The 57,671-nt window shown below is 51.7% G+C and carries 52 protein-coding genes and 2 pseudogenes (1 of these 54 running past the window's edge); 11 read left to right on the forward strand and 43 right to left on the reverse strand.

Annotated elements, in window-relative coordinates:
• From Pmgp_RS19530 to Pmgp_RS20740, 3 genes and pseudogenes are all read left to right on the forward strand, one after another.
• Nucleotides 1–200: hypothetical protein (locus tag Pmgp_RS19530; protein WP_192902693.1), on the forward strand; the 200-nt coding region annotated here is incomplete at its 5' end.
• Between the two features lie 185 nt (nt 201–385).
• Nucleotides 386–565 carry a hypothetical protein gene (locus tag Pmgp_RS00010; RefSeq protein ID WP_134211920.1) on the forward strand — a complete coding sequence of 60 codons (180 nt, stop codon included), beginning with the start codon at nt 386–388 and terminating at the stop codon, nt 563–565.
• 76 nt (nt 566–641) lie between these two features.
• Nucleotides 642–875: pseudogene (locus Pmgp_RS20740) on the forward strand (type II toxin-antitoxin system RelE/ParE family toxin); the annotation flags it as partial.
• Nucleotides 876–1,833: 958 nt separating this feature from the next.
• Here Pmgp_RS20740 and istA read toward each other — a convergent pair.
• Nucleotides 1,834–3,345: an IS21 family transposase gene (gene istA, locus Pmgp_RS00020; RefSeq protein ID WP_205077891.1), complete on the reverse strand. Its 1,512-nt coding sequence runs from the start codon at nt 3,343–3,345 to the stop codon at nt 1,834–1,836.
• A gap of 46 nt (nt 3,346–3,391) precedes the next feature.
• On the opposite strand from istA, the gene Pmgp_RS00025 reads away from it, so the two are divergent.
• Complete coding sequence (locus tag Pmgp_RS00025; protein WP_134211921.1) at nt 3,392–3,592, forward strand: hypothetical protein; 201 nt, start codon at nt 3,392–3,394, stop codon at nt 3,590–3,592.
• Between the two features lie 304 nt (nt 3,593–3,896).
• Here the strand turns inward: Pmgp_RS00025 and Pmgp_RS00030 are convergent, their stop codons facing one another.
• The 10 genes from Pmgp_RS00030 to Pmgp_RS00075 all read right to left on the reverse strand — a co-directional run bounded on the left by Pmgp_RS00030 (nt 3,897) and on the right by Pmgp_RS00075 (nt 19,242).
• Nucleotides 3,897–8,030 (reverse strand): Ig-like domain-containing protein, encoded by a 4,134-nt coding sequence (locus Pmgp_RS00030; protein ID WP_134211922.1) that lies wholly within the window; start codon nt 8,028–8,030, stop codon nt 3,897–3,899.
• 44 nt (nt 8,031–8,074) lie between these two features.
• Entirely contained in the window at nt 8,075–8,269 is a 195-nt protein-coding gene (locus tag Pmgp_RS00035) for a ribbon-helix-helix protein, CopG family (protein WP_134211923.1), read from the reverse strand.
• 69 nt (nt 8,270–8,338) lie between these two features.
• Nucleotides 8,339–8,572, reverse strand: coding sequence for a hypothetical protein (locus Pmgp_RS00040; protein WP_134211924.1), 234 nt, complete (start codon nt 8,570–8,572; stop codon nt 8,339–8,341).
• A 486-nt stretch (nt 8,573–9,058) separates the two neighbouring features.
• Nucleotides 9,059–9,823: an ABC transporter ATP-binding protein gene (locus Pmgp_RS00045; RefSeq protein WP_243119658.1), complete on the reverse strand. Its 765-nt coding sequence runs from the start codon at nt 9,821–9,823 to the stop codon at nt 9,059–9,061.
• Nucleotides 9,824–9,825: 2 nt separating this feature from the next.
• Nucleotides 9,826–10,644 (reverse strand): ABC transporter permease, encoded by an 819-nt coding sequence (locus Pmgp_RS00050; RefSeq protein ID WP_243119659.1) that lies wholly within the window; start codon nt 10,642–10,644, stop codon nt 9,826–9,828.
• A 284-nt stretch (nt 10,645–10,928) separates the two neighbouring features.
• Entirely contained in the window at nt 10,929–13,352 is a 2,424-nt protein-coding gene (locus tag Pmgp_RS00055) for an O-antigen ligase family protein (RefSeq protein ID WP_134211926.1), read from the reverse strand.
• Between the two features lie 391 nt (nt 13,353–13,743).
• Entirely contained in the window at nt 13,744–14,634 is an 891-nt protein-coding gene (locus Pmgp_RS00060; RefSeq protein ID WP_243119671.1) for a copper amine oxidase N-terminal domain-containing protein, read from the reverse strand.
• Nucleotides 14,635–14,815: 181 nt separating this feature from the next.
• Nucleotides 14,816–15,910: a TolC family protein gene (locus tag Pmgp_RS00065; RefSeq protein ID WP_134211928.1), complete on the reverse strand. Its 1,095-nt coding sequence runs from the start codon at nt 15,908–15,910 to the stop codon at nt 14,816–14,818.
• Between the two features lie 121 nt (nt 15,911–16,031).
• Nucleotides 16,032–16,925, reverse strand: coding sequence for a copper amine oxidase N-terminal domain-containing protein (locus Pmgp_RS00070; RefSeq protein WP_192902694.1), 894 nt, complete (start codon nt 16,923–16,925; stop codon nt 16,032–16,034).
• 145 nt (nt 16,926–17,070) lie between these two features.
• Nucleotides 17,071–19,242, reverse strand: coding sequence for a copper amine oxidase N-terminal domain-containing protein (locus Pmgp_RS00075; protein WP_134211930.1), 2,172 nt, complete (start codon nt 19,240–19,242; stop codon nt 17,071–17,073).
• Nucleotides 19,243–19,945: 703 nt separating this feature from the next.
• On the opposite strand from Pmgp_RS00075, the gene Pmgp_RS00080 reads away from it, so the two are divergent.
• The gene (locus tag Pmgp_RS00080; protein ID WP_134211931.1) at nt 19,946–20,533 is read left to right on the forward strand and encodes an RNA polymerase sigma factor; all 588 of its coding nucleotides are present in this window, start codon (nt 19,946–19,948) and stop codon (nt 20,531–20,533) included.
• Between the two features lie 30 nt (nt 20,534–20,563).
• A complete protein-coding gene (locus Pmgp_RS00085; RefSeq protein WP_134211932.1) occupies nt 20,564–21,625 on the forward strand; it encodes an anti-sigma factor family protein in 1,062 nt (353 codons plus the stop codon).
• A 63-nt stretch (nt 21,626–21,688) separates the two neighbouring features.
• Here Pmgp_RS00085 and Pmgp_RS00090 read toward each other — a convergent pair whose 3' ends face one another.
• The 3 genes from Pmgp_RS00090 to spoIIID form a co-directional block, all read right to left on the reverse strand.
• Nucleotides 21,689–25,384 carry a S8 family serine peptidase gene (locus Pmgp_RS00090; protein ID WP_134211933.1) on the reverse strand — a complete coding sequence of 1,232 codons (3,696 nt, stop codon included), beginning with the start codon at nt 25,382–25,384 and terminating at the stop codon, nt 21,689–21,691.
• A gap of 209 nt (nt 25,385–25,593) precedes the next feature.
• Nucleotides 25,594–26,619: a rod shape-determining protein gene (mreB, locus tag Pmgp_RS00095; RefSeq protein ID WP_134211934.1), complete on the reverse strand. Its 1,026-nt coding sequence runs from the start codon at nt 26,617–26,619 to the stop codon at nt 25,594–25,596.
• A 154-nt stretch (nt 26,620–26,773) separates the two neighbouring features.
• A complete protein-coding gene (gene spoIIID, locus Pmgp_RS00100) occupies nt 26,774–27,025 on the reverse strand; it encodes a sporulation transcriptional regulator SpoIIID (protein ID WP_134211935.1) in 252 nt (83 codons plus the stop codon).
• Nucleotides 27,026–27,413: 388 nt separating this feature from the next.
• Here spoIIID and Pmgp_RS00105 point away from each other — a divergent pair, with 388 nt between their 5' ends.
• From Pmgp_RS00105 to Pmgp_RS00125, 5 genes are all read left to right on the forward strand, one after another.
• Entirely contained in the window at nt 27,414–28,034 is a 621-nt protein-coding gene (locus tag Pmgp_RS00105) for a TetR/AcrR family transcriptional regulator (RefSeq protein ID WP_134211936.1), read from the forward strand.
• A gap of 4 nt (nt 28,035–28,038) precedes the next feature.
• Complete coding sequence (locus Pmgp_RS00110) at nt 28,039–29,094, forward strand: HlyD family secretion protein (protein WP_134211937.1); 1,056 nt, start codon at nt 28,039–28,041, stop codon at nt 29,092–29,094.
• 42 nt (nt 29,095–29,136) lie between these two features.
• Entirely contained in the window at nt 29,137–29,844 is a 708-nt protein-coding gene (locus Pmgp_RS00115; protein WP_134211938.1) for an ATP-binding cassette domain-containing protein, read from the forward strand.
• Nucleotides 29,837–30,979, forward strand: coding sequence for an ABC transporter permease (locus Pmgp_RS00120; RefSeq protein WP_134212094.1), 1,143 nt, complete (start codon nt 29,837–29,839; stop codon nt 30,977–30,979). Before Pmgp_RS00115 ends, Pmgp_RS00120 begins: the two co-directional genes overlap by 8 nt.
• A gap of 341 nt (nt 30,980–31,320) precedes the next feature.
• Nucleotides 31,321–32,484 (forward strand): ABC transporter permease, encoded by a 1,164-nt coding sequence (locus Pmgp_RS00125; RefSeq protein WP_134211939.1) that lies wholly within the window; start codon nt 31,321–31,323, stop codon nt 32,482–32,484.
• A 182-nt stretch (nt 32,485–32,666) separates the two neighbouring features.
• On the opposite strand, the gene spoIID is transcribed toward Pmgp_RS00125, so the two are convergent.
• The 29 genes and pseudogenes from spoIID to fsa all read right to left on the reverse strand — a co-directional run.
• Nucleotides 32,667–33,635 (reverse strand): stage II sporulation protein D, encoded by a 969-nt coding sequence (gene spoIID / locus Pmgp_RS00130; RefSeq protein WP_134211940.1) that lies wholly within the window; start codon nt 33,633–33,635, stop codon nt 32,667–32,669.
• 394 nt (nt 33,636–34,029) lie between these two features.
• Nucleotides 34,030–34,827: a YwmB family TATA-box binding protein gene (locus tag Pmgp_RS00135; RefSeq protein WP_192902695.1), complete on the reverse strand. Its 798-nt coding sequence runs from the start codon at nt 34,825–34,827 to the stop codon at nt 34,030–34,032.
• A gap of 278 nt (nt 34,828–35,105) precedes the next feature.
• Nucleotides 35,106–35,513 (reverse strand): F0F1 ATP synthase subunit epsilon, encoded by a 408-nt coding sequence (locus Pmgp_RS00140; protein ID WP_134211942.1) that lies wholly within the window; start codon nt 35,511–35,513, stop codon nt 35,106–35,108.
• A gap of 18 nt (nt 35,514–35,531) precedes the next feature.
• Nucleotides 35,532–36,947: a F0F1 ATP synthase subunit beta gene (gene atpD / locus Pmgp_RS00145; protein ID WP_134211943.1), complete on the reverse strand. Its 1,416-nt coding sequence runs from the start codon at nt 36,945–36,947 to the stop codon at nt 35,532–35,534.
• Nucleotides 36,948–37,053: 106 nt separating this feature from the next.
• On the reverse strand, nt 37,054–37,929 hold the full coding sequence (gene atpG / locus Pmgp_RS00150) for an ATP synthase F1 subunit gamma (protein ID WP_134211944.1): 876 nt from the start codon (nt 37,927–37,929) through the stop codon (nt 37,054–37,056).
• A gap of 131 nt (nt 37,930–38,060) precedes the next feature.
• The gene (gene atpA / locus Pmgp_RS00155) at nt 38,061–39,578 is read right to left on the reverse strand and encodes a F0F1 ATP synthase subunit alpha (RefSeq protein ID WP_134211945.1); all 1,518 of its coding nucleotides are present in this window, start codon (nt 39,576–39,578) and stop codon (nt 38,061–38,063) included.
• Nucleotides 39,579–39,601: 23 nt separating this feature from the next.
• Nucleotides 39,602–40,162, reverse strand: coding sequence for a F0F1 ATP synthase subunit delta (locus Pmgp_RS00160; protein ID WP_134211946.1), 561 nt, complete (start codon nt 40,160–40,162; stop codon nt 39,602–39,604).
• Nucleotides 40,159–40,653 (reverse strand): F0F1 ATP synthase subunit B, encoded by a 495-nt coding sequence (atpF, locus tag Pmgp_RS00165; protein ID WP_134212095.1) that lies wholly within the window; start codon nt 40,651–40,653, stop codon nt 40,159–40,161. The genes Pmgp_RS00160 and atpF overlap by 4 nt, the downstream gene beginning before the upstream one ends.
• Before the next feature lie 246 nt (nt 40,654–40,899).
• The gene (gene atpE / locus Pmgp_RS00170; protein WP_134211947.1) at nt 40,900–41,139 is read right to left on the reverse strand and encodes a F0F1 ATP synthase subunit C; all 240 of its coding nucleotides are present in this window, start codon (nt 41,137–41,139) and stop codon (nt 40,900–40,902) included.
• A gap of 96 nt (nt 41,140–41,235) precedes the next feature.
• Entirely contained in the window at nt 41,236–41,973 is a 738-nt protein-coding gene (gene atpB / locus Pmgp_RS00175; RefSeq protein ID WP_134211948.1) for a F0F1 ATP synthase subunit A, read from the reverse strand.
• 39 nt (nt 41,974–42,012) lie between these two features.
• Nucleotides 42,013–42,417, reverse strand: coding sequence for an ATP synthase subunit I (locus Pmgp_RS00180; protein ID WP_134211949.1), 405 nt, complete (start codon nt 42,415–42,417; stop codon nt 42,013–42,015).
• 5 nt (nt 42,418–42,422) lie between these two features.
• On the reverse strand, nt 42,423–42,677 hold the full coding sequence (locus Pmgp_RS00185; protein WP_134211950.1) for an AtpZ/AtpI family protein: 255 nt from the start codon (nt 42,675–42,677) through the stop codon (nt 42,423–42,425).
• A gap of 143 nt (nt 42,678–42,820) precedes the next feature.
• Nucleotides 42,821–43,969 (reverse strand): non-hydrolyzing UDP-N-acetylglucosamine 2-epimerase, encoded by a 1,149-nt coding sequence (wecB, locus tag Pmgp_RS00190; protein WP_134211951.1) that lies wholly within the window; start codon nt 43,967–43,969, stop codon nt 42,821–42,823.
• Between the two features lie 139 nt (nt 43,970–44,108).
• Nucleotides 44,109–44,486 carry a GxxExxY protein gene (locus Pmgp_RS00195; protein ID WP_134211952.1) on the reverse strand — a complete coding sequence of 126 codons (378 nt, stop codon included), beginning with the start codon at nt 44,484–44,486 and terminating at the stop codon, nt 44,109–44,111.
• A gap of 53 nt (nt 44,487–44,539) precedes the next feature.
• Nucleotides 44,540–44,977: pseudogene (locus tag Pmgp_RS00200) on the reverse strand (deoxycytidylate deaminase); the annotation flags it as partial.
• Between the two features lie 358 nt (nt 44,978–45,335).
• A complete protein-coding gene (gene glyA, locus Pmgp_RS00205; protein WP_134211954.1) occupies nt 45,336–46,583 on the reverse strand; it encodes a serine hydroxymethyltransferase in 1,248 nt (415 codons plus the stop codon).
• Nucleotides 46,584–46,608: 25 nt separating this feature from the next.
• The gene (rpiB, locus tag Pmgp_RS00210) at nt 46,609–47,070 is read right to left on the reverse strand and encodes a ribose 5-phosphate isomerase B (RefSeq protein ID WP_134211955.1); all 462 of its coding nucleotides are present in this window, start codon (nt 47,068–47,070) and stop codon (nt 46,609–46,611) included.
• 100 nt (nt 47,071–47,170) lie between these two features.
• Nucleotides 47,171–47,641 (reverse strand): low molecular weight protein arginine phosphatase, encoded by a 471-nt coding sequence (locus tag Pmgp_RS00215; protein ID WP_134211956.1) that lies wholly within the window; start codon nt 47,639–47,641, stop codon nt 47,171–47,173.
• A gap of 237 nt (nt 47,642–47,878) precedes the next feature.
• Nucleotides 47,879–48,421 (reverse strand): manganese efflux pump MntP, encoded by a 543-nt coding sequence (locus Pmgp_RS00220; RefSeq protein WP_134211957.1) that lies wholly within the window; start codon nt 48,419–48,421, stop codon nt 47,879–47,881.
• 66 nt (nt 48,422–48,487) lie between these two features.
• Nucleotides 48,488–49,555, reverse strand: a complete 1,068-nt coding sequence (locus Pmgp_RS00225; protein WP_134211958.1) for an L-threonylcarbamoyladenylate synthase — start codon at nt 49,553–49,555, stop codon at nt 48,488–48,490.
• A 130-nt stretch (nt 49,556–49,685) separates the two neighbouring features.
• A complete protein-coding gene (gene prmC, locus Pmgp_RS00230; RefSeq protein ID WP_243119661.1) occupies nt 49,686–50,555 on the reverse strand; it encodes a peptide chain release factor N(5)-glutamine methyltransferase in 870 nt (289 codons plus the stop codon).
• 101 nt (nt 50,556–50,656) lie between these two features.
• A complete protein-coding gene (gene prfA / locus Pmgp_RS00235; protein ID WP_134211960.1) occupies nt 50,657–51,724 on the reverse strand; it encodes a peptide chain release factor 1 in 1,068 nt (355 codons plus the stop codon).
• Nucleotides 51,724–52,599, reverse strand: a complete 876-nt coding sequence (locus Pmgp_RS00240) for a DUF1385 domain-containing protein (protein ID WP_134211961.1) — start codon at nt 52,597–52,599, stop codon at nt 51,724–51,726. Before Pmgp_RS00240 ends, prfA begins: the two co-directional genes overlap by 1 nt.
• Before the next feature lie 52 nt (nt 52,600–52,651).
• Nucleotides 52,652–52,855 carry a 50S ribosomal protein L31 gene (gene rpmE, locus Pmgp_RS00245; protein ID WP_134211962.1) on the reverse strand — a complete coding sequence of 68 codons (204 nt, stop codon included), beginning with the start codon at nt 52,853–52,855 and terminating at the stop codon, nt 52,652–52,654.
• A gap of 350 nt (nt 52,856–53,205) precedes the next feature.
• Entirely contained in the window at nt 53,206–54,459 is a 1,254-nt protein-coding gene (locus tag Pmgp_RS00250; protein ID WP_134211963.1) for a radical SAM family protein, read from the reverse strand.
• 109 nt (nt 54,460–54,568) lie between these two features.
• Complete coding sequence (locus Pmgp_RS00255) at nt 54,569–55,456, reverse strand: M23 family metallopeptidase (protein ID WP_134211964.1); 888 nt, start codon at nt 55,454–55,456, stop codon at nt 54,569–54,571.
• A gap of 81 nt (nt 55,457–55,537) precedes the next feature.
• Nucleotides 55,538–56,851, reverse strand: coding sequence for a transcription termination factor Rho (gene rho, locus Pmgp_RS00260; RefSeq protein WP_134211965.1), 1,314 nt, complete (start codon nt 56,849–56,851; stop codon nt 55,538–55,540).
• Between the two features lie 59 nt (nt 56,852–56,910).
• Nucleotides 56,911–57,408, reverse strand: coding sequence for a DUF2062 domain-containing protein (locus Pmgp_RS00265; RefSeq protein WP_243119662.1), 498 nt, complete (start codon nt 57,406–57,408; stop codon nt 56,911–56,913).
• A 140-nt stretch (nt 57,409–57,548) separates the two neighbouring features.
• Nucleotides 57,549–57,671, reverse strand: the end of a protein-coding gene (gene fsa / locus Pmgp_RS00270; RefSeq protein ID WP_134211966.1) for a fructose-6-phosphate aldolase. 525 nt of this gene lie beyond the right edge of the window; 123 of the gene's 648 nt are visible here — the last part of the coding sequence; the start codon falls outside the window, past its right edge; its stop codon occupies nt 57,549–57,551.

Raw genomic sequence — 57,671 nt, forward strand, 5'->3', positions numbered from 1 at the left:
TCCCCGGCTTCCCGTGGCGGTCTTTTGCAGCGGGCAGCCCGGACTTTCGCAGCGAGCCCGGCCGCCGGGAGGCGCGGCCCCCGGTTAAGAAGCCTCCGACAATCCTGGCTGGGATCATAGGAATAATAATCTTGAATTCCGCTTCGTTTTGCCTCCCCGCCTTCGGCGCCGGCCAACGGGAAGGGGCCGGCCGCCGGTAAACGGCAGTCAACCCCTTAGAGTGCGTTCACCAGCCAGAAGAACCGTCCCCCTGGTTGTCATTAGATTGGCCCCTTCAAGAACCGCCCCCTTGTGTCTCCAGAGCTTCCACTTGTCCCTCTTTCGAATAGGAATGCTATGATGGAATTGCTTGTGGTATAATTGAGAAAAGGAGATGAGAATGTATATGGATTTAATTAAATACAACATTATCGAGGCGATCAAAAAGTTACCCGATGGATGCTCGGCTGAAGATATTATGTACCAGATATATTTTGTCTCCCAAGTTATGGAGGGACTAAAAGATGCTGAGGAAGGTCGCGTATTGTCTACCGAGGATTTATTGGAGCAGATTGAAACGTGGTAAGGATAATTTGGACCGAGCGTGCTGTTAGAAATTTGAAACACGTTTTCGATTATATAGCAGTCGATTCCAAGATTATGCAAGCCATTTTACAAAAAGAATTATTAAGGCGAGTGAAAAGCTCAAATACTTTCCATTTATGGGTAGGGAAGTTCCTGAATTTGCAGACCAACAGTTGAGAGAAGTACTTTTTCAGAACTACCGCGTCGTATATCGTATTGCGAGGGACGTGAAGATGGTAGAAATAATTGCGGTGGTGCATGCTTCTCGTGATCTTTTGTCGCTTGCACGCGATGACTGGGAACTGCAGTAAATTTATGGGAATTCAATGGCTGACTGAATTATTCTTTTGGGGCTATGGAAAAAAACAATAACAACTTTATAATTCTTCATCTTTTAACATTTTGACATTATCAATTTTGGTTCCGATAATGACTCTTATGAACTCTGCTGTCCGTGTATCCGGAGGCTTTAAAAAAAAGAAACAGCCCCTTGCGATTCGCAGTAGGCTGTTCTTTTTCCTAACTTATCTACGCACAGCCGCCGTAATCATACCTGCCAAGAGAACCGTCCCCCTGGTTGTCCGGCGAAAATACTACACCCATATCCATCCCAGAGGCTTTACGTCACTAACCCAAGGTAGGAGCCGTATGAGGTAGTTCCTCACGTACGGATCTGTGCTGGGGGCACCCGGTAACGGGTGTCCCTACCGCGATTCTTGGCTGGTGAAAAACGCAAGCCAAGAGAACCGTCCCCTTGGCTTGTCCAGAGTGCGTTCACCAGCCAGAAGAACCGTCCCCCTGGTTGATATCCGATTCGCAGTAGGCTGTTCTTTTTCCTAACTTATCTACGCACAGCCGCCGTAATCATACCTGCCAAGAGAACCGTCCCCCTGGTTGTCCCCCTGGTTGTCCTTTACGTCACTAACCCAAGGTAGGAGCCGTATGAGGTAGTTCCTCACGTACGGATCTGTGCGTGGGGCACCCGGTAACGGGTGTCCCTACCGCGATTCTTGGCTGGTGAAAAACGCCAGCCAAGAGAACCGTCCCCTTGGCTTGTCGGTTTGGCGGCCGCCGGTAAACGGCAGTCAACCCCTTAGAGTGCGTTCACCAGCCAGAAGAACCGTCCCCCTGGTTGACCCCGTAGGGCTCTCTCATCCCCTACTCTATGCCGGTTTATCCCGGCGCTTTCGAACCGTCCCCTTGGCTTGTCGAACCGTCCCCTTGGTTTGTCCCGGCAACGGGAAGGGGCCGGCCGCCGGTAAACGGCAGTCAACCCCTTAGAGTGCGTTCACCAGCCAGAAGAACCGTCCCCCTGGTTGACACCGTGGTTGAGAGTGCGTTCACCAGCCAGAAGAACCGTCCCCCTGGTTGACATGTCTTGTTATAACCAGCCAAAGAAAGCGGGGTAATTTCTTTTTTCTCCAGTAGTCTTTTAATACTATTTTTGTGGAAAGCGCCAATATTCAGACATTCTTTTATGGCTGTAATAATTTCTTCAGTGGTATATATGTTTTGGTAGCGCATAATTTCTGCTAAATGCCAGTAGAGGTTGGCACCTGCCTGATTACGTAGGCCCTCCAGATAAACCTGGCCAGCTTCGCCAAAAGTTCTGATAAACTTCTCTACCAGAGCGGAACGAACTCTGGTTTTCTTTTCTTGAAATTGATGATTCATAGCCTCATGTTCCGGGTGGATCGGACGGCTGGCTTGTTTCTGCAAGTAAAGATCAAACTTACTCAACAGTTTTCCGACCTCGTCATATACTTTCATTCGCCATCCATAGATAATCTCTATCCACACCCTTTTTGTGCAGTAGCGCATGGGGACGGGATAAAGATTACCCTCATAGGAAATATAGCCATCATTACTTACCCTCCTGGGTTCTTTGAATTGTAATAAAGCCGGTTCGATAGAAGGTATTTTCAAAAGGTGTGCCTTTTCTTCTTCAAACATTTGCTCCGGTGGCCGCCCCAACGTGCTGTGGGGTCTTTTATTGTATTCATCCCGGAATTCTCTAAGTTTAACGGCAAAATCACTTAAACTGTCCACTTCCAGGCCACGCAGCAGTTGTTCCTGAACATAATAAAACGGACGTTCAACCTTTCCTTTTGTTCTGGCACGGTAATTTTGGCAGGCTGATGGCTGGATACCATATAAACCGCAGAACTTTAGAAAATCATCATTGTAACGAACGATACCGTCTCCCCGGTGGGTAATAACCATTTGCTTGGCATTATCCATTACCAGTTCCAGGGCATACCCGCCAAAAAAGTCAAAGGATTCAGTAAGGGCACGGATTACGTCGGCCGTGGTTATACTCAAAGAGAAGGCATAATATTTCATCCGACTGCATGATAAGACTACTTCATGGATATATATTTTTAGTGGCTTTCCGGCAACCGGCAGCATCCACTCCTTCCAATCATACTGCATCTGCCTGCCAGGATCAGTTTCAACACGGGTAGTAGCTGATTTTTCGGCCTTATCATCTTCTTTAAAGGCTCGCAGGAAACGGTGTACACTGGATAAAGAGCCGTTATAGCCTTTTTGAACCAGTTCTTTGTGGATTCTTGTACCAATATAGCCTTTATCGAGCATAGCTTGGATTTCTTCACGGTACTGATCAAGTTGTTTTTCATACTCTCTGGCCTTAAACTCCGGCGGATTAACATCTCTTAGGTATTTTCTAACGGTGTTCCTTGATACCCCCACTGTTTTGGCTATTTTCCTGATGCTAACCCCCTGGGCATGCAGAGCTTTGATACGTTGCCATTTGTACATACTGACCACCTCTTTTGCATCCCCCTTTCGGGGGATATTTTATCATATGGTGGGTCAGTTTTACTTGACGAGCCTGGGTCAATTCTATTTTACGATCTACAAGCCCGGCCGCCGGGAGGCGCGGCCCCCGGTTAAGAAGCCTCCGACAATTCTGGCTGGGATCATAGGAATAATACTCTTGAATTCCGCTTCGTTTTGCCTTCCCGCCTTCGGCGCCGGCCAACGGGAAGGGGCCGGCCGCCGGTAAACGGCAGTCAACCCCTTAGAGTGCGTTCACCAGCCAGAAGAACCGTCCCCCTGGTTGGTCCTGTGCTAGTGTATTGTTGTCTATGGTGTACGACCTCCTTCTGTTTTTTATGCGGTTGGCTAAACCCGCATTATTGTAACAGTTGGAGGCTTTTTATTTCTACCCATAGCTATAAGCTTTTTAGAACCACCTGCATAGCAGGTGGTATTCGATAAACAACAAAAAGCCCAAGCCTGTTTCCAGGCTTGGGCTTCCCTACTTCTCTCGCTAACTGATTAGCTTGTGAAGTAACGCTTCGTTTAAATTACGCGTCCAATCCATCAGCCGCAAGAGCGTCTGATGCGGCAGGTAGAATAGTTGCCGCAGCTTCGGCGCCAGCAGCAACTCGTGCGGGATAGCTGGCAAATCCGGCAGTAATAGTCAACGTGTCAGTAGCATCTAAGGCACCAGCCGCTGCTTCAAATGCCGCTGCCCTTGGATCACTCAGCCTGATTACCATATTGGTATCAGCGCCGATAGAAGCACTGGTGATGTCTGCCAAGGTGACGGCTGGTTGTGCGACACCATTAGCTGCCAAGGCAAACTTGCTCCAATCCAAAAGCGCTTTCGCATCGGTACCGACCGCAGCAATTTGAGTGAAGCCTGCTCCGGTAATGGTGATTTCATTAGTTGCAACGTTATATATTGCGCTACCTGCAGTAAATGTGATAGCGGTAGGCACAGTGCGAGTGATATTGGCCGCAATTGCGTTGCCTCCAAGATCGGCTACGGTGTTGGGGCCTAATGTTACCGTGTTGGCGGCGGCAAGAGGAACTGCCAGAGTAACAGTGATATCTCTGTTACCTACTCCTCCTATCGCTACACCACTAATTGCTACGCCCACAGCGGTCACATTTGCCGCGTTAAGCGAAGCCGGATCTAAGTCTTCATTAGCAGTAAATACTACGGTCGTAGCTGTATCCACACCACCGGCTGTTACTGTAAATGTCGGGGCGGTTGTGTCTACGGTGAAGTTCCATGTAGCATATGCTGCTACAGCCGTGGGTTGACCAGCATTGTCAACGGCACGGACAGTGATTGTGTAGGCTCCTGGTGCCAGTGCGGCAGGAGTAAATGACCAGTTTTCGGCTGCGGCATCAAACGCGCCGTCCACAGGAATAGCGCTGAACCAATTTGTACCGCCGTCCAAACTAACCTGGACGTTTGCAACGGTGCCGTCGTCGTTAGCTGTACCGGTAAATGTAGGTGTAGTGTCGTTTGTTACTGCAGCGCTAGGATTTATAGCAACTGTAGGAGTTGCGTCAACCGGAGCCGCAGGTGTCACACCAGCGTTAATGCCGTCAACGAGGGTGTTGCTGCCAACGTTACCGTTCACGTCGGCGACGGTGTGTGTCAGGGAAGCAAGTTGCTGCAGCGGATCGCGGACTGTGATAGTCACGTTAGTCCAGGCGTCCCCAATACCGTCGGCAGGGTTGACGTCGTTCAGGTTGTTAGCGGCAAGCACTTCAACCGCGGTGACCGGGTCTTCAACCACGCCGCCAGTCTGCCACACATGGTAGTTGGCCGGGTTAGCCAGGCTTACACGGTCAACAGGCTCGTTGAAGCTAATAGTAAAGACTGTGCTACCAATAGGTACTGGTCCTGGTGCCATTGCGGGCACCGGAGCCGTAGCGTCAATGGGAAGAGGTGCCGGTACGACCAGATTATTACCGGCCAGGTCGGTGACGCCGTTCTGGTTGACTACTACCAGCACGCCTGGAATGTCAATAGCCAGGTTGGTTATATTGTTGGCGTTGTTGCCGTCGTCGTCCCCACTAACAGCGGGAGTCGCGGTCAGGGTCACAATCAGCAGGGTCTGGCCGCCAATGGTCTGGGTGGTGAAGGTGTTGCCGGCGCCCAGGGTGATATTGGTGAACTCACTGGTACCGGGACCCTCTGACAAGCGAATGATGTCGCCCGCTGCAAGAGCCATTGGTTCGCTGAAGAGCATGCTGATCCGGTCGCCGCTGTCAAGCAGCGCGGGAGTTCCATTGTCATCAACGGCGCCCGCCACGATAAGCGGCGGCACTGCGTCGGCCGCGGCCGGCATGGTTTCAATAACGTTGTTCCAGTCATCTCCACCGGCTGCCGTACCTATAACGCCGATACCGGAAACGGGGTTGGTCAGGCTCACACGGTAAGCCCAGCGGCCGTTGGCAACGTTCAAGTCGTTGTACTGGACCAGCGCTCCCGGATTGGCCGCGATGGTGGTGAGGGTGTTCCAGGTGACAAGAGCCCTGTTGGCGGGCACGGTCACATCGATGTCGTCAGCGGTGTTCGGCAGTCCGTCCGGTCCAACGATAGACGCTCTCTGCACCACGTAGTTGTAGGTGGTGGCCGGAGCATTGTTGGCGGCCGGAGTGTTAAACACAACCTGAATATCGTTGTTGGCGATGCCGCTGTCGAAGTTGCCCGGTGTGGTGTTGACGTTGACTACAGGCAGCCAGTCAGCTTCCACTACGTAATCAAATGTGGAGACGCCGGCCGGATCCGGCGCGTAGCTGATATTGAGCACATCACCAGCGCTTAATACCGACTCGAATTGATCCATGGTGATGTTGACGCCTAAATAGCGGAACTGGTCGTTGCTGTCGTAATCGAAGCTGTTACCTGCGCCATTACTGAACTTATCCTCATTTTTGGTGGTCGTGGCAACAGCTTGGCCGGGAAGATTGGCCATCCCGGACTCGGCGAGGGTCCATGTGGTTCTGCCGCTGAGCACATAGGTCTCAGTGGGTACATTGTTGGCGTCCAGGTTGAGCTGGTTGTCGTTGTTGCTGTCCCGCCAGACCAGAGTGTAGGCCTCGGTGTTCGGGACAAGGCAGTCGATCTTCACTTCGATGTTATTGGAAGCGGGTATCGGCACAGCATTTACAAAAGTTACTCCTGCTCCTACTGGAACTCCTTGAATTCTTTCAATAACGGCGGCTGAAGCCCCTATAGCGTCTACGCGGTTGTCTAAATTCGCATCCATGAATGTACGTGTGCCGTTAGCGGCCACGCGCACCGAGGCGGCGGGAATCAGCGCGACATCGACGCTGCCTGTCAAACCGCTGGCGGTCACGTTCATGATCCGGGCGCCGCGGTCGGCAAAGTCGCCGCCGTTAGTGCTGACGATCTTGGCTGTATCCGCTGTCGCGTCGACAGTCAAGGCGTTGGAAGTGGGCATGTAGGTAGCGCTTTGGCTGCCGATCAGGTCTCCCCTGCCGGTCACGACCACTACCTGGTCAGGCGCCAACGGGGCCGCCAGGGTAATGTTATAATGTCCGATAACACCGCCGGCGCCGACGGACTGCGGCGTAACAGTGCTGCCGTTGACGGTTACGGTGAAGTCGTCACTGTTGATAGTGAGCCCGGTGGTGGACCCGGTGACGGTCACGTCCAGAATGGTGGCGCTGGTGATGGTCAAACCGGTGATAGACGGGTAAATGCTGGGCATTACAATTTCAGCTGCCGCCTGCACGGTAGCGCCGTATCTGAACTTGACAGAATAGAGAACCCTTTGTTCCGTCGCGTTTCTGACAACGGCGGGAACTCTATAGGTGACGGATCTCAGGTCGGCGGATACAGTAATACCGGTCTCGGTTAAAGCGGTGGTATCCACCAAAGTGTTGATGGTACGTGTGGTAAGGAAGTCACTGGCGGTGGGCAGCGCCGAGCCGGCTGCCAAAGGCCCGTCAAAGGTCACGGTGATGATATCTTCCGCACCGGAGTTAACAGCGCTTACCGACTGCACATAAGGCGGAAAAGCTACTTCTATTGTTTGCACAGTGCTCCACACGGAGTGGGTGTCATCGTTCGGCGCGTAGGGATCCTTGGCGAAAACAATCGCCTTGTAGACTCCCTCAGCGGCGGGGGTAAAGCTGTAGGTGGCGCTTGAGGTATAATCAGTGCCGACCCAGCTGCCGTCCGGCTTTTGATACCAGAACTGGTAGACCGGGTTGGTCAGGTTGATCGAGGCGGCGGTGAGGGTAATCTGGTTGCTGGCATAAACGCCGCTCAGGCTCACGCTGCTGCCCACGTTGATAACAAATGACTGGTACTTGGCCGCGGCCCAGTTGCCGGCATCCTTGTCGGCCTGGTCAAGAGCGTACACCGCGAAGACATAGCTGCCGGCTTGCAGGTTGCCCATGGTGTAGGTATTGGTGCTGGAATAATCCTGCACTGTCGCCCAGCCGTTCTGGTCGTGTACCCAGAACTGGTACAGGGTAGTGCCGCCGGGGTTGCTGGCGGTGGCCGTGAAGGTGGCGTTGCTGCCAACAGGCAGGACACCGTCCGGTCCGTCGACATTTATAGCTGTTACACTGGCGAACGCCGGCACAGCCAGCGCCAGTGTCAACGCCACAGCCAGGATAACCAGCATGCTTAATTTTTTAATATTAGCTGATTGGTTAGACATTAATTCTGCAATCCTCCTTTAGCATTGTCGCTAACTTGACTGTTTTATCTGGCATAGTTTCTTGCGGGTTTACCTGAGCTTCCACTGCGTCTCAGGTAATATCTCAAGGCGTCCGCCACGATGGCCCGCTGGCTCAAGCCGGTTTCAGTGGACCGGCGCTCCAGCCTTTCTTTAAGCTCCGGACAGACCCGCACCTGGAAAGCAACATACGCCCTGGCGCCGCAGAAAACGTTATCCAAATATGATCACCTCTCACCTCCCGCATAATTTTCAAACTTTTGCGCTGGCGAACCTCTGCCGGATAGCTGCTACCGGTCATCCTGTTCGTCTTCGTCTTCCAAGACCCCTTCTTCCACTTCCTGCAACTGGTCTTCTTGTGGCGTGAGGCCCGCGTCCATATAGTGTTGCAACGCGGCGATGACGATGGACGCCTGACTTACCCCGGTTTCGAAGGATCTTCGCGCCAGCTTCTCTTTCAGGTCGGGCGAGATCCGGACCTGAAAGGACACATACGCCTTCGGACGGCTGTAAATGTTGGCCACCTAGACCACCTCTCACCTCCTGGGTTAGTTTTGCACGGCCGGGCTTCCTCCGCCGTGCTCAATCACCTCCCATAAGCAATATATTATGTTCCACCCTTGATTAAAGGGATGAAAACCGGTGGAAAAACAAACGCCACTTTCCTTAATCGGCATTTTGGTTGCAATGTTTAGTGGTTGATATCTATCTCACATAGCGAATATTCAACGTCAAGATGGTTATTCCTCCATATTTTTCAGGAAATATTTTAAAAAATTATCGACAAAATTCGACAAATAGCGAATTTTGGAGCTTTATTTCAAATAAATGTTTATGCCTGGCAGGACATATTTAGTTGCAATGTTTCATGAATGGTATCAACTTAAAAATATATATTCAACGCGGTTACGGTAATCCCTCCAGAAATTTCATCAATAAAATAATTTTTTTTGGGCAAAAAAAACGCCCTTCCGGATGGAAAGGAGCGTATATATATAAGGAAGGAAATTTTAAGCCCCGGCATGCCCGGGCAGCGGCAGTCCCTGGTTAACGCGGTATTCCCGCACCACATCCCCGGTGTTGCCGAACATAACAGCCTCGCCTTTGTGCAGCCATAAAACCTCGTCGCAGACGGCCTCGATGTCGCCCATACCGTGGGAGACCAGCACGATGCTCACCCCCCTGCCCTGCATCTCCCGGATGCGGCTGAGGCATTTCAGCTGGAAGCTGCTGTCCCCCACGGCCAGCACCTCATCCACTATCAGTATGTCCGGCTCCACGGCGGTGGCGGCGGCGAAGCCAAGGCGGGCCTGCATGCCGGAGGAGTAATATTTGACGGGCACGTCAATAAACTGCTCCAGCTCGGCGAAGGCCACAATCTCTTCGAACTTCTCTTTTACCCGCGCCCGGGACATGCCCAGGATCATGCCGTTTAAATAAACGTTGTCCCGGCCCGAAAAGTCCGGGTGAAAGCCCGCGCCGAGTTCGATCAGGGACGACCTTTTGCCCCGCACGGTGATGTGGCCCTTAGTCGGCCTTAGAGTGCCGGTGAGCAGCTTTAACAGGGTGCTCTTACCAGAACCGTTGACACCGATCACACCGACGCTTTTTCCTTCCGGGACACTGAAGCTGACATCTTTCAGCGCCCAGAATTCCCTGTCTTCCCCGTGATTCGCGCGGCGAAACAAGGTGTTGAACATTTTGGAGAAACTGTCGGCGCGGTCGGCGCGCAGCATAAATTTTTTACACAAGCCGTTCACTTCAATGACAGGCAAAATTACATGACCTCCGCAAAGGCAGACTCCAAACGGCGAAACACCAGAAGGCCCAGCAGGAACACACCAGCGGAAATCAAGGCGGTGACACCCAGCGCCGCCGGATCCACAACTCCGCTGCCCAGTACAACGTTTACTTCCATGTAAATCAGCTCGCCGACGGGGTTGCAGATAAAATAGTCCTTGATCCCGGGCGGCACCTGCTCCAGGGTATAAATAACGGGAGATATATACAGCCAGAGTGTGAGCAATACGCTCAGGATCTGGCCCAAATCCCGGTAAAGCACGTTTACCGCTGAAACGATGTAAGCCAGGCCCAGGGTAAAGACAAGCTCGATCACGATGAGCAGGGGGAGCCAGTATAGTTTACAGCCGGGCGTGACCCGGTAGATAACCATCAGTATGGCAAGCACGATCAATGAAAAGGCAAAGTCAACCAGCCGCGCCATCACTGAAGACGTCGGCAGGATAACCCTGGGGAAGTAGAGCTTGGAGAGCAGGCTGGCGTTGCCCGTCAGGCAGTTCACGGCGGTCATCAGGGAGTTGGAAAAAAGATTCCAGAAGGTGAGGCCGCAAAAAAGAAAAACAACGTAAGGCACTCCTTTGATGCCTTCCGCGCGGAAAATCTTGCTGAAGACAAAGCTCCATACGGCTGTCATCAAGAGCGGGTTTAAAACCGCCCAGTACAGCCCCAGGACGGAAAGCTGGTAGCGCATCTTCACGTCCCGCAGGGCCAGGCCCGTGACCAGGTCGCAGTAGCGGGTCAGGCGGTGGCGCATATGCTCTTTTTCTTCCACGAAGGAGACCGATATTTTACTCATTTCCGCTCCCTAATAATAATTAATTATGATTATTTCTTTTACTCAGTAAACAAATTGACAGGATTTACAGGATTAAAAGGATTTACAGGTTTTTATAAAATATATATAAAAGACTCTTTATAATTGTTTCTTTACCCATTAATACTCATTAATGTTTCCTTGTAAAAATTTTACAAGAAAGAATTTTAAATGAAAATGTTTTATAATCCTGTTAATCTTTTTAAATCCAGTAAATCCTGTCGAATTGTTTTTCTTTTCACTGAGCTAACGGTATAATCATTTAATTAATTGGTTAAGATCCCGGCGCCGCTTAACTCCTCAAATTTCTTCGCGCTGCCGGGCGCCAGCCGCTCCGCTTCGGCAAGGAGGTTTTGCGCCTCCTGGGTACGGCCCTGTTTGTCGCGCAGGACAGCCAGCCACAGTACGGCCTCGCCCTTGACTTTTTCGCCGGCGAGGGCGGCCTGAAGATTCTGCTCCGCCTCAGGCCAGCGGCCCAGAAGACACAGCGACTTTCCCGCATTAAGTTTAACCGGCGCGGTAGGGTTAATCATCGGGCTGTCTTTCCAGAGCTCTTTCTCGGTATCATTCAAGGTTGCCGCTATGTCTTCGACGCGGTCCGGCACGCCGGCGGCCTGCTCAAAGTACTGTTTTGCCATGTCCCTGTTTCCGGCCAGCAGATTATTATAGCCCGCGTTAAAACAAGTCGCCGCCAGAAACTCATACCGCTCAATTTGAAAAGGTTCCAGGGACAGGGCTTTTTCAGCGTATGCAACGGCTTCCGCGCCGCCATCCTCCCTGTTATAAAAAAGGCTGGCGAGTTCGGTATAACGTATGGCGCTGTATTTACTCAGTTCTGTCGCCCGCCGGGCCTGGGCGACGGCTTCCGCGGAATTTCCCTGGTACTGGTAAAGCCGGGCCAGGTTGCTGTGGTAGTCTGCCGCAAAGGGGTTATAAGCCGATGCTTTTTTCAACAGTTCTATACTCTGGTTGACGTTCTGACTCTGTACTCTTGTCCCGACCCTTGCCGAGTAATTACCCGCCAGCGCCAGTGACGCGGCGCAGGCAATTACTAGAATTAATGCGGCCAAAACGCCTGCCGGCGCAACATAACGCGGCGCCACATGTTTTCCGCTCTTCTTCCCTGCCGCCCCCGCGCCGGAATAAATCCCGGCGCCCCTGGCCAAACCAAACATTGTCCACAGAACTAAAGCCAGGGCTGACAGCGAAAGGTCAAAATCTATCGCGGCATGAAGTCCCAAAGAGACGGCAGAAACCGTTATCACACTTATCAGGAACCTTCCGGCGTAATTTGTTTTAGCTTGATGATAAAGGCGGTGGGTCAGATGTAAAAAACCCGCCCAAACCGCCAGAAGCGCCAGGAGTCCGACAATGCCCGTTTCCACCAGGACCTGAAAGTAATACCCGTGCACCTTGTCAGAGTTGTAGAAGTAACTCTGGTAGGCGCGGTACGCTTCATCCCAGCCGCCGCCGCCCCAGCCGAGAATGGGGCGTTCCCTGAACATTTTCAGCGCGTCATGGTAAAAGTACATCCGCTCGGCGGCATTGCGAAGACGGATCTTTTCAATCCCCGCTCTGACAATATCGCCATGGCCGGCGGCATAAACAGCGGCTCCGGCCAAACAAATTACAACAAAAAGTAAAAAAGCGGCCAGCACGATTTTTTTATGCCCGGCAATCCAGTGTGACAGTCCTTTGCTTGCGCCAAAGTTATAAAGCAAATGCGCGGCCGGCGCACATATCAATCCAAGCAGGATCCACAGCCACGCCAGGCCCGTTTTACCGCCTGCGACAGCGTGCAGAAAACCCCACATTGTTAGGGCAGAGAACAGGCAGCAGGTGACAAAGTGTATAAATACAGGCGCCCGGTCAACTTTCGGTATGACAATGAAAAAGAGGATAAAGACAAACAGGAAAACCAAGAAGCCGCCCTGGGATTTGGTACCGATGAAAACCGCTAATATCAGGAAATTGGCCGCGGTATAAAGGTATTGTATAATGTGCTTGGATGTTTCAACCGCGGCGGCCCTCCTCCAGAGATACAGGCCTATTAAGGCAACCGCCAGCAAGTAGCTGGCCAGGGTATTAGGATATTGGAAAACAGAACAGAGCCTGCCGTCAAGAAATCCTCTATTGATATGAATTATGTTGGTGGCGGCGGCCAGGCCGGCCAGGGCCACGCCTATCGCGCTCATGTATATTACGTTTAAGACAGTGACAATATCCCGCTCGTTTCTAACCAGCCTTGAAGCTGTCCAGTAGACCATAAAGTAGAGGGTTGCCTTAACGGCCTCGTCCACCGCCAGGCCATAGTTAGCCGCCTGAAATGCTGAAATAAGGTAGACCGCCGGGAAGGCCAGGGCAAAATAATCCAGCGGGCTGTTAAGGAAGCCGTTGTCCTGTTGGGACCATTGCCACAGCCAGGCGAACCAGAAAACAATGGCTGCAAAAATTAAAGCGCGTTCCTGCTGGGCCGGGAAATACAAAGCCTTGAAGTAGTTGGGAAAAAACAGCAAAACAGCCAACCCCCAAAAGGCTACTGTATGACTCCATTCCCACGGAACCATTTCAGCCGTTTTTTTAATACCCCCGGCCTTTTTTATATCTCCTTTTTTTCTGTCAACCTCAGGCGTCCTTCTTGTTACCTCACCGGACAATTTTTTATTTGACTTGCCAGCACTCTTGGACAACGGGTACAGCTCCTTGGTTTTAAAACCTTAACTGATTGTTTATTCTACATTATCTAACAAATTCCCTGCCTTGCCTAATAAGAAAGAGGCGCTTTGCGTCCGCAGCGCCTCCACCCGCAGCCTGAAGCCTTTCGCAATTTAAACAATTTGACAGGATTGACAAGATTTAAATTTATTAACAGGATTTCTAAAAATAAATTTTAATCTTAAAGTTTCTCAGGCTAAAATACATTGAGACTATAAACAAGGATTATTTAAATTAAATTTATAGATGTTTTAACTTTAAAAAGTATATTAAATCATGTAAATCCTAATTAATCCTGTAAATCCTGTCAATATGTTTACCCGAAATCAGAATAGATAAGAGCACTCTACTTATTTTATTTTCAGGTTAGTTAACCGTTACGGTTTGGGTTGCCGCGTCCCACTGAACGTTACAACCAAGAGCCTGGGCAACAGCCCTCAACGGCAGCATGGCGCGGCCGGGCTCCACTGCTTCAGGAGCCGCGTCCACAGTGACGGGCACATTGTTTAAGATCATAATGTTGCTGCCGATTACCAGCCTGACCGAACTACCGCCATTGATCAGGGTTACGCTCCGGTCGCCGGCGTTCCAAATGATATTGTCTTCAGCTATGCCGGCAGCTTTGGCTGCTAACCTGAGCGGCAGGTATGTCCGGCCGTCTTTAAGGTACGGGGCCGCGTCCGCGGTCTGCTCAACGCCGTTTACCGAGTACTTCGGGTCACCTATTTTGAAGACTGTGGTTGCCCTGGTGTTTTCCGGCGCGGGGGTGACAACCCTGGCAACCACTACCTTGGCAACCCAGTTGACGTTCGGGAATAAGGTGTCTATATTGCTTTCAACCAGTGAGCTGCCGCCAATCTTCAGCAATATGTCGCCTTCCGGAACGGTACGGTCAAGGGTCAGCTTCAGGCCGCTGATTTTAATGACAGAAGGTTCATTGCTGCTGCTTTTAACCTTAATGAGAACCAGTCCCTCGTTGGCGGGCGTGGTATCAGTGCTGACACCCGAGGCGTCGATTTGCAGGTCGCCGTCCACCACGGTGACATCAGGCGCGGCCGAGAAGGTCACGCCGGCGGGAACCTTAAGGACGATTTGGCCAGGCACGGTAAAGCTCCCTGCCTCACTCTCAGTTAAGGCAATATCCCCAATCGGCTGGTTAGCTAAACCGATAGTTAAAGCCGGCGGCGCAGGTTCCGCCGCCCCGGCAATCACGCAAGGCCATAAGATCAAAGCAAGAGTAAAAACAATTACCAGCATCCTTTGCACATCATAAACCTCCTCGCCAATATAGTTAAGATAACTAATTATCAATCGTTAAAAGTATACTTTCCATTCACCCGCCCGTCAAGGTTTTTCCAATAAAAAAAACCGGTTCCGGCAAAGGGAACGCGGTTGCAAATACCATGTTGTTTTTTCATGATCTAACGCTGTTTTAATTTCAGGAAGCGGCGTACGCCCATGGTTTTTGAAAGGCCAGAGCGTAGATTTCATGCTGGCAGGCAAGGTCGAAAAACGACTTCTCGGCCTGGGCCAAGGTGGCCTCGGCCGCGTGAACCTCCGCTGAAGTGGCCATGCCGACGTCGTACTTAACCTTCACCACTCTGAGCGCTTCTTCCGCAGTTTTAACAGTTTCCTGGGCGGTGGCGTATTGTTCCTCCGTCTGTTTTATGGTGTAGTAAAGTGTACGGACGAGCTTGCCCAGTTGTTCGGTGGTGTCCTGAACCGCGATTTCTGTTTTTTCCAAGTCTATTTGTTTGGCTATATATGGTTCCGAAGAATTATTAAAACTATATAGATTCAGGTTTATTTGGGCCAGGTCGACTTTCTGCCGGGCCAGCCAGATAGAAGGGCTTGCGGCCATAGCTTTGGCAACCTCGTAGTCCAGGTTATCTATTTTTACCTCGTTATAGCTTGGCTTATCCACCAGTACGGGCCTGTCCTCAGGCCACAACCCGACTAACTGGTTAAACTTCTGGTAAGAGTCTTCCAGCGCTTTATTAGCCGCCTCCAGGGTCGCCTTCGAACCTGCCAGGGTGGCGTCGGCCTGCAGCATACCCATCTTGTTGAGAATGCCTACCCGGTAAGTAGCCGCGGCGACCCGGTGCTGCCAATCGGCGCTATCCGCCTGGATCTTCGCCACCTTTACATTTTCAATCGCCTGCAGCAAACCGTAATAAGTTTTGTAAGTCGTCATGACTATGGTGTCTTCCTGCGCTTCATAACTGCGTTTGGCGCTACGCCAGGTCAAGTCGGCCGACATCAAGTTTTTGAACAAGGTATCCGCCGCGCTGTTTGACGCTTCCAACGGTGTAAATTCCACCTTGTCGCCGACATACTGGCGGACCTCATAACCACGATCCACATCGTATTTCATGGACTTGAGAGTTTCACTGTGTGCTTTGGCCTGTTCAATCGCCTGCTGCAAGGTGAATTCTGGTGACGCCGGTTCCTTTGCCGCCCACGCCTGGGCGCCGGCAAAGCCAAAAGCCAGTATCAAACTAAACGTAAGTATTGTAAGGAATCTGCGCACCATAACCAACCCTTTCAAATGTTTAAATAATTTAATAATAAATATACTTAAATAATATCTCCGCTTTTTTCAACAGTCAAGTATAAAGTCGGCTATTTTGAGAACTTTTTAGATAATGCTGAAATCAATACAGCACTTCCGTTCTTGACCACTGATCCTCATTAGCTTCGATAACATTGAGGTCCGTGTCATTCTCCAGCACCTGGGCGCCTGCCCGGATAATATCCTTGCCGATCCAGCAGCGGTTGCCGATCATTTCGTTATTTCCCAAAACAACCGGACGTTTCAGCTCAAAGGGCCATTTTTCAGTATATATTACCTTAATGCGGGCCCCCTCATAACCGCTCTTGCCCGGCAGGCTTTGCGTAACCACATCGGCTCCCGTAATCAGCCTGAATGACCTGGCGGTGCTGGTGTACAAGGCTACCGGCGCGGCCTTGACCAAAGCGCCCGGTTCCAATATAATTTCCAAATCAGCCTTGTTGTTGAGTCTTGTTTTCAGAGTTAATCCTGTCGAGGGATCGTAGTTTCCCTGCGCCGCCGGCGAGCCGGTAGGCGGGTTCTCGGCCCTGTTGGAAATCCGGATGGTGCTGTGTTCGCCGTCCCAGGACACATAGGCGCCGAAGGATTCACTTACAAACCGCAGCGGCACCAGCACCCTGCTCCCGATAATTTGTGGAGGGACATCCAAATATATCTTGTCCGTGTTTTTCAACGCCTGCTTGTTGCCCACCTGCAAAGTGACGGTGGTGCCGCTCCGCGTGGCGATAACCGTGCTGGTTTCCTGCTGCCAGACCACTCCGGCGCCGAGCGCTTCGAAAATGGCCCTTACCGGGACCAGCGTCCTCCCTTCGATTATTTGCGGCGGCTGGTCAAAAAATATTGCCTGCCCGTTTACCTTAACAACAGTCTCAGCCGAAGCCACGCCCGCGCAAGCAAAAAATAATGCCAGCGCCAAAACGACTGAAACAGCAACAATTCCAACTTTACCTCTACCTCTTAGCTTTCCCGCCGTCACCAAATTTTACCTCCTTATTATAGTATTTATATTTAATATATTTTTCTATATTTAATGACAGTATCCTTTTTTATCCGGAGATATATTCCTGAAGATAAAGGAACCGGGTTCCCGTAAGAACCCGGTTCCTTTTTTAATTGAACTTTTAGTTAATTGTTACAGACTGAGTTGCGGCATCCCAATTGACCTGGCAGCCAAGAGCCTGGGCTACCCAGCGGAGCGGAAGCATAACACGGCCGGGATCCACGATCTCCGGAGCTACGTCCATCGCAAAGGGAACACCGTTAATCAACATCGAGGTGCTGCCGACGGTCAGCTTGACCACGCGGTCACCCTTGACCAGAACGACGCTTTGCTCTGCGGCGTTCCAGATGATGTTGCTGTCAGTAACACCGGCAGCGTAAGCGGCATACCTGATCGGCAGGTAGGTGCGGTCGTCCTTGATGTACGGAGCGACATCCGCGGTCTTCTCAACGCCGTTCACAGTGTACTTAGTATCGCCGATCTTGAAGACTGTGGTTACCTTGGTAGTTTCCGGAGCGGGGGTGATAACCTTGGCAACCGCTACCTTGGTGACCCAGTTGATGTTCGGGAACAAATCGCTGATGTTGTTTTCAACCAGCGAGGTGCCGCCGACCTTCAACTTGATGTCGCCTTCCGGAACCGTACGGTCGACGATCAGCTCAATGTCGGATACTTTAATCGAAGCCGGCTCGGTGCTGGTGCTCTCGATTCTTACTTGGACATTCTGAGAGTCGGTGTCGCACAGGGCTTCTCCGATTTCCAAATCGCCGGTCACGGTAAAGGTCGGCACGGAGGCGAACCTTACACCAGGAGGCGCTTCGATGTTCAGATAAGCTTCGGCTGTTCCTTCAAGCCATACCGGGTCGCCATCGGCGTCTTCACCAAGCACGGTATCCTCATAAGTAGCCTGCAGGGCTTCTTCCTTAGTTTCGGTAATGGTAATATCGGCGGCCTTCTGGGAGCCCATACCTATAATCACTTCGGGCTTGCTTTCGGCTGTCGCTGTCACAGGCGCCTTGGCCTCAGCTATCTTTACAGTGCCTTTGGCTCCCGCGGAACCTTCAACCGTAAGGATGATGTCGCCGGTATAGTCAGCCCTGACGCTGATCTGGCCATTCTTGAACACAATCTTGGTGGGCTCGTCGCCGCTTGAGGGAGTTTCTATCACTGCTTTAATGGAGCGGTTGTCGGTACCGACCGGTTCAAAATCGCCTATTTCGAAGTCACCCAAGTTATCGGAATCTCCGCTGGAAAGTTCATACAGATCTCCATCCCACTTGGCCTGCTCGGGCAGGGTCAGGATGATGGTACGGTTTTCGACCAGAGTGCCCGGCAGGGCTTCTTCGATGGCGAATTTCCCTACATCCTGCTCTTTCTGGCCGGACATGACAGTCTCGGTGGTTACTTCTGATACTGTTGCTTCGTAGTCGCCATAGGTGGCGATTACAGCATCACTTGGGGTAACAGTGCTTTCGCCGCTGATTTTAACTTTCACGTCGCCGTACTTGGCCACAGTGCTGTCCACGGTAAGGCCGGCTTTAATTTCAAGCAATACGGTGCCGCTGTAACCGCCCGGGTTATCAACCGCAAGGGTCCTGTCGTTATCCAGAAGGTCGTAATCCCAACCTTCAACGTTCTTATTTAAGGTTTCGAATTCCGCGCCGTTCCACTTGAAGCCGTTGGGCAGCTTAAACTTAACGGATTCCGCGCCGCGTTCAAAGCCGCCGGCCACAGTTTCGTTTACGCGGATGGTAACAGCGTTGTCGCCTGATGCCGAGCATCCGGCGTCGCTAATAGAAACCACGCTGGGAACTGTCACTTCGATCGCGCCGCCCTTGGCGTTGGCAATCGTCACGGTGCCGCCGACGAGCTGGCCGGAGCACTTCGAGAACTTGGCCTGCACTTCGCCGGTATTGGCGTCGCTGCCGTCAAAAACAATCACTAAATCCTGCCATGCCGCTCTATCAATAGTACCTTCTCTTACGAAAGTATACTGATAAATTTTGGCGTCAACAGCAGTACCATTAACGGATACGATAGGCAGGGACTTGCCGCTGCTGTCTATCACTTCCAGCAAAGCTTTACTGGTGGTGTTATTGTAAGGATCAATATTCACCTCTACGGTCGCCGCTGTAATAGCGTCAGCGTCTTCACTGGGATCAAACGACGGTAAGGTTGTTGTGGTGGTGTAGGTTACCGCCGCCGCGCCGGCCACTCCCGCCAGGGGAACCAGCAGGGCCATAACCATGGACAATGTTACGAGAATAGAAAGAATTCTTCTTTTTGCCTTCACTTTTTTCCCTCCTTGAAAAATATTTCGACCATTCAGGCTGGTTCGCGGGCATTACCCTTAACCCGCCCTTAAGACTAGCTTCTTTCAACCCCCCCCCTAGAAAATTATCAAAAATATTGCTGCGTAAAAACTGTGAGCGGTGCTGCTTCTCTGGTCGTTGCCTGAAAAACCGGCAGACAACAAGTAAAAGACAAATTCTACACGCCCAGGCAAATTCCTGCCTGGCAGACTGCCTTTCCCTTCATTGCTACCTGATTAGTTAGACAGCCAGTGAGCCCCAAAAGTTCCATTGAGGTGTAGAAAATTTTATTAATTTATTTAACTATAAAAGAGCCCGGGTTTCTCTTTGACTAAATCCGCCCGGGGCGGGACCGGTTTAATTTATCTTTAACAGTCCGGTTGTCAAAAATTTCTCTCTGATTGCGCCCGGCAAGGTCGTGTGATATCATCAAATAAGCAAAAATCAAGACCGGTTCCGCCGCAAATCCGGATTACATTCCCCGCGGGAGCGTGTCCCTATTCCCTGGCCCGAATAAATTCGCGCTTGCGCTTTGGGAACTTGTAAGGCCTGTCGGAACTTGTTCGCACAAAGTTACATTATAAAAACAAAAAGTTATATGGGCCTCCCCTGGCTGGAACTTTTATCATCCGGCGCGTGTCTAACAGTAAAACGGGGAGGATTTCCCGCAGGAGTTGCTTCCCCGTGAGAGATACCAGGACACTGGTTAAAAATGCTCAAAATAACGACTTATCCGCGTTTGAAGAATTGGTGCGCCTTTACCAAAATAAGGTTTATTCACTTTGCGTCCACCTGGCCGGCAATCAAGACGACGCGCAGGACCTGGCCCAGGAAGCCTTTATCAAAGCATACAGGGCTATAGGGGGGTTTCGCAACGAAGCTGATTTCGGCACCTGGATGCACAGGATTACAGTTAATATATGGCTTAATTACCGGCGTAAAAATAATAAAGGAACACCTCCGCTGTCCCTCGACGAACCTTTCCAGGGAGATAACGGAGGCGAAATACGGCGCGACGTGCCGGACTGGGACAGCGACCCGCTTCAGGCACTGGAGGAAAAGGAGTTTCGCGGACTTGTACGGGCTGTGCTGGACGGGCTGTCGGAAGAGCACAAGGCGGTGCTGGTGTTGCGTGAAATCGAAGGTTACAGTTACGAAGAGGTGTCGCGCATGCTGGGCTGTACCCTTGGCACGGTAAAATCCCGGCTCAGCCGGGCGCGCGAGGTAATGAGACACAGAATGACGCAAGTGGCGCGGGAAAACGCGAAATAAGCAGGCAGCGGGAAAGGCAGGTGGCGTCTGATGGATTGCCGGGAAGCATTATTCATAATAGCCGAACAACCGGACGGAGCGCTTTCAGGTGAAGACAGCAACGCGCTTGCGGAACATCTGGCGTGCTGTTCAGTATGCGCCCGCGAATTGGGCCTGCAAAAACGGCTGTCAGAGACACTGAGGAAGATTGGCCGGGACGAAGTGCCGGCGCCCCCGGATTTGTGCAAAAACGTAATGAGCAGGGTGCGGCTGGAGCGCCGGTCCGCCTTGGCGCGGCTGCCGGAGGCCTGGCGCAAAGCTGTTCTTGCGGCCGCCGCCGCGCTATTGCTCCTGGCGGGGGGCTCGGCGGGAATAAACGCCGGGCTGCAATTAGCCGGCACCTGGAAAACGGTTGTTCAGGCGCCCCCCGCTATCGATAATAAAGGCGATCCAACAGTAATTTCAGACAACCACCAGCCACCGCGGGGAGATCCTGCTCAGCCGGCCGACACGGGTAAGGAGCCGGGCGCGAACATGGAGCCGGGCTCCGGTGATAAAGGCGCCGGCCGGCCAAACAACCCGAACGGCGATCCAGGCGAAGCTCTACCCGCGAACACTTCCGGCGGTCAAAGCGCCGCCATCGCCGTGGCCTCTTTGCCGGAAGGAACGCGTGCTTTGATGAGCGGCGGAATGAAAACAAACAGCACGTTTTTAAAGGTAGCGGTCAGCAACCTGGCGGAAGCCAGGGCTAAAGCGGTGGCATTTGCGGCCGGAGAAGGAGCGTTTACGCAGGTATGGCCGGAACAGAGCGGTGACAAGAAGATCATAGTAATATGGATGTCCCTGCCGGTGGACCGCGCCCCGGAATTGGTTACAAAGCTAATTGACATGGGAACTGTAATAGACAGGACGGACGAAAGCCGCGACATTACTTTCCAATATAACGAAAAAGCAATCCAGTACAATGACCTGCTGTCACGCCTGAGTTCGGCCCGTGACGCTGAAGAGCGGCGGCAGTTGGAAAATCAGGCCGCGACATATAAACAGCAGTTGGACGACTGGGAGTCCGAAGCAGGCAAGAGAGTTATCACGTTATGGCTGGAAAGCAATTAAAATATTTCTGTAAAAAAGGCCTGAAAACCTGCGGAATACGGTTTTCAGGCCTTTTTATCCCGGCTATTTCCCCGCGTACTCTGTCTCGCAATACTCAAGCAGGCCTTTTAAAGCCGCAGCCATCTCGGCAGCGTTAATTGAATCCCCGGGTGCGAAAGCGCCGTTCCAGCGGGCTTGAAAAATCCCCGCGGCAGCGGTCTCCGCCACGGCTGAGGCGGCCCAGGCCGGTATGACGGCGGCGTCCGTATAGGGCAGTGACGAAGATGTTTTAACATCCAGCCCGAGTTCCCGCAGGACGGAGGCGAAAACAACCGCTGCCTCTGCCCGGCTGAGGCCGGCCAATGGTAAAAAGAGGCCTCCAGAGTAGCCTTTAAAAATACCCCGCGCCCGGGCCTCGGCTACGGCTGAACGGAACGGCGCCGGAATATCATTGATGTCGGAAAACGGCAGGGGCGAATCACTTAGCGCCGGCCAGTTTAAAAGCCGCGCCAGTACGGCCGCCGCTTCCGCCCGCGCTAACGGCGCGTCAGGCAGATAACTCTTCCCCGCTTGTTCTATTGTTTCCTTAAGAGCGCTCCGCACTGTTTCATCTTTATCCTTTTTTGCCGCAATGGATATTTGCCTGCCTGTGATACCCCCCGTCTGCCTGTTTAAAGCTTCAACGAACAAGTTATATTCCCCTTCGCCCCCCAGGGGCAGGGTAAAATTAAAACGGCCCGATTCGTCCACAGGCGCCGCCTGCCTGGCGTCCCCCCGCCAAATATAGACCTTTGTATTTGTACCGGTCCTGCCGGTGAGAACCAAGCGCCCCTCAAGAGTAACGATTGATGTCAGCAACGCAGGCGGCGGGGCGGCAGAGCGGCAGTTAACCGTAAAAAGCACATTGCCGGCGGGAAAGGGCGCAGCCGTGTATTCCAATTCAAGCTGCTCGCCGGGCAGTAAATCCTCCGGCAGCGCCGGGCAACCGTTTTTATAAAAACGGGTTGAACCGGAAAGCCGGTACTGAACACCTTGCGAGGTTGCAATCACGCCTCCGGCTCCGTTATACTTCAACAGAGCGCTTTTATCAAAAAGCGTCTCCGCCAGATCCAGCCTCCACACTTCCTGGCCGGCCGGGTCGGTGACAACCCTGACCCGGCCCCCGACGGCAATAGTATTGGCTGTCGCCCTGACTCCCCAGCGGTAAATGACCGCGCTCCCGGGCAGCCCAAAGGAATGGTAGCGCCCGTTGTCATCCAGCAGGTAAACAGTTCTGTTCTTACTGCTAAAATCAATTACCCTGCCGTAAAGCACCTTGCTGAAAGCAACCAGGCCGATGACCTCACCTGTGTCCGGCAGAAGCGCAGCCGAGACGTGGTCACCCGGCTTGACGGCTTCAAAGCTGCAAGTTTCCCTGTCCCTTTTTACCATGGCGCCGGGAAAAATCTTGTAAGAATCTCCATTTTCCAGAATTATTTCGCCGGTGGAAGCAACCGTCTTGTAAACGGTCCCCAGCGCCACATTCCGCTTGACGGTAAGATACTGAATATCCCCGCTGGAAGGAGCCAGTTGCAAGCTTACAGGCATTCCCGGCAGGACGTCCTTAAGTTCTTCCAGAGCGCCGGTGCCGAAAGGGGCGTCCGCCGTCTCAGCGCTCGTGTAAGTGTCCTCATAAGAGTAAACCGCGGTCGGAGAGACTCGGTAAGTACCTTCATCACCGGCAAGTGTCAGTGTTTTCTCCTCTTCCTCAGCGTCTACGGCCAGGACTACCCCTTCCTTCTTAATATATGAAGCCCGCACCTGCCTTATATTCTGTTCACGCGGGTTTATAACCGCGCTGACTTCTACCCCCGGCGGAATTTTATCAGGATCTGCGGCGTAGTTGTTTAACAATACTCCCCCCTCATCAGGGGCCAGATTGTACCCACCGAGCCTCACGGCGAGGTTGATTTCTGTAAAAACAAAGCCTGCCGCCGTCTTGAGAACCTTTACACCCGCCGCCCGCCACAAACGGGTTATTATGTAGGCCCGGTCCGGCGCCCGGAAAACTTCCGCTCCGGGGAAAAAGTGTTCCGCGTCTGACGGGGCGATGCTGTCGTCGATCAGGTTAACCACCGGCACGTCAGCCGGACTGAACGAGGAACCGTTCGCCAGTGAAATTGATCTGTTATCACCCCTGGTCATCATACTTTCAACCGGAGTCTGGCCCCAGGCCAGGGCAAAATCCTGTGCTACAGTTGTGCCCGCGCGTACAGTATTCTGTTGAACAGCGGCGCCCGCCACCCGCACAGTATAGTCCCCGGGCACGGGCGCCGGCAGGTATACCTGTTCTACATTGTTTGTCCTGTCCGGAGTGTTTTGGCCGAGGAAATGGTTGCCGTAATATACCCTCCCGTCAGGCGTTTTGACAATCAAGTCAAGGTCATTAACCAGGGTGCGGCCGCTGCCCGGCTCGACAGGCGGGTCGGTCCAGGCCAGGGTTGCTTTAAGAGGGGCATTTGAGTCGGAAACATGTAAAGTATAGACAACCTCGTTTCCCTGGGTTACTCCCGCCCACTCGTCGGCCAGATGGATGGACCCCTCTTTTAGTGCGATTAGCGTTCCCGCCAGGTCGATTATACCGAAGCCTTCCTTGGACGGACCACCTTGGGCGGAGCGGGCGCCATTGATCAACGCGGACTTGACCAGGGCGGCTGAAGGAGTGGCCAGATTCATATATTTCTTTAAATACTCCCGTACAATGGCTGAGGAGCCGCCGGCGACAGCTGCGGCCATGCTTGTCCCCTGCATCTGTGTGTAGTCGGGGAACCCCTGCAGGTTGCCTTCGACCAGGCGGGATTTAGCTGAAATCACCGCGGAAGCGGGGACGAGAAGTTCGGGTTTTATCCGCCCGTCTCCAGCGGGGCCGCGTGAAGACAAATCGGCTGCCGCGGAGGTATTGTTCGCGCCGGGCACGAAGGCGGGCCGGGGCAGTATTGAAGCCCCGACCGCCAGGGCATTTTTGCTGTTGGCTTCGCTCGTAAGTGTCGCGGATGACGGCCCGCTGTTACCGGCGCCGAAGATTACCAGGAAGTCGGGATGATTGCGCACAAATTCGTCCACCTGCGCCGCAGGCTTGAGGTATGTGTCCGGCCCGCCGCCCCAGGCGTCGACGTGGATGCGGGCGCCTGCCGAGTAGGCCGGCCAGAACAGGTCATAAAGATTGCCGGGGAGGCCTATATCCCCATCCTTATTAAGTATAGCCTGGAAGTAGATGCTGGCGCCCGGCGCCACGCCTTTGAATTTACCGTCTGAAGCCGCGCCCGTCCCGGCGATGGTGGCCGCCATGTGGGTGCCGTGCCCGTCCGGGTCATCCGGCACATCCCGGCCCGCCCAGGATTTCAACAAAACTATCTTGGGCATTTTGCCGGGCCGGCTCTTGAGATCCGGGTGGATGTCATCTGTTGATCCTATATCCAGGCCGCTGTCGGCTATAGCCACAATTTGGCCTTCTCCGGTCAAACCGCCGGGCACGATAAAACCCGGGGCATTTACAGCGGCAGCGCCGGTAATATCCCTGGCCCGGTCATTCAGAAAAGAAACAGGGTATGTAAAAGGCTGTTCCGGTATCGCTTCTTGAGCAATGGGAACATTAGCGTCTGCTCCTTGAAATGAGCCAAGTCCAGGCGGTAAAGGATAAGAAACGGAGCTTGAGAAAAGGAAGAGAAATAAAAACCCGGCAAGAGCCGCCAGTATTTTTAAAAAGGTTTTTATACCGAAAGGTCTGTTAAAAAACCACATGAGTACCCCCAAATAATCTGGATAAAACAAGCATTTGTATTCTGCCGGTTAACACCTTCGACAAGCCTTCGTAATTTTCCTGTTAAAATAGTTAATATAATTAACAACTTTTTTTTCCAATAAAAATACAGACCGGACGTTCCGGTCTTTTACCTGATGCAAGCACAAAATACTTTTATTGACTTTGTTCAATATGTGCGGGGCAACAGCTACTTTCTAACAACCTTACCCCTGCTGGCGGCGCTGATTATACCCATGTTATTCAGGGCGCGGCCGGTCCCCTTGGCGACACAGGAAAGCGGATCATCCGCAATATAGACAGGCAGTCCCGTTTCAATGCTGAGCAACCTGTCAATACCCTCCAACAGAGCGCCGCCGCCGGTCGCGATGATCCCTTTATTTACGATATCGGCGGCAAGTTCGGGCGAGGTGCGTTCCAGCACTTCTTTTACACCGCCCACAATCAACTCCAGAGTCTCCTTGATCGCTTCGTGAACCTGGCGCCGGGAAACTATAACCGCCTTGGGCAGCCCGGAGAGCATATCCCGGCCCCGGATTTCCATTGTTTTATCTTCCGCGCCCTGCAGGTGGGCGGTTCCGATCTCCATCTTCAATTCTTCACCTGTACGCTCGCCGATGGCAAGGCTGTACTCTCTGCGTATATACTTGACTATGGCCTCGTCAATTTTGTCCCCGCCCACCCGCAGGGACTTGCTGCACACAATACCTCCCAGCGAAAGCACGGCGATATCTGTGGTTCCCCCACCGATATCCACCACCATGCTGCCGCTTGGCTGAGAGATATCAAGGCCCGCTCCCAGGGCGGCGGCGAGTGGTTCCTCAATTAAGTGCGCCTCTTTGGCGCCGGCCTGGATGGCCGCCTGCCGCACAGCCCTCTCCTCGACCCCGGTGACACCGGAAGGTATGCAAACCATAATCCTGGGCCGGAAAAAGAATTTTTTCCCCCCGTCAGCTTTGCTGATAAAGTAGCGCAGCATTTTTTCCGTTACATCATAGTCGGCGATCACCCCGTCACGCAGGGGACGTATAGCAATGATATTGCCGGGGGTCCGTCCCAGCATCCTGCGGGCCTCGGCGCCGACAGCGATAACCCTGCCGCTCTCTTTATCCATGGCCACAACTGAAGGTTCATGCAGAACAATTCCCTTTCCTTTTACAAAAACCAGCACGTTGGCCGTGCCCAGATCCACCCCGATGTCGCTACCGGTTAACATAAGCTTGTCCTCCTTCAAAAAACCTGGAACGGCAAGGCTGTCCCCTTATCCGGCTTCAAATCAAGCCCGCCTAATCCCAGGATAAAACCTACTTTTTACCAAGCAAAAGTAGTATTCTATCTTTTTCGTCAAAATCCTGTTGTCCACCGGTATTTTACGCCAAATCTTTATATTTCCTCCTGGTGGCTTCGCCGCCCCGCAGATGCCGCTCGGCTTTATTGTACTCAAGAATTGCTTTTATCTCCTGGGCCAGCTGTTTGTTTAAAGAGGGCAGCCGCTCCGTCATATCTTTATGGACAGTGCTTTTGCTGACCTGGTACACCTGGGCGGCCTGCCTGACTGTGGCCTGTGTTTCTAGAATATAGGAACAGATATCCAATACCCGTTTTTGAATGTATTCCTGCATTTTTCTACCTCCCATTTCAGACGTCGGACGTCGGACGCCGGCAATAGATTAATAAACCCTTCCTTCGGTCAAGTTGATCAAAACACGGCAGCGCAGTAATTAATATTGAATCCTCGCCTTAATACAGCGGTGTCTTCCTCTAGATATATATGCGGGGGGAAGTGAGAAATTCGTTAGTGAAACAAGAAACACTCTAGAATGTATTTCCTTATCACAACTTACAAAGATTTGGGTATTGTAACTTTGACCTTATCGCATCTTGAAAGGACAAAACTAAAAATACCGGCTATATTTGGCCTATTTGGCCACATTTGGCTTTTGACAATTTACCAGGGACTGCATATTCTTAAAAAATGAACTGACTGGTCAGTACAAAAGAGAGGATCGTATGAATTTAACACCTTTTTCTTCCGCATTCAGGAATGGGGCGGGTGAGAACAAACACATCCTTAATACCGCCGCCGGAATATTTGCGCATAAGGGATATCACCAGACCACGGTTGATGAAATAGCCAGGGCGCTGGGGGTGGCTAAAGGCACTATCTACTATCACTTTAAGAACAAAGAGGAACTTTATCTGGCCATCATCCGGGAAGGAGTATATCTTTTAGAGGAACAAATGCGGCTGGATATATCCGGCGCCGGCACGGCGGCAGGGAAAATCAAGAAACTGATTCGAGGCATGCTTGCCTTTATTGAAGATAAAAAAGACCTTGTTTTTTTGTTTCTTAAAGAGCTATACGGGACAAACATTCAAAGGGAAGACCTGGCCAAAATGATTTCGGCCAGCCTCGGGTTAATCCAGGCGGTTATTGAAGAAGGCGTGAAAGACGGCTCTTTAAAAAAAGTTGACCCGGAAATAACCACCAGATCACTTTTCGGCATGATCATTATTTCCGCGCTGCACTACATCAGCTATGCCAGGAGCATTCCCCACGCACAGGTTAGATCGTCTATCGAACAAGTTTTTTTTGAAGGGACTGTTCAGCCGGATACCAGGGAGGAGTAATAAGATGGACATTCTCACTGCTATAAGAACAAAAAAAATCCTAACCTTAATCTTATTAGTTATAATCATTGCCCTTGCCGTCCTTATTTTTTTCACACTAAATAAAAGCCGGACAGAGTCTGTCAGGGAACAGGAAGGCTTAACAGCCACCGGCGCCATTGAGGCTAAGAAAGTGACGGCATCCTTTAAAGTTGCCGGAAAAATTCAGAACATATTTGTCGAGGAAGGAAGCAGGGTTGAGCAGGGACAGGAACTGGCCTGCCTGGAAACCCGCGAGCTGGACGCCAAACTCAGCCAGGCCAGCGGCGCCTATGAGGCGGCCAGGGCCCAGGCCCGCCAGGCCGGTGAGTCGGTCCCGCTGACCAGCCGGCAAATTGAAGCAGCCATAGAGCAGGCCCAAGCCAAGGTGGCACAGGCCGAGGTTGGGGTAAAAAACGCGCGTGACTCATACGAAAGGTTGGAAAACCTTTATAAAAGCGGCGCCACCTCTGACAAGTCATATAATGACGCTAAAAACAACTACGAGTTGGCCGAGAATGTTCGGAAAGAGGCGCAGGCAGCACTTGAACAGGCCCTGTCAGCGCGTCTGAAAGTAGATTTAGCCCAGGCCCAGTACGAGGCAGCCACAGGGCAGAGCAACCAGGCCGGCGGCGCCGTGCAGGAAGCCCAGGCATACTTGGACAATACCCGTTTACTGGCGCCCATTTCCGGCTTTATCACCCAGAAAAACCTGGAGCAGGGGGAAATGGTCAACGCTGGCACGCCGGTATTTGAAATATCCGACCTGCTCCATACTTATGTAAAGGTTTTTATCAGCGAGAAAAAGATTGGCAGAGTCCAGCTGGGCCAGGATGTGGAAATAACTGTGGATTCTTTTCCAGGCAGGGTATTGCACGGAAATGTGGTCTGGATCAATAACGCCGGTGATTTTGCGGTGCGCAAAGCGGTAAATGAACAGTACGACCATGATCTAAGAAGTTTTGAGGTCAAAATAGATGTGCCCAACCAGGAACTGCTCCTGAAAACGGGGATGACCGCGCGGGTAAGGATAATTGAATAGTATGGCGAATTCATTCACCATTGAAGGAGAGGTTGGCGCCAGGTGACCCCTTTAATTAAAGTCATAGATTTAAAACAAACTATCGGCAAACAAAAAGTACTGGACGGCCTGTCCCTTGAGTTGTATAGCGGTGAATGCCTTGGCCTGTTCGGTGCCAGGGGAGCGGGTAAAACAGCCCTGCTGCATATCCTGTCCGGTATTGACCGGTTTAAGTCCGGGAGTGTGGAGATACTTGGCTGTGACATCAGGAAAAGCGAGGCTTTCAAGAAGCAGCTGGGATTGGTGACGCAGGAAAGAAGCCTTTTCAGGGACCTGAAGGTGTATGAAAACCTCGAGTTTATCGCAGTGCTGAAAAATACCGGACTGGACAGCATACCTGATCTGGTCAAGCGTTTTGAACTTACGGATTATCTGGGAGAGCCGGCGGGCAGGCTCAACGCCGGGGTTTACCAGCGCCTGTCCATGGCCTGCGCGCTTTTGAACGAGCCCAGGCTTTTAATCGCCGACGACTTGATCAATGATATCGATCCTTATGCACAGCGCCTGATTTTAAAAGAGCTGAACAGGTTTGTCACATCCGGCGGCGCCTGCGTCTGGGGCTTCAGCCGCATCGAGTTCTGCGCGGCGACAAGCAGGGTGGGCTGGCTGGAAAAAGGCTCGCTTACTTTTTATACGCCTCAGGAGGCACAAGAACAGTGGGAAAGCCAACTTCTGTCGATTGAACAGCAAAGTGGTGGGGAAAATGCTTAGACAGTGCCTGGCCATTGCCAGGCGTGAATTTTTTTTCATGTGGCGGGACAAAAGCCTGCGCTATATCCTGCTGGCTGGCCCCCTGCTTGGCCTGCTTATCTTTTATGCCACATACAGCCCCCAGGTTTTAAAAAATATCCCGGCGGCCATTGTGGACCTGGACCATTCCCGGGCCGGCCAGGAGTTGATCAAAAACATCCAGGCCGCTGAAAATTTAAAGATAACCGCATATCCCGGCAGCTATGACGAACTCGAGGAATTAATAAAAAAAGGCGAAGTGATTGCTGGTGTAGTCATACCGGAGGATTACGGAAAAGAAGTGTCCCTCTCCCGCCAGGCGCGGGTGGAAATGATTGTGGACGGCAGCAACATGATCTACGCTACCAACACTACCAGCGCCATGCTGTCAGTTACCCGCACGCTCAGCGCCCAAACCGGCGTTAAAGTCCTGGTTGCCCGCGGCATCCAGCCCACCCAGGCCAGGGCGGCCTACCAGCCGGTTGAATTTCGCGAGGAGGCCTGGTTTAACCCCACCTTAAACTATGCTTATTTTGTGGTGCTGGCCCTGGCCCTGAATGTCTGGCAGCAGTGCTGCACCCTGGCCGCCTGTATGAACATTACCGGGGAGACAGGCGCCCGCAGCTGGTATCAGATTAAAGCACTGGGGCTGTCCAGACTCAGGCTGTTTTTCAGCAAATCTGCCGCCCAGATCATAACATTCATGGTCATCGCCCTGCCGGTTTTCTTCCTTGCTTTTGTGGTATGCAAGCTGCCCCTGCGCTGCGGCTTCGCTGTATTCCTTCTGTTCAACCTGGCCTTTGTCATTGCGCTGCACAGCGTCGGCACACTGGCCTCCAGCCTGGCCAGGGAAGCTGTGAACGCCACCAGGTTCGGCATGATCATAGCGCTGCCCTCCTTTCTTCTTTCCGGTTATTCCTGGCCGCTGGAAGCGATGCCGCCCTATCTGCGGTTTATCGCCCAAATACTGCCGCAGACCTGGTACTTCCAGGGTCTGAACTTTTTAACCTTCAAGGACCCCGGCTGGGCCTTCATGTCCCAGTTTTTCCTGGCGTTCCTGATTATCGCGGCTGTCTGCTACGGGACGGCAGCGATCATTGTTGCCAGAAGAACATAGGCGCGAATTAGATTAAAATCGTTCGGATAAACCCGAACCTACCACATTTGCAAGCAGGTTGCAACCATGTGAGTAGAGAGACTTGAGAAGATGTAGGTGCGGCTTTAGTCGCACAATATTGTTCGGATAAAGCCAGACACCTGCATAGAAATAATGACAAGGAGTAATTTCGGAAAGTCGGTTTGCAAAGACCGTTCTGTCATCGCGAGGAGCGAAAGCGACGTGGCGATCTCACAGTATAAAGCGGGGGTAAGAGCCGGAGATTGCTTCGCTTAACGCTCGCAATGACAAACAGTAGGACTTTCCGAAAGTATTCGACAAGCAAAAGGGAGGTGCGCGGTATGAAACAGGTATTATACATAAGTTATTATGAAATGGTCCATATTTTTAAAGATAAAATACTCCTCCTGCTCATATTCTTTGTACCGGTTTTTTACGCGTCCCTGTGCGGCGCCGTCTACACGGCCGGAATCCTGACCGGCATCCCTCTGGCGGTTGTGGACCTGGATGATTCTGTGCTCAGCCGGGAAGTGATCAAGTGCTTTGCCAACAACCCGCGCTTTCAAATAGTCGAAGAAATAAACACCTACCCCCTGCTGGAGGAGGGCATGAAAAAAAGCGCCGTCCGGGCCGGGGTGGTGATCCCTGAGAATTTTGAAAAAGAAACCGCCCTGCACAGCGGGGCGGAGGTTTTAGTCGTTTATGACAGCTCCAATCTTATCTGGGGCTACAACATCCGCAAGTACACCATGGAAACCGTCAACCAGTTCAGCGCCGAACACGCCGCCGCTTACATGGCCGGCCTGGGCTTAGCAAAAAAGGAAATCACAAACATCCTTGACAGCGTATCCTCCAATACGGATGTATGGTATAATCCAACCTTCAGCTATGCCAATTTTATGCTTTTCGGTTTAATTATGCTGATTATCCACCAGATCTGCCTGCTCAGCGCCAGCCTTACCGTGACCAGGGAAAAAGAAAACAACAGCTGGCTGCAGTTCCTGTGTGCTCCCGCGCCGGCGTGGAAAATATTCCTCGGTAAGTCCCTGCCCTATTTTTTGACCGGCATTTTTAATTACGGCCTGCTGATCTGGTTTATAGCCGTCTTTGTACACGTGAGAATCGAAGGCTCTGTTTTATTGATATTGCTGCTGGGATTGCTCTACAACATTGTGATTACCTGCGCCGGTTTTTACATTTCGCTGCAGGCGGCGGACTCTCTGCAGGCAACCAGGTACATTATGCTGCTGTCGGTCCCCTTCCTGATGATTTCCGGCTATACCTGGCCCCAGACCCATATCCCGGCCTTTATCAACGCCTTTGCCCGCTTTCTGCCTTTCACCTGGATGGCTGAAGGGCTCAGGCAGGTCGCTGTGAAAAACCTGGGGCCCGAGTACCTTGTCCCGGTGATCCTGGCGCTGACGCTGATGTCCCTGGCGGCGGTACTGCCGGCGGCAAGCTTTACTAAAAGAAGAAAACCGCCTCACTTAAGGGCGGACAGTTAACCGAGTAACTCCGGAAAGTCGTTTTGCAAAGACCGTTCTGCCATCGCGAGGAGCGAAAGCGACGTGGCGATCTCACAGTATAAAGCGGGAATAAGAGCCGGAGATTGCTTCGCTTAACGCTCGCAATGACAAACGGTAGGACTTTCCGAAAGTATTCTTAACCATAAAACGGTTTCAAATTTTTAATTTCTGGTATCCGTTATTTCCGCCCCGCTGTAATAATGGCCCAGGATGGTGCGGTAATCGTACCCGTGTTCCGCCAGGCCTTTGGCCCCGTACTGGCAGAGGCCTACCCCGTGGCCGTATCCGGTGGTGGTAAAGTAGACAAAATCCCCTTCGGCTTTCCAGGTGAAACTGGTTGAGCGAAGTCCCAGCAGATCCCTGACTGTCACGGCGGAGAACTGGCGGTCGCCGATCAGAAGGAGCTTCGGACGTCCTGTACTGGTCTTTTCAATTACTTTGAAAGTCTTCGCATTATTCTCCGTGCCGCTGACGGGGACAGCCGACAGCTTTGTGCCCAGGGCCAGGTCCACCTGCTCCAGGCTGAAAGAGGCGGTTTGCACCGGGTTGGGGTCGGCGTCATACGGGCAGGGGACGCTGCGCAGGTAAGGGACCTTATATTTCCACACGTCCTCCGAGTTTTCAGTCCTGCCGCCGCAAGAGGCGTGGTAGGCCGGGTCTATATACTCTCCCTGGTAAACCAGTACCTGCCCCTTGGTCTCATCCACAGCTTTTTTTACTTTGTAATAATAGTCATAATAGCGGAGCGTCCCCCAGCGATTTTTCAAATCTTCCCTCGACAGCCAGGCCTGGCCGTGGCGCGGGTCATCGCACACGTCGGCGCCCGGGTGAAGCGGATTGGCCACAGCCGCGCCGCCGCTGCCCATACGTTTGACAATATAGGTCCTGGCTGCTACAGCCTGTGCCTTTAGCGCGTCAAGCGGAAATTCAGCGGGCATTTCAGCGGCTACAACCCCCACCAGGTAATCTTCCAGCTGCATTGTTTTGATCTTGTTCTCGTTATGAACAAACACCCGCACGATAGTCACCCCTGGAAAAAACCTCGCGGGTATCTGTCTGCTTAATAAAAAGGGAAGGCCCAAGATCAGGGCAAGTGCAAACAGTAAAGTACCCGTAGCCAGCCTGCGCATATTTTTTCACCCCGTAAACAGAATACAGAATTCAGAAGTCAGGAGTCAGAATAAAAAATAATGACTATACCGTTGGCTTAGTGAAAAGATAAAACAATCTGACAGGATTTACCGGATTTTAGAAGATTAACAGGATTTTAAACATTTCATTTAAAATTAAACTTGCAAAATTTTAACTTGACAATGTTTAATTGGTGTTAATGGATAAAGAAATAATTATAAAAAGTCTTTATATATATTTTTTGAAATCTTGTAAATCCTTTTAATCCTGTAAATCCTGTCAATTTGTTTAATTAATTCAATTATTTTATTCTGAATTCTGACTCCTGTCTTCTATAGTTACTAATATATACTATCTGGTCAAGGTAAATATTACCTTTCAGAAACAGCTTGTTTAATATTCCGTGTAAATGACCGGGGATGCCGCGTAAACATAGGTTACATGCTCTACCGGGTCGCAGCGCAGGGCGACATTCAGGTTTATTTCTTTTCCGGCATAAGTTATATCTTCTGCGAACTTCGGGCTGAAACCAGTCAAACTCACCAGGTTGTCTTTGATAGTTTTTTCATGAACCGCGGCGCCTGCCTGCGTCATTATCCTTTCAGCGGTTTCCAGCAGTTCGTCTTTGTTCAGCTCGTTATTAATGGTCCCTGCACAGGTTAAAGCGACACGGCTGTCACCATAACCGTCCAGGACTGAGCTGATCCTACTTTTATAATTGCCGGCTGTCCTGCTTGTTTTTCCGTCAAAAACAACCATAATATGAGAAACCGTTTCCCCCTGCCGGGGTTCCATAACCTGCCCCATTACAGAAACCGTATGTTCTCCCTTGACAAGACCTTCTACTTTGGCCCCCCTGGCAAACTGATTCTGCCATCCTGCCGCTTTTCTTCCCGTTTCGGACACATTAAGCCGGGCGGCAACCATACCGGCCAGTGTTTCCGGCTCAAAAGCGCCGGCTGTTTTATCATCCACCCTTACCCAGCCGGTAATGTTTATAGATTTCAACTCTGCCCCGGAAGATTTAATTATCTTGAGCAGAACAGCTTCTTCTCTGTATGAGCTGAAGAATTCCTTACACGCGGGAGAAAAAGCCAACACAGAAAATGAAACAGCTATTAGCATCCCCACAGCAACCCACAGTGCCTTCTTTCTGGACTGCAGCCTTTTTATCAACTCTTTTTTGAGCATGATTTCCTCCGTTATAAAAACATTCATGATCATATTTTTACCATTTATCACCTGGCAAATACAATCAAAGCGGAGCTCATTAAATCGGGGACATTCCCTGAAAGGGTGTGTCCCCATTCCTTAGACATTGTATCTCTGATCTGGAATGGGACAAGATGATGAATGAGACAAGCGAACCGTCCCCTTGTCTCAACTGCCTGGTTATTCAGGCAAAAGAAAAAACCGGAACAAAAGTCCGGTTATGTTATGAAATCAATAACATCTGCAGGTGTTCAAACCTATTTTTCACTGGCAGCCTTTAAGCGCATTAAAGCACGCTGCAAGGCCAGTTCCGCACGTATTAAGTCCAGGTCGGGAGCCTTGGCGGCGATCCTGTCCTCAGCACGTTTCCTGGCAGCCTCGGCGCGGGCCACATCGATTTCCTCGGTCCGCTCGGCTGCAGTGGCGAGAACGGTAACCCTGCTGTTCCGGACCTCCATGAAACCGCCGCTCACAAAAACCTTAAACTTCTTGCCGTCCTGCTCAATCCTCATGATGCCGATGTTAAGGGATGTGATAAGCGCGGCGTGATTAGGGAGTATTCCCAATTCGCCTTCGGCGCCGGGCGCTACTAAAAAATCTACTTCCTCGCTGAAAACTTTTCTCTGAGGAGTTACGATTTCCAGTCGCTGTTTGTTTTCCGACATAGTGCGCACTCCCCTCTATTATACGGCTAATAAACTCTTGCCTTTTTCTACTGCTTCTTCAATGCCTCCTACCATGTAGAAAGCGTCTTCCGGCAGGTCGTCGTGCTTGCCGTCCAAGATTTCCTGGAAGCCGCGGACCGTGTCTTTAATGGACACGAACTTTCCGGACTGTCCGGTAAAGGCCTCAGCCACGTGGAACGGCTGCGACAGGAATTTCTGCAGCCTGCGGGCGCGCGCCACGACAAGCTTGTCGTCGTCGGAAAGTTCTTCCATACCAAGAATGGCGATAATGTCCTGCAGTTCCTTATAGCGCTGGAGCACCTTTTGAACGCCGCGGGCCACCGTGTAGTGGTCATTGCCGACTACCAGCGGGTCCAGAATCCTTGAAGTGGAGTCCAGGGGGTCCACCGCCGGGTAAATGCCCAATTCAACGATCTGGCGGGACAGAACCACGGTGCCGTCCAGGTGAGCGAACGTGGTGGCCGGGGCGGGGTCGGTCAGGTCGTCAGCAGGCACGTAAACGGCCTGCACCGAGGTAACCGAACCTTTCTGAGTGGAAGTAATCCGCTCCTGCATCTGGCCCATCTCGGTGGCCAGGGTCGGCTGGTAACCCACGGCGGAGGGCATGCGGCCCAGCAGCGCGGAAACCTCTGAACCAGCCTGGGTAAAACGGAAAATGTTGTCGATGAACAGCAGGGTGTCGGCGCCCTCTTCATCACGGAAGTACTCGGCCATGCACAGACCGGTCAGGGCCACGCGGAGACGCACGCCAGGCGGCTCGTTCATCTGGCCGAACACCATGGTAACCTTGTCCAGAACGCCGGACTCGGTCATTTCATTGTAGAGGTCGTTCCCTTCACGGGTACGCTCGCCCACACCGGCGAACACTGAGATACCGCCGTGCTGCTTGGCGATGTTATTGATTAGCTCCATAACAATAACGGTCTTGCCCACGCCGGCGCCGCCGAACAAACCAATCTTGCCGCCCTTGAGGAAGGGAACCAGCAGGTCGATAACCTTAATGCCGGTTTCCAGCTGCTCAGTCTTAAGAGCCTGCTCCACCAGGGGAGGAGGCGTGCGGTGAATGGGATATTTCTTGTCGCTGACGATGGGGCCTTTACCGTCAATAGGCTCACCCAGCACGTCCACAAGACGTCCCAAAGAGACTTTGCCCACCGGCACGGAAATAGGAGCGCCGGTGTCGACCACGTCCATACCGCGGACCAGGCCGTCGGTGGCGCTCATGGCTACCGCGCGGACGGTGTTATTGCCCAGGTGCTGGGCAACTTCCAGGGTAAGGTTGAACTTCCGGCCAAACATGTCTTCTTTGTCGCTTGTGATTTGCAGAGCGTTATAAATGTCAGGCACCTGGCCGGGTGGAAAACGGATGTCCACCACGACGCCGATAACCTGCACAACTTGACCAACGTTCATTCGCTTCTCTTACCTCCTTCGCTTCAACTTAAAGTTGAAAAACGATTTCACAGGATTGAAAAAATATTTTCGTCAAAATCTTGTTAATCCTGTGCTAGCTGCGTTTTTACTCCAAGGCCGCAGCGCCGCCGACGATCTCGGAAATTTCCTTGGTAATCTGAGCCTGGCGGGCCCTGTTCATGGTCAGGGTCAGCTTGTCGATCATATCCGAGGCGTTCTTTGTCGCATTTTCCATGGCCGTCATTTGAGCACTGTAGAAACCGGCTTTGGTCTCCAGAAGTCCCTGGTAAATGGCGTTCTCAATATATTTCGGCAGCAGTTCGGTCAATACCGCTTCAGCTGAGGGCTCAAAGATATAAGGCACCTTTTTGTTTTCGCCGTCTCCATTTGCGCCCGCGCCTTCTTCGGTAGGCGGTTCGGCCGGCAGTATCTTGACCATAACCGGCTTTTGTACCAGCACGTTAATGAACTGGCTGTAAATGAGATACACCTCGTCGTATTCTTCCGACGAGTATTTTTCAATCACATAAGAGCCGATGTCCCTGGCCGTGCTGTACTTAACATCCTCGCCCAGCCCGACATATTCCTTGGCTATACTATAACCGCGGCGGCGGAAAAAGTCGCGGCCTTTACGGCCAATTGTTACCAGGTCTAATGAGGCATTGGCCCCTTTCATTTCCTGGGTAGCCCGCCGGATCACGTTGCTGTTGAAACCGCCGCACAATCCCCGGTCAGCCGTGATAACAATAAAAGCGGTTTTTTTCGGCTCGCGCACCGCCAACAGCGGGTGGTTAACCCCGCCGGAGGCCACAGCCACCCGGCCCAGCACACTCTTGATCCGCTTGGAATAGGGGCGGGCCGCAGTTACCGAATCCTGCGCCTTGCGCATTTTGGCCGCTGAAACAGCCTTCATGGCCTTGGTAATCTGCTGCATGTTTTTGGTAGCTTTAATGCGGCGCCGGAGATCTCGCAAACTTGCCATATAATATTTTCACCACCTTTAAAGTGGATGTCAATTTGGTAGTTGGTCGTTAGTCGTTGGCCGTTGGATTTTTGATGGAATTCGCTTTGCGAATTCCTTCAATTCCGACGTCTGACGACTGACTTCTGAACTTACAGGCCGCGCGCTGTCTTGAAGCTGGCTTTGAATTCCTCGACTGCCGCCTGCAGCTCTTTTTCAACGTCTTTTAATTGGCCGGTAGAGCGTATGGTCTCACCGATATTCGGCTTGTTAGCCTTCATAAACTTCAGGAACTCAGTTTCAAAAGGCTGGACAACTTCTACCGGCATATCGTCCAGGTAGCCGTTGGCGGCGGCAAAAATGCTCATGATCTGTTCTTCTACCGGCATGGGCACATACTGACCCTGCTTCAGAAGTTCCACCATGCGCTCGCCGCGGGTCAGCTTGGCCTGGGTCGCTTTATCCAGGTCGGAGCCAAACTGGGCGAAGGCCGCCAGTTCGCGGTACTGGGCCAGGTCCATACGCAGACGGCCGGCAATGGCTTTCATAGCCTTCACCTGGGCGTTGCCTCCCACCCGGGAAACCGAGATACCCACGTTGACCGCGGGGCGGACACCGGCGTAGAAGAGGTCGGGCTCCAGGAAGATCTGGCCGTCAGTAATGGAGATAACGTTGGTCGGAATATAGGCCGAAACGTCACCGGCCTGAGTTTCGATAATGGGCAGCGCGGTCATGGAACCGGCGCCCAGGTCGTCTGAGAGCTTGCAGGCGCGCTCTAAAAGCCGGCTGTGCAGGTTGAACACGTCGCCCGGATAAGCTTCGCGTCCGGGAGGACGGCGCAGCAGCAGGGAAAGTTCGCGGTAGGCCGCGGCCTGCTTGGACAGGTCGTCATAAATAATCAGCACATGCTTGCCTTCGGCCATGAACGCTTCGCCCATGGCGGCCCCGGCGAAGGGAGCGATGTATAGCAGCGGCGCCGGGTCGGAAGCGGTGGCGGACACGACGATGGAATAGTCCATCGCGCCGGTTTCAGTCAGCTTCTGCACCACGTTGGCCACGGTGGACTGTTTCTGTCCTACGGCGACGTAAATGCAGATGACATCCCCGCCCTTTTGGTTGATGATGGCGTCAACCGCGATGGCGGTTTTACCGGTTTGGCGGTCGCCAAGAATAAGTTCCCGCTGGCCCCGGCCGATAGGAATCATCGAGTCGATAGCTTTGATTCCCGTTTGCAGAGGCTGGTGCACCGACTTGCGGTAGATAACGCCGGGGGCGATTTTTTCCACCGGGTTAAACTTGTCGCTGTTGATCGGACCTTTGCCGTCCAGCGGCTGGCCGAGGGGGTTAACCACGCGGCCGATCAGAGGGTTGCCCACGGGCACGGACACGATCCGGCCGGTACGCTTAACGGTGTCACCCTCTTTAATGTGCTTATAAGGTCCGAGAATAACGCAGCCGATGTTATCCTCTTCCAGGTTTAGCGCCATTCCTAGCACGCCGCCGGGAAATTCCAGCAGTTCCATTGACATGCATTCCATCAGGCCGTACACACGGGCGATACCGTCGCCGACCTGGATAACGGTACCAACGTCCGTCATCTCGATCTGTGCCTGATACTTATCTATCTGCTGCCGGATAATCGAGCTGATTTCTTCAGGTCGCAAATTCATCTACTGGTTTCACCCCTATCTAGTTAACTTGTTGCCTTAAGGCGCTCTTTCAGGGTAGCCAATCTGGTTTTGATGCTGCCGTCAATAATTTTATCCCCAATACGCACGACGATCCCGCCAATAAGAGACGGGTCAACGGCGTAAACGGTTTTTACTTTTTGGCCGGTCAGCTTCGTTAAAATCCGGTTGAGCTCACCCTTTTCCTTATCACTCAGCTCAACCGCCGAGGATACACTGGACGCCACAATATTCCGCCCGGCATTGGCCAGCGAAACATACTCTTCAACTATGCTTTCAAAATACGTTTCCCTCCGGCGGTCTACCAGCAAGGCAAGAAAGTTATTCGTAATAACTGAAATTTTACCTTTAAATAACCGGTCAAGTAACTCCTTTTTAGCTGCAGGGGTAATCTGGGGGTGGTAGAGCAACTTTTGCAAGTCAGAGTTTCCCTTAATAATCTCACTGACCGCTTTAAGTTCAATTTCTACCCTGTCCACCATGCTTTTATATTTCGGCAAAACTTTTTCTTCTGAGGCAATATCATACAATGCTGCCGCATAACGCCCCGCTACAGGACCTCTCATTGCAACTCCCCTGCCTCTTTAATGAAGTTATCAATCATGCTGCGCTGGATCTGGTTGGTCATATTCTTGTTAATAATCTTACCGGCAACCAGTACAGAAAGAGTTGCAACCTGTTCACGCAGTTCTGCAACAGCTTTTTGTTTTTCGCGCTCTATTTCAGCCAGGGCAGCGTCTTTGATCCTTCCCGCCTCGTTCTTGGCGTTTTCAATAATCTCCAAGGCCTGGTCTTCACCCGCCTTGGTGGCTTTCTGGATGATTTCCTGGGTCTGTTCACGGGCGCGGCGCATCTCAGCCTCATATCCGGCCTTCAGCTGTTCAGCCTCCTGCCTTTCTTGTTCAGCCGCAGCGATATTGCCGGCAATATGCTCAGAACGGTCACCCAGTACTTTTACCAAAGGCTTATAAACCACCAAACGCAGGAAAACCAATAAAATTATAAAGTCAACTATCTGCGCCAGCAGTGTTGCGTTAAACTCCAACCCCACTAAAATTTCCCTCCTTCCATCGCTTGTGGACAAAAGGAAGGCTTAGCCATAATAGTCGCCAGCCGCCCGGATACCGTTATCAGCAACCTGATCAAAAATAAATTCTCTTTTTAACTGGACGTTCACCGGGCATCAAACGTCGGATAGAGAAGGAATTCGGCAAAACCGAATTCCAATGCCGGGCAAAAAACCGCCCGACAACTGACGACTATTAAAAACTACGCCTTTTTTGCCATAATGCATAAATAAATTCTAGTGAGCACCGACTTTACCAAAGAGCATGAAGGCGATAACGACAGCAATAATGGGGAGCGCCTCGATCAAACCTACGGAGATGAACATAAGGGTCATAATGTTACCCCTTGCCTCCGGCTGACGAGCAATACCCTGAACAGCGTTACCAGTGACCAGACCGTCACCGATACCTGCGCCCAGAGCCGCAAGACCCACCGCAAGAGCTGCACCTAGAGCAGCACCGGCTCCTACTTCCATTCATTTCCCCTCCTTTCAAAGTAAAATTTAATCATGCCAGACTTTAAACTTTCCCCAACAAACCTCTACCCTGTGAAACTTATTAATTTGTCATTTTTAGTGATGGTCGGCCACAGCCTGCCCGACATAAGCGATACTGAGCATAGTAAAGATAAAAGCCTGGATGAACCCTACAAAGATACTGAAAGCCAGCCATACCACGGAAGCAATAAACCCGCCGAAAACGTGCGCCCATCCTCCCAGCAGGCCAAGCAACACCGCAATCAAAACCTCTCCGCCGTAGATGTTGCCGTAAAGACGGAAGGTCAGCGTAATTGGCTTGGCAAAGTCTTCAATGATCACAATTGGGAGGAACGGTATAAATGGTTGGATGTAGTGCTTGAAATAACCCAAGCCTTTGTACCTGATCCCGAAGATGTATATGATAACGAAGGTGCAAAGGGCAAGGCCCATGGTTGTGTTATAGTCGGCGGTGGGCGAACTTAAAGTAGGGACCAGGCCGATGAGGTTGGAAAACAAAATGAATATAAAATAAGTAACGACAATACTCATCAGCGCCGCGCCTTTTTTGGGATCCATATTGTCATTGACCAGTCCCCTGATGAACTCGTAGATCATCTCAAGAATGTTTTGAGCCCCTTTTGGCTTGCGCAGGCTCATACCGCGGGTCGCCGCTATCCCGAAAAGGATAACTAAGAACATGGTAATCCAGGTCATGATCAGGGTTTTGGGGTTAAAAGTCAAGTGGGTATTGCCCAGATACAATTCCCAGGAACCGTTGGCCGGCCAGCCCCAAAAATTCAGCTGCTGTTCTACTTCATGCAAGCTCAACATATTTCTTTTCTCACCCCTTTCTGTTTTAAATTTTTATTCTTAAGAGTCGGCCTTCTCGGGCTTACGGGCTGACGAACCCATAGCCATACTCACAGCCCCAATAGTAAAAACAACGGGTACAATAAAAAGCCCTGCTCCCGTTGCAAAAATATTTATCCAATTAGTCCTTGCCACAAAAAACATTACCGCGAAAATAATGGAAAGCCGCAAGGCAAACCCAGCCTTCATGTGGGAATAGGCCCTGGGCACTACCATTTGAACTATGGCGCGCATTCTTTTGCCAAGAAAAAAAGCATTCCACATGCCGGTCGCAACTCCCACCAAAAAACCCCAAACAACAGGGTTGCCTGGCTGATAAAAAACGGCGAAGCAAAGGAATAGCAAAACAACACCAGATATTTTTAATGTCTTAACTAACTGGCCGTCAAAATCCCAATCTCGCACTTACCCTACTCCCTCTCAAAGAACCCCTGAAGCGTTTTGAAGACACCCGCGACGCCGACGGCAAGCCCTACCAGCACACCAGTCAGCAGAAACCATGGACTTGTGGCATACTTCATATCCAGGTATTTGCCGCCGTAATAACCAAGCACCACTGTAATTGCCAACTCCATACCGATGGTGGTGGTCAGGGCAAGTGCCTGGAAGGCGCCAAACCGGCCAGGTTCCTTAGTTTCTTTTTCTCTATCTTTTTTGTCAGGCATCCCAATCGGTATCCTTCAGGATAAAGCCACCTAAATAATACTCTCGTTTTATTGATTCTACAAAAATACTCTTATTCCTCCAACCGTTAGATAAAATTTATTTTGGTAATTAAAAAATTTTTATCGAATATAGAAATTAGAAATCAGGGGCAAAATTCATCGGGTCTTGCAGCAGAGATACCGAAATGAAACTTGATCGCCTGCACGATTCTTGTCGAGGCGCGGCCGTCACCATAAGGGTTGACGGCGTTGGCCATTTTATTGTAAAAATCCTTGTTGTCCAGCAGTCTCCTGGTTTCACCGGCCACCTTCAGCCTGTCGGTGCCCACCAGCCGTACCGTGCCGGCTTCAACCGCCTCGGGGCGCTCGGTGGTATTGCGCAGTACAAGCACCGGTTTGCCCCGGGATGGCGCTTCTTCCTGAATCCCGCCGGAATCGCTGAGCACCAGGTAACTGCGGTCAATAAGGTTTGCAAACGGCTGGTAATCCATTGGTTCAACCATGTGCACCCTGGCCAGGCCAGCCAGTTCTTCTTCCACCACATTGCGCACAGCAGGGTTTTTGTGAACGGGGAACACTACTTCCACATCAGGGTAGCATTCCACCACCTCCCGCAGGGCACGGTAAATATCACGCATCGGCTCGCCCAAATTTTCCCTGCGGTGGGTGGTTACCAGGAGAACCCTGCGGCTGTCGTAATCAATACCGTCAAGCATCTCATCATTAAAACGGTACCCCGGCCTGACTGTTGCCAGGAGGGCATCAATAACAGTATTCCCGGTAACAAAAATTTTTTCCGGCGGCACCCCTTCTTCCAGCAGGTTTTGCCTGGCGGTGGCCGTAGGCGCAAAGTTCAGGTCGGCCAGCACCCCTGTCAGGTGCCGGTTAGCCTCTTCCGGGAATGGTGAAAACTTATTCCTTGTACGCAAGCCGGCTTCCACGTGCCCTACCGGAATTTGCAGGTAAAAGGAGGCCAGAGCCGCCACAAAAGTAGTGGTGGTATCCCCGTGCACCAGCACCAAATCAGGTTTTTCCCTGGTCAGTACTTTCTCCAGGCCGGCCAGCGCCCTGCTGGTTATATCAAAAAGGTTCTGGCCATGCCTCATTATGTCAAGGTCGTAGGCAGGGCTTATTTCAAACAAGGAAAGAACCTGGTCCAGCATTTCCCTGTGCTGGGCGGTAACCGCCACCTTGCAGTTTATTTCAGCGGGGTGCTTTTCAAGCTCTTTAACCAAAGGCGCCATCTTGATCGCCTCCGGCCTGGTCCCAAAAACAGCCAATACTTTAAGCAAAAAGGACATCTCCTGTTTAATCTATATTACATGTCATACTAATCTTGCCAGAAATGTTAACAGTCTGAAATCTTCAAAACATTCTTAAAACATATTGACAGGATTTACAGGATTTTAAATAAGGATTTACAGGATTATCTTATTTTTCATTAATATAATCCCGCATTTTTCTCTTTACTTGTACTGATGGGCCAAAGTTTATAAGTAATCCTATATCATATCCTGTCGCTTTAAGGTAATTTACAAGTTGAACTTCATGTTCTTTCACAAGTGTTTCGACAGCTTTTAGTTCCACCAAAACCTTATTTTCTACCAGCAAGTCCGCACAATAATTACCAATAATCTTTCCTTTATAGCGAACTTTTACAGGGACTTGCTGTTTTACCTCCAGGTTCTCTTGAAGCAATTCTACTCTTAGAGCATTTTCATAAACTTTTTCAAGAAATCCAAACCCCAACTCATTATGCACATTAAATGCACATCTTATAATTTTTTCTGTTAAAGGTTTTTCATCCATGTTTACGGTAATCCTGTTAATCCTAATAATCCTGTTAATCCTGTCAATTTGTTTTACTGGAAGCGCACCAGCTCTACGCCGGCTTCTTCAAACAGGGCCAGGGACATCGGGTCGGGGTATTCGCCCTGAAAAACAATTTTTTTAATACCGGCGTTTATCAGAATCTTGGCGCATAAAACACAAGGCTGGTGAGTAACGTAATAAACCGCTCCCTTGATGGCAATACCGTGAACCGCCGCCTGAATTATAGCGTTTTGTTCAGCGTGCAGGCCCCGGCAGAGCTCATGGCGCTGGCCGGAGGGCACCCCCTGCTTTTCCCGCAGGCACCCTATTTCCAGGCAGTGCTTCAACCCCGCCGGCGCGCCGTTGTAGCCGCTGGCAAGGATACGCTTGTCCATAACGACGATAGACCCAACCTGCCTGCGCAGGCAGGTTGAACGGGTGGCAACCACGTTGGCTATATTCATAAAATACTGGTCCCAGTCCGGACGGGCTGTGGGACTCTGGGATGTGGGCCGTGGGCCGTTGGACGTGGGACACTGGGATGTAGGCCGTGAGCTGTGGGACGTGGGATTTTGGGGTATTACTTTCCCGTCGATTAAGTGACCTTCTTCAATATTGCAGTTGTTTTGATCGCTTGCCTGTTTTTTATGCTCCATGTCACACCTTATAAAAACGGATTCGTCGTTATAGAATGCAGACTACCTTGGGAAAACACCTGTGCGCAATAAATTCGCATCTACGATTTCAGTCGCAACAGCATCTGTCAGATATCAGAAACTTTCGCGGGGATGAAAAGACCTGGATGGAATGCCTGGATCCCACATCTCACGTCCCACTTCCCACTTCTCAATACAGAGGGTATTTTTCGCAAAGGGCGGCTACCTGCGCCTGCGCCTTGGCGACCTTTGCGCGGCTGTCGCGGTTGTCTATGGCGTAGTCCATTATTTCGGCAATTTGGCGCATGTCTTCTTCCTGCAAACCGCGGGTGGTTACCGCCGGGGTACCGATACGAATACCGCTGGCAATGTTTGGCGGTTGGGGGTCGTACGGTATGGCATTTTTATTTACAGTCACGCCTACCTTGTCAAAAAGCTCCTGCACCTCTTTGCCTGTGATGTTTTTACTTCTTAAATCAACCAGGATCATGTGGTTATCGGTACCGCCCGACACCAGGTCAAAGCCCCGTTCCAACAGGGCGGCGGCCAGTGCCTTGGCGTTGCTCACAACCCTTTGCTGGTATTCTTTAAAACCTGGCTCCAATGCTTCTTTCAGCGCCACAGCCTTGGCGGCGATGATATGCATTAACGGCCCGCCCTGAATGCCCGGGAACACCGCCCTGTTAATTTTTACGCCGTACTTATCGCCGTATTTACTTAAAATCAGGCCGCCCCTCGGCCCGCGCAGGGTTTTATGAGTGGTGGTGGTCACCACGTCAGCATGCGGCACCGGACTCATATGCAGGCCCGCCGCCACCAGCCCGGCTATGTGCGCCATGTCGACAACCAAATAAGCTCCCACTTCTTCTGCTATTTCTTTCATCTTGTAAAAATCTATTTTCCGCGGGTAGGCGCTTGCCCCAGCCATGATTAATTTAGGTTTGGCCTTCATAGCCGCGCCAAAGACATTCTCGTAATTGATCAAGCCTGTTTCCTGTTCCACCCCGTAAAAAGCTATTTTAAAATACGCTCCTGAAATGTTGATCGGGCTGCCGTGGGTGAGGTGCCCACCGTGGGCAAGGTCCATCCCAAGTATTGTGTCACCGGGTTTCAGGAGTGCAAAATACACTGATGTGTTGGCCTGAGCGCCCGAATGAGGCTGTACATTGGCGTAATCGGCCCCGAATAGTTCTTTGGCCCGGGAAATAGCTAAATTCTCAGCTATGTCAACAAACTCGCAGCCCCCGTAATAGCGGCGGCCGGGGTATCCTTCAGCGTATTTGTTGGTCAAAACTGAGCTCTGCGCCTCCATAACCGCGCAGCTGGCCACATTCTCAGATGCGATAAGTTCCAGCGTGCGCCGCTGTCGCTGGGTTTCCAGCTCAATAGCACGAGCTATCTCGGGATCTGCTTCGGAAAGAGGGCGTAATAGACTCATAAAAAATCCTCCCCATGGCCGGCATTTACTGCCGGCTGCAACATGAATATTTTTTCTCTATAGAACTTATTTTATCTACACGGCGGGCGTGCCGCCCGCCTGTAAACTCTGACTCAAGCCAAACATCAATAATATCCCTGGCCAGGCCGGGGCCAATAACACGCCCGCCCATGGTCAGTATGTTGGCGTCATTATGCTCCCTGGACGCCCTGGCGGAAAAAGTATCATGACACTGGGCGGCCCTGATGCCGGGCACCTTATTGGCTGTAATCGCTACTCCTATACCTGTGCCGCAGCACAGCACGCCCCGGTCAAAATCACCTTTTTGCACAGCCTCGGCAATTTTCAAGGCCAGATCGGGATAATCCACTGGATCTTCTGAAAAAGTTCCAAAATCACTATATTCTATGCCGGAGTCCTTCAGATGCGCGGCTATCTCTTCTTTTAAACGGTATCCCCCGTGGTCACAGCCTAAAGCAATCTTCATATAATTGACAAACCCTTCTTTCGCCAGAATAAAGTGTATAGACAGGATTTAATACCAAGGTTCTACAACAAAGTGGGATTTTCCTCTTAAAGCCCCTTGATTAATCTTTTTCATTTGTTTTTTGCAAAAGCCTGTCCAGCACGCCGGTAATCAACTCTTCCAACCTGCGGGCACAGCGGCGGTATCCTGCCAGCGGCTGTCCAATCGGGTCCGGCACATCACCGGTGGAACCGGCGTATTCAGCCAGGGTAAAAACCTTTGCAGCAAACTGGGGAAAGATGTTTTTAACGTGTTCAAGGTGGCCTCTGGTCATGGTAAGAATCAAATCAGCCTCCAACGACTGACACTGGCTGAGCTTGGTTGCCCGGTGGTGTTTAAGGTTTATACCCATTTCGGACATTGCCCGCACCGCCTCCCGTGAGGCTGGTTCTTCCGGGAATGCCGCAATTCCGGCAGAAAAAAATTGCACATTACTGTTATTTCCGGCCCTGTCCCGCAAAAGCTTTTTTGCCAGTGCCTCGGCCATACTGCTGCGACAAGTGTTCCCGGTACAAACAAAGAGTATTTTCATGCTAGATCACCGCCTAAAACATTTTGACAGGATTCACAGGATTCTACGGATTTACAGGATTAATAATTTAAAAACCATTAATTTTTTATTTTCTAAAAAACTGCAAAAATCCCTGAAATACCAATCTTGGGTTCTATTTTTATTCATTATAACACTTAGGCTTTTTAATAACTTTTACTCTTGTTTAAAAATCCTGTTAATCCTTTTTAATCCTGTCAATCCTGTCAATTTGTTTCTTTAAAAGATCAGCTTGGCGCCGATGCCGACAAGGATCGCGCCGCCCAGAAGCTGAGCCCGCCCACCTACCCAACTTCCTACGAAGCGGCCCAAAATAAGCCCGCTGGCGGTCATCGCCCCGGCCACTATGCCTATTGTTCCCGCGGTGAGCAAAAGGTTTACCTGGCGGGCGCCCAGGGTAAAACCGACGCTCAGAGCATCCATGCTGACACTGGTTCCCAGCAGCACCAACCCCCAGGTGGTGAAGTTAACCGTCTTTATCTCTGTATCCCTGCCGCCCCGCATGGTAGCCCAGATCATTCTGGCGCCCAGGTAAACCAGGAGCAAAGCCCCGATCACAGACGCCGCCCTGCCGAGTTTGCTGCCTGCGAACTCACCTGCAAACCAGCCCGCCAGCGGCATGAAAATGTGAAAAACCAGCACGGTAACACTGATAATCAACATCTGCCGCCGGGTTACCCCGGCCAGCCCGATTCCCACACAAAGGGAGAAGGCGTCCGTACCCAGCGCCGCAGCTAGAATTATTAAGGCCGCAAAACTCATACCTGCCTCCCGCCCGGAGTTTATATCTATTTTCGCCAGAGTTCTCTCGTTTCATTTATTGGGCCGTCAGACATTTATAATGTGGCCGCCGGCAGCCTTTTTGAGGCGGTTCATTACCGCCAGACCCACACCGTGCTCAGCAAGCCCTTCGGCAAAAATAATATCCACCCCAAGATCATTAAAACGGCGCAGGGCTGAATACAGGACAGCCGCGACTGTTTCCGGCTTTTCCCTGCACCCGGCGACGACAACCTCGCCGCAGCGGGCAAAGTCATCACTATCGGAAAAAGTCAGGATTCCGACTTTCCTGCCTCTGGCTTTTTCCTGGCAGGCTAGTTCTTTAATTTTTGACGCCACAGCTTCCGGCTTGCCCAACACCAGCCGCAGCGGCGCCAGAGGAGCATAATGGATATATTTCATCCCGGGCGAAAGAGGCTTGTCATCCTTATTAAAGCCGGCTGCCGCAGCCGGGTCGACATCGACCTTACCCAAAACTTCTCTGAGATCCTCCGGGGTTATTCCCCCCGGCCTTAAAACCACAGGCGCCTGTGCAGTCAGATCAAGCACTGTTGATTCAACTCCGACGCCGGCGGGGCCGCCGTCAAGAACAGCTTCAATTCTGCCGTTTAAATCATGCATGACGTGTTCAGCCGAAGTAGGGCTTGGCCGCCCCGAGATGTTGGCGCTGGGAGCAGCCACGGGTACCCCCGCGGTCCTTATTAACGCGAGCGCAACCGGGTGATCAGGCATGCGCACCGCAACTGTACTGAGCCCGGCAGTAACCTCACCCGGCACTTTTTTAGCGACAGGGAGGACCAGCGTAAGGGGACCCGGCCAAAAAGCGTCCATCAACAGCTTCGCGGCGGCAGGAAAGCTCCCTGTCAGCTCGCTGACTTGCTCGCGGACTGCCACATGTACAATTATGGGATTGTCCGACGGACGCCCCTTGGCCTCGAAAATCCTGGCCACCGCCCGCCCGTCCAGGGCGTTTGCTCCCAAACCATACACCGTTTCAGTGGGAAACGCCACCAAACCTCCCCTGCGTAAAATCAGCGCCGCTTCTTCAATAGCTTTCCGCTCAGGATGAACCGGGTCAACTTTAATGTGCAGGGTGGCTATACTGCTTTCAGTCATACACTGCCACCTCATCTAACCGTAAAACTTCCATAATAAACGCTTTTAAATTATAATCCCAAATTTTACTGTTTTCAACCGGCCTATTGGGACGTGGGACGTGGGATCCAGGCATTCCATCCAGGTCTTTTTACCCCGGCCCACATCCCAGATATTCAGCCACCACCAGCCTGTCCAACCCCGCCAGGTCCTTCACAACAGACGCTTTCCATTGACTTGGGTGTAATAAATCCAGCGCCTGCCGCCCCTGGTTAAAGCCAATTTCAAAGAGGAGCGCTCCTCCCTTTTTGAGGTATATTTCAGCTTGCGGAATCAGGCGGCGGTAATGTTCCAGCCCGTCACCGCCCCCGTCCAGGGCCAGCAAAGGCTCAAACAGTCTGACCTCCCCGGGCAGCGCTGAAAGGTCACCCGTGGCAATATAAGGCAGGTTGGCGGCGACCAGGTCTGCCTGGCCTGGCTGCAGCACACCGGACAGCGGGTCCAGCAGGCTGCCTTCATAAAAAAACACCCTGCCGGCAACGCCATTTTCAGCGGCATTGCGCCGGGCAGCTGCCAGTGCTTCCGGGGAGCAGTCTATGGCGTATACCAACGCTCCGGGGTTATAAAAAGCCAGGCTGACAGCGATAGCCCCGCTGCCTGTCCCTACGTCTACCACTGTACTGGCGGCAGGCATAAGTTTCAGCGCTGTTTCTACCAGCAGTTCGGTCTCGGGCCGGGGGATCAAAACGGCGCGATTAACCATAAAATCGAGCCCCATAAATTCCTTGCGGCCTGTTATATAAGCTACCGGTTCACCACCGCGCCGCCTGCGGGTGAGCTCGCGAAATAAGACTTCTTCCTCTTCTGACAGCCGCCGGTTACTATTGGCATATACTCCCGCCCGGTCAAGGCCGGTTACATGGCACAGCAGCACTGCGGCATCCAGGTCCGGCGAATCGCTGCCCGCTTCTTTGAATTGCAGCACGGCCTGTCTAAGGGCCGACCTAAAGGTTATAGCCAAGGCGTTCATCCCATTCTAACAGCACTTGCTGGTTTTACACAAAGGGCCGAATTCATTCGGCCCTGCTCTCGAGACATTCTTATTCTTATTCACTGCATCCTTTAATCCAGCTGCTTTAAACGCTCGGCCTGGTCGGTGGTTATAAGCGTCTCAATAATTTCATCCAGGTCGCCTTCGAGAACCCCGTCCAGGCGGTGCAGCGTCAAGCCGACCCGGTGATCGGTAACCCTGTTTTGCGGAAAGTTGTAAGTGCGGATCCGTTCACTGCGGTCCCCTGTCCCTACCATCGATTTCCTGGTGCTTGACATTTTTTGCTGGTGTTCTTCCTGCGCCCGGTCCAGCAGGCGAGCCCGTAAAACCTTCAACGCCTTGTCCTTGTTTTTATGCTGCGACTTCTCATCCTGCATGGAAACTACTATGCCGGTGGGGATATGAGTAATACGCACCGCGGACTGGGTGGTGTTAACAGACTGACCGCCGTGACCTGACGCGCAGAACACGTCAATTCTTAAATCGTTGGGGTCGATCTCAATATCCACATCTTCCGCTTCCGGCAGCACCGCAACAGTAGCCGCGGAGGTATGAATACGCCCCCCGGACTCAGTGGTGGGAATACGCTGCACCCTGTGCACACCGCTCTCAAACTTAAAATAGCTGTAGGCGCCTTTGCCCTGGATCAGGCAGATTAACTCTTTAAAGCCGCCGATATCAGTATAGTTCGCGTTTAACACCTCTGTTTTCCAGTTCTGCCTCTCAGCATAACGTGTGTACATGCGGAATAAGTCCGCCGCAAAAAGTGCGGCCTCCTCACCGCCGGTGCCGGCGCGTATTTCTAAAATAACGTTTTTATCGTCATTGGGATCCTTCGGCAGCAGCAGAATCTTAAGCCGCTGCTCCAGGCGTGACTTTTTTTCCGTAAGGTCATCAAGCTCAGCCTGGGCCATTTCGCGCAATTCAGCGTCCGGCTCCTCACTGAGAAGGGTTTTGGCCTCCTGCAGCTCTTTCGTGACTTTCTTGAAGTCACGGTAAACAGCCACAACATCGGCTAAATCAGCGTGAGCCTTGACGTATTGCTGCCAGCGGCTGAGATCGGCCATAACTTCGGGGTCCCCAATCAGGCTGCCCAGTTCCTCATATCTTTCCTCCAGGCTGGCCAGTCTTTCCAACACTATTCTGCACCTTCCTTCAACACAGCCCCAAAGGCGGCGATAGCCACCTCCACCTGACCGTCGTCAGGCGGGTTGGTGGTAAGTTTCTGCAGCCACAAACCCGGAGCTATCAAAACACGGCAGATGGGAGCGGTAGCGTACTTACCTGATAGTTTAACCAATTCATACGAAATACCTGCTAAAACAGGCAGGAGGATAACCCTGGAGAGGATCCTCCACCATAATACCTGTTTCCCCAGCAGTGAAAAGATCAGGATACTCAAGATTATCACTATTAAAAGAAAACTGGTGCCGCACCTGGGATGAAGGGTGGAATAACGCTGCACCCGCTCCACAGTCAATTGGTCACCGGCCTCGTAGGCGTTGATCACTTTATGCTCCGCGCCATGGTACTGAAAAACACGTTTGATGTCACCAATTCTGCCGATGGCCACCACATAGATCAGAAAGACTGCTACCCGGAAAAAACCTTCAATGAGGTTCTGGACCAGGCTGCCGGGCGCTATTTTGATCAGCAGGTGGGCAGCCGCCGTAGGAAGTATGGCGAAAAGAAAAACAGCCAGTCCCAGGGAAAATATGATTGTAAGCACTATTTCCTTGGTAGTCAGCTTCTCTTCCTCTTCTTCTCCCATAGCCTGGTTGGCGGAATAGGTCAAAGCCTCAATGCCTAAAACCAGGGATTCTATCAGCACCACCACGCCGCGCACCATAGGCCATTTCAATACCGGCACCCGCTTGGTAAGAGAACCCACTTTCTTTTCATCAACTACAATATTTTGATCCGGCCGGCGGACGGCAATGGCCCGTGAATCAGGGCCCCGCATCATTACCCCTTCAATGACAGCCTGACCTCCATATTGAAACGGGGAACCCATCGCATAACCCCCTTTAGTAGAAATAGCAGAGCGCTCGCTCTGCTACATTTCCTTATTTCGTCAAGCCGTATTTCTTGCGGAAGCGTTCGGCCCTCCCGCCGGTCTCGATTGTCCGCTGCGAGCCGGTGTAAAAGGGGTGGCATTTAGAACATATTTCTACACGCAGTTCTTTTTTAGTTGAACCGGTCTCAAACGTCTCACCACAAACGCAGGACACTTTGGCCTTCCCGTATTTCGGGTGTATGTTTTCTTTCACCGGATTTCACCTCTTTTCGTTCATACAAAGGAACACACTTCCTAATTATAGCATAATGCCATCCGCACCGCAAGAAGATTGTTTTGGGCTTTAAAAACAAATTGACAGGATTAACAGGATTAACAGGATTAAATTGGATTAACAGGTTTAAAAACTAAACTGTAATAGTATACTTCCAAATTACTTCACTTTTATATTATTACGATCCCTGGATAAAAAATTTAAAAATTATATTATAAATTTATTTACAATACTTTAAGACATTAACTTGTTTTTTTAATAGTGTTATCCTTTAATCTTGTAAATCATTTTTAATCCTGTAAATCCTGTCAATTTGTTTTATCTTAATTCTACCTTACCGGACGGCTGAAACTGCCGACTGTAAGCCCGGGAACCTCCCGCAGCATTTCTATCAGGGCGGGTATGCCCAACACTTCACCGCTTTGAGGCGGCAAGTGCTGAAAAAGAAAATCGGGGTCGATATTGAGGTTGCGCAGCTGGATCATGTTCACACCAGTGTCGCGCACCAACTCCAGTAATGCCCGCGTCTCTTCCTCCCGGTCCGTGAGACCGGGGCATACAAGCAAGTTCAATGAGGTGTACACGCCGCCGCTGACTGCAATTTTGATTGAATTGCGGACATCAGCAAGGTCAAAATTATGAGGCCGGTGGTAGGTTTTATATGTTTCCTCCCCGGCGCCGATCAAGGTAACCCGGAGCGCGTCCAGGCCGGCCCGGCAGATATCTGCCACCCCGGCGGTAAATCCCGCGTTGCTGTTCATATTGATAGTGCCCCCGCCGGTATTCCCCCTGATCATTTCTATAGCTTTTACTATGGTCTTGGCGGCCAGGGCGGGCTCTCCTTCGCAGCCCTGACCGAAACTGACTATGGGACCATCCCCGCTGCGGAGGTGAGGGACCGCAATTTCCGCAATCTCCCCAGGCTCCGGCTGGTATTCTATCCGTGCCTGCGGTGAGGGACAGCATTCCGCGGGCTGTTTGGAAATACAGCCCAGACAGCCGGCATTACAGGCCGGAGAAACAGGTATGCCCCCCTCCCAGCGGCCGTAAAAAATATTCTGGGCGGTGAAACAGTGGTACTCCAGGGCACAGTGGGCCAGCTGGCGCAGAATGCGGTTGGCCGGGTATTGTTTTACTTTTTCTGTGACGAGTGCCGGCAGCCCGCTGGAATCGTAATGGGCCGGGGCCCAGCGTTCTGGATTGTCCGTCTTACAGGCGGCGACAAACATTTCCCCATCCCTGCAGGCTACAGCCGCGTAACCCAGCAGGGGCGCCGGCCTTTCTGCCTGAGCCCGCTGATAAGAAGGCAGCAGGGTGCGGGTGTAACCCTGGGGCAGCAGCGCTCCTACCGCCCAGGCCCGCCCTTTCCGCCACGGGTTGCGCTCAAGCAGGGAAAAACGTCCGGCACGGCTTACCCCCACAGGCCTGCCGCCGGGCACCATGACCAGGGAAGCCCCCGCCGGAAGTTTTTCCAGATCATCTTCATTAAGTTCGATAAAACGGTCCCCTGTACGTCCGGTAGCCCGCAGGCTGTGGTGGTCATACAGCTGCCCGTCATCACCTGCAAAAACCAGGCGGTACATCCTTTAACCCCCGTTCAAGATTTCACATGCAACAATTATAAAGCATATCCCGGGGCAAGACAAAGGATTTAAGGAAATAATATGAAAGCCGCCTCGCGGGCGGCTTTCATTATCCGTAATAGCTTTCTTTTTCCAGGTAATTTAACGGGTTAAGCGGCACACCGTTTTTAAGCACCTCCAGGTGCAGGTGCGGCCCCGTCGAGCGACCGGTATTGCCGGACAGGGCAATTACAGTACTTGTGTCAACAGAACTGCCCTCGGCAACCAGCAATTTGGAACAGTGGGCGTAAAGTGTACGTGTCCCGTCACCGTGGTCAATGATCACGGCAAGACCGTAAGTCCCCCTGGGGCCGGCGAATACAACCCGTCCGGCTGCTGTCGCCCTTACCGGGGTCCCCTCTTCCGCAGCTATGTCTATCCCTTCGTGCTGCTTGCCGTCCCTCGGCCCAAAGGGAGATGTTATCACTCCCGCCAGCGGCCATGACATGGGCCATGCCGCCTGCCCCCTGGACACAGCCGAGGTTTCCTGGCTCCGCGAGTTACATGGAATCAAAATCTTTTGTCCGGCAGCAATACTGTTTAAATTGGCCAGCCCGTTCCGGGCGCCGATTTGATTTGCCTCAACATTGTACTTCCCGGCGATTTCCAGTAAGGTCTCACCTGGCTGCACCCGGTGCACCAGACAGTCAGACGGCACTTTCAACAGCTGGCCTGAACAGATTTTATCCGGATCGGACAGGCTGTTCGCCGCAGCCAGTGTGTCCAGGGACAAATTATTCTTTCTGGCTATTTCCAACAAGGTGTCACCCGGTTTGACTTCATAAAGGACCTGCGGCGCGACTGCTGCAACAACAGGAGGCGCTATATAGGGAGCGCCGTCCACAACCAGTTCGTCAAGCCGCGCGAAAGCGGGACAAGCCGAACAAAGGACAACCGCGGCAGAAAAAACCGCTATCAAGGTCTGAATTTTTTTTACTTTTATTTGTAAAATTCGCATTAAATAAACCACCTCTTCACAGGCAAATCACTTGATAGTTTTGCCGGAAGAGGCAGTTTTTATACATAATGACAAACATATTTATGTTCCGGCGCTGTAATTACCTTTGCGCCCGGTTTCCGTGCGCCCGTTGGCGATAATTTCAGCGCGCCGCAGGTGCTGGAAAGCCTGCAGCAGGTCCCGGTTGGTCCTGGTCCTTTTCATCTGCTCCACCAGCATCTCCATGGCCTCCCAGGGCGCCGCTCCAACAGTGGCCTTGCGGAACTGCCAGATCATTTCCAGCTCTTCTTTTGTAAGAAGGAGTTCTTCTTTGCGTGTTCCGGAGCGCAGCACGTCAATAGCAGGGAAAAGCCTTCTCTCGGCAAGCCGCCGGTCCAGGATCAGCTCCATATTGCCGGTTCCCTTGAACTCTTCAAAAATAACATCGTCCATCCGGCTGCCTGTTTCAATCAGGGCAGTGGCCAAAATAGTCAGGCTGCCGCCTTCTTCCAGGTTGCGCGCCGCTCCAAAAAACCGCTTGGGCTTATGCAGGGCTGAAGGGTCCACTCCGCCCGACAGCGTGCGCCCGCTGGGGGGGACCACAAGGTTGTGGGCTCTGGCCAGGCGGGTGATACTGTCCAAAAGGATGACCACGTCGTACCCGTGTTCCACCAGGCGTTTGGCCCGCTCCAGAACCATGTCCGCAACCTTCACATGGTTTTCCGGCGGTTCGTCGAAGGTTGAACTGACTACCTCACCATTTACTGAACGCTCTATATCGGTAACTTCCTCCGGCCGCTCGTCGATCAGCAGAACCATCAGATAGATTTCCGGGTGGTTCGTGGTGATACTGTTGGCGATTTCTTTCAGGAGAATAGTTTTACCTGCTTTGGGCGGGGATACGATTAACCCTCTCTGTCCTTTACCGATCGGGGCCAGAAGGTCGATGATACGGGTCGAAAATTTGTCTTGCTGGGTTTCCATAGTGATCCGTTCCAGAGGATAAAGGGGGGTTAGCCCATCGAAGTGGAGTCTTTCAGCTGCCCGATCCGGGTCTATAGCGTTAATCTGCTCTACCCGGAGCAGTGCGAAATACCTTTCGCTATCCTTGGGGCGCCGCACCTGGCCGGCAACAAGATCGCCCGTACGCATATCAAAACGCCTGATTTGGGAAGATGAAACGTAGATATCATCGTTGCTTGGAAGGTACTGGAAGGGCCTTAAAAACCCGTAACCGTCGGGCAGGATTTCAAGAACTCCTTTAGCATATAAATACCCGGTCTTTTCGGTCTTAGCTTTTAGGATCTCAAAGATAAGTTCTTTTTTACGCAGTTTATAATAACCGGGCAATTCCATTTCTTTAGCGATCTTGTACAGTTCGACCATGGTTTTGTTTTCTAGGTCGGCATAATTCAAAGGCAACCCCCCAGACAAAAATATACTTTAACCAATTTTATAACCAAAGGAGGACAGTTTTATGCGCCCCCGCAACGCCTGCATTTGATCAAAAACAAGATCAGAAAATACACCAGCACAAATACCAATGTGGCGTTCAGCACGCTGCCCAGCAGGAACGGGTATCCATGCTCCACCAGGCTGTTAATGAAGTTGGTGACAATCGAAGGTCCGGCATCTATAAGATACGGCATGTCCGGGCCCGGCATATCTCCTAAAAAGACTTTCCCCACCATTAAATTTAAAGTATAGAAAAAAGGAACGGCCAGTTTAAAAAAAACTACCGTCGCTACCGCCGCCACAGGGTTGCAGCGGATGAGGCGGGCAACGAGGTAGGAAAGAGGAATGCTGATGATCGGAATGGGAAGAAAATCAAAAGCTAAACCCAACGCCACCCCTTTTGCTATTTTTTTAGGTGAGTCGGGCAGTTCCATCATTCTGTTATAGTAATTTCTGATCGTTTCTAAAACCGGCGTGGCTATTTTCTTTTTAAAGTAAAGCACTCCTTGAAAAAACACGGTATAACTCCTTTTACTGGTCAAAAGATTTGAGCCGATAAGAGACGTTTATACTGTTTATTCTATATTATTTCCAGTCTGAAGGCAAAACATCTTTATCGCACGTATTCGAGGATATTTCCCTGTATTAGACAACTCGGTTACTTATTTTTTACTGTTTCCCAGTCCTCAAGAAACTTCTTAACGCCCGCGTCAGTGAGCGGGTGTTTGATCATCTGCATGATTACCTTATAGGGGACCGTGGCAATATGCGCGCCTGCCCT

It is taken from the genome of Pelotomaculum propionicicum (genome assembly GCF_004369225.1).
In the GTDB taxonomy this organism is placed as follows: domain Bacteria; phylum Bacillota; class Desulfotomaculia; order Desulfotomaculales; family Pelotomaculaceae; genus Pelotomaculum_B; species Pelotomaculum_B propionicicum.

Excerpts from the sequence above, each read along its gene's own strand:
- Pmgp_RS00010 (WP_134211920.1), top strand. The coding sequence starts at position 386 with ATGGATTTAATTAAATACAACATTATCGAGGCGATCAAAAAGTTACCC.
- istA (WP_205077891.1), bottom strand. The coding sequence starts at position 3,345 with ATGTACAAATGGCAACGTATCAAAGCTCTGCATGCCCAGGGGGTTAGC.
- Pmgp_RS00025 (WP_134211921.1), top strand. The coding sequence starts at position 3,392 with ATGGTGGGTCAGTTTTACTTGACGAGCCTGGGTCAATTCTATTTTACG.
- Pmgp_RS00030 (WP_134211922.1), bottom strand. The coding sequence starts at position 8,030 with ATGTCTAACCAATCAGCTAATATTAAAAAATTAAGCATGCTGGTTATC.
- Pmgp_RS00050 (WP_243119659.1), bottom strand. The coding sequence starts at position 10,644 with ATGAGTAAAATATCGGTCTCCTTCGTGGAAGAAAAAGAGCATATGCGC.
- Pmgp_RS00060 (WP_243119671.1), bottom strand. The coding sequence starts at position 14,634 with ATGCTGGTAATTGTTTTTACTCTTGCTTTGATCTTATGGCCTTGCGTG.
- Pmgp_RS00065 (WP_134211928.1), bottom strand. The coding sequence starts at position 15,910 with ATGGTGCGCAGATTCCTTACAATACTTACGTTTAGTTTGATACTGGCT.
- Pmgp_RS00085 (WP_134211932.1), top strand. The coding sequence starts at position 20,564 with ATGGATTGCCGGGAAGCATTATTCATAATAGCCGAACAACCGGACGGA.
- Pmgp_RS00090 (WP_134211933.1), bottom strand. The coding sequence starts at position 25,384 with ATGTGGTTTTTTAACAGACCTTTCGGTATAAAAACCTTTTTAAAAATA.
- mreB (WP_134211934.1), bottom strand. The coding sequence starts at position 26,619 with ATGTTAACCGGTAGCGACATCGGGGTGGATCTGGGCACGGCCAACGTG.
- spoIIID (WP_134211935.1), bottom strand. The coding sequence starts at position 27,025 with ATGCAGGAATACATTCAAAAACGGGTATTGGATATCTGTTCCTATATT.
- Pmgp_RS00105 (WP_134211936.1), top strand. The coding sequence starts at position 27,414 with ATGAATTTAACACCTTTTTCTTCCGCATTCAGGAATGGGGCGGGTGAG.
- Pmgp_RS00110 (WP_134211937.1), top strand. The coding sequence starts at position 28,039 with ATGGACATTCTCACTGCTATAAGAACAAAAAAAATCCTAACCTTAATC.
- Pmgp_RS00120 (WP_134212094.1), top strand. The coding sequence starts at position 29,837 with ATGCTTAGACAGTGCCTGGCCATTGCCAGGCGTGAATTTTTTTTCATG.
- Pmgp_RS00125 (WP_134211939.1), top strand. The coding sequence starts at position 31,321 with ATGAAACAGGTATTATACATAAGTTATTATGAAATGGTCCATATTTTT.
- spoIID (WP_134211940.1), bottom strand. The coding sequence starts at position 33,635 with ATGCGCAGGCTGGCTACGGGTACTTTACTGTTTGCACTTGCCCTGATC.
- Pmgp_RS00135 (WP_192902695.1), bottom strand. The coding sequence starts at position 34,827 with ATGCTCAAAAAAGAGTTGATAAAAAGGCTGCAGTCCAGAAAGAAGGCA.
- Pmgp_RS00140 (WP_134211942.1), bottom strand. The coding sequence starts at position 35,513 with ATGTCGGAAAACAAACAGCGACTGGAAATCGTAACTCCTCAGAGAAAA.
- atpD (WP_134211943.1), bottom strand. The coding sequence starts at position 36,947 with ATGAACGTTGGTCAAGTTGTGCAGGTTATCGGCGTCGTGGTGGACATC.
- atpG (WP_134211944.1), bottom strand. The coding sequence starts at position 37,929 with ATGGCAAGTTTGCGAGATCTCCGGCGCCGCATTAAAGCTACCAAAAAC.
- atpA (WP_134211945.1), bottom strand. The coding sequence starts at position 39,578 with ATGAATTTGCGACCTGAAGAAATCAGCTCGATTATCCGGCAGCAGATA.
- Pmgp_RS00160 (WP_134211946.1), bottom strand. The coding sequence starts at position 40,162 with ATGAGAGGTCCTGTAGCGGGGCGTTATGCGGCAGCATTGTATGATATT.
- atpE (WP_134211947.1), bottom strand. The coding sequence starts at position 41,139 with ATGGAAGTAGGAGCCGGTGCTGCTCTAGGTGCAGCTCTTGCGGTGGGT.
- atpB (WP_134211948.1), bottom strand. The coding sequence starts at position 41,973 with ATGTTGAGCTTGCATGAAGTAGAACAGCAGCTGAATTTTTGGGGCTGG.
- Pmgp_RS00185 (WP_134211950.1), bottom strand. The coding sequence starts at position 42,677 with ATGCCTGACAAAAAAGATAGAGAAAAAGAAACTAAGGAACCTGGCCGG.
- Pmgp_RS00195 (WP_134211952.1), bottom strand. The coding sequence starts at position 44,486 with ATGGATGAAAAACCTTTAACAGAAAAAATTATAAGATGTGCATTTAAT.
- glyA (WP_134211954.1), bottom strand. The coding sequence starts at position 46,583 with ATGAGTCTATTACGCCCTCTTTCCGAAGCAGATCCCGAGATAGCTCGT.
- rpiB (WP_134211955.1), bottom strand. The coding sequence starts at position 47,070 with ATGAAGATTGCTTTAGGCTGTGACCACGGGGGATACCGTTTAAAAGAA.
- Pmgp_RS00215 (WP_134211956.1), bottom strand. The coding sequence starts at position 47,641 with ATGAAAATACTCTTTGTTTGTACCGGGAACACTTGTCGCAGCAGTATG.
- Pmgp_RS00220 (WP_134211957.1), bottom strand. The coding sequence starts at position 48,421 with ATGAGTTTTGCGGCCTTAATAATTCTAGCTGCGGCGCTGGGTACGGAC.
- Pmgp_RS00225 (WP_134211958.1), bottom strand. The coding sequence starts at position 49,555 with ATGACTGAAAGCAGTATAGCCACCCTGCACATTAAAGTTGACCCGGTT.
- Pmgp_RS00240 (WP_134211961.1), bottom strand. The coding sequence starts at position 52,599 with ATGGGTTCCCCGTTTCAATATGGAGGTCAGGCTGTCATTGAAGGGGTA.
- Pmgp_RS00250 (WP_134211963.1), bottom strand. The coding sequence starts at position 54,459 with ATGTACCGCCTGGTTTTTGCAGGTGATGACGGGCAGCTGTATGACCAC.
- Pmgp_RS00255 (WP_134211964.1), bottom strand. The coding sequence starts at position 55,456 with ATGCGAATTTTACAAATAAAAGTAAAAAAAATTCAGACCTTGATAGCG.